Origin of the sequence: Zhenpiania hominis (assembly GCF_014333425.1) — a bacterium.
Lineage (GTDB): Bacteria > Bacillota > Clostridia > Peptostreptococcales > Anaerovoracaceae > Hominibacterium > Hominibacterium hominis.
On the sequence record NZ_JACRYT010000006.1, the window covers coordinates 57,173 to 114,160 of the forward strand.

The 56,988-nt window shown below is 45.8% G+C and carries 56 protein-coding genes, 1 pseudogene, 3 CRISPR repeat arrays and 1 riboswitch (2 of these 61 only partly in view); of the genes and pseudogenes, 48 read left to right on the forward strand and 9 right to left on the reverse strand.

All coding sequences use genetic code 11. The annotated features are described in order from the left end of the window. From eutJ to H9L42_RS07665, 17 genes and pseudogenes are all read left to right on the forward strand, one after another. Nucleotides 1–250, forward strand: partial view of an ethanolamine utilization protein EutJ gene (eutJ, locus tag H9L42_RS07585; RefSeq protein ID WP_187302794.1) — the 3' portion only. Its footprint begins 602 nt before the window's first position; 250 of the gene's 852 nt are visible here — the last part of the coding sequence; the start codon falls outside the window, past its left edge; its stop codon occupies nucleotides 248–250. A gap of 1 nt (nucleotide 251) precedes the next feature. Continuing rightward, on the forward strand, nucleotides 252–557 hold the full coding sequence (locus H9L42_RS07590) for a BMC domain-containing protein (RefSeq protein ID WP_187302795.1): 306 nt from the start codon (nucleotides 252–254) through the stop codon (nucleotides 555–557). Next, nucleotides 551–817, forward strand: coding sequence for a EutN/CcmL family microcompartment protein (locus H9L42_RS07595; protein ID WP_187302796.1), 267 nt, complete (start codon nucleotides 551–553; stop codon nucleotides 815–817). Before H9L42_RS07590 ends, H9L42_RS07595 begins: the two co-directional genes overlap by 7 nt. Nucleotides 818–830: 13 nt before the next feature. Then, entirely contained in the window at nucleotides 831–2,159 is a 1,329-nt protein-coding gene (locus H9L42_RS07600; RefSeq protein ID WP_187302797.1) for a 4Fe-4S dicluster domain-containing protein, read from the forward strand. Nucleotide 2,160: 1 nt separating this feature from the next. Then, entirely contained in the window at nucleotides 2,161–2,709 is a 549-nt protein-coding gene (locus H9L42_RS07605) for a BMC domain-containing protein (RefSeq protein WP_187302798.1), read from the forward strand. A gap of 74 nt (nucleotides 2,710–2,783) precedes the next feature. After that, nucleotides 2,784–3,449, forward strand: a complete 666-nt coding sequence (locus tag H9L42_RS07610) for a cupin domain-containing protein (RefSeq protein WP_187302799.1) — start codon at nucleotides 2,784–2,786, stop codon at nucleotides 3,447–3,449. Nucleotides 3,450–3,466: 17 nt separating this feature from the next. Then, nucleotides 3,467–3,736, forward strand: a pseudogene (locus tag H9L42_RS17440) (BMC domain-containing protein); the annotation flags it as partial. A gap of 406 nt (nucleotides 3,737–4,142) precedes the next feature. Further along, complete coding sequence (locus H9L42_RS07620; protein WP_187302801.1) at nucleotides 4,143–5,831, forward strand: acetaldehyde dehydrogenase (acetylating); 1,689 nt, start codon at nucleotides 4,143–4,145, stop codon at nucleotides 5,829–5,831. Nucleotide 5,832: 1 nt separating this feature from the next. Further along, the gene (locus tag H9L42_RS07625) at nucleotides 5,833–6,489 is read left to right on the forward strand and encodes a phosphate propanoyltransferase (RefSeq protein ID WP_187302802.1); all 657 of its coding nucleotides are present in this window, start codon (nucleotides 5,833–5,835) and stop codon (nucleotides 6,487–6,489) included. A 36-nt stretch (nucleotides 6,490–6,525) separates the two neighbouring features. Beyond that, entirely contained in the window at nucleotides 6,526–6,816 is a 291-nt protein-coding gene (gene eutM, locus H9L42_RS07630) for an ethanolamine utilization microcompartment protein EutM (RefSeq protein ID WP_187302803.1), read from the forward strand. An 87-nt stretch (nucleotides 6,817–6,903) separates the two neighbouring features. Continuing rightward, entirely contained in the window at nucleotides 6,904–8,898 is a 1,995-nt protein-coding gene (locus H9L42_RS07635; RefSeq protein WP_243235705.1) for a carbon monoxide dehydrogenase, read from the forward strand. Nucleotides 8,899–8,924: 26 nt separating this feature from the next. Further along, entirely contained in the window at nucleotides 8,925–10,268 is a 1,344-nt protein-coding gene (locus tag H9L42_RS07640; RefSeq protein WP_187302804.1) for a [FeFe] hydrogenase, group A, read from the forward strand. 29 nt (nucleotides 10,269–10,297) lie between these two features. Next, nucleotides 10,298–10,621, forward strand: a complete 324-nt coding sequence (locus H9L42_RS07645; RefSeq protein ID WP_187302805.1) for a DMT family transporter — start codon at nucleotides 10,298–10,300, stop codon at nucleotides 10,619–10,621. Nucleotides 10,622–10,635: 14 nt separating this feature from the next. Further along, a complete protein-coding gene (locus tag H9L42_RS07650; RefSeq protein WP_187302806.1) occupies nucleotides 10,636–11,763 on the forward strand; it encodes a 1-propanol dehydrogenase PduQ in 1,128 nt (375 codons plus the stop codon). Between the two features lie 167 nt (nucleotides 11,764–11,930). Continuing rightward, nucleotides 11,931–12,617: a VanR-ABDEGLN family response regulator transcription factor gene (gene vanR / locus H9L42_RS07655; protein ID WP_187302807.1), complete on the forward strand. Its 687-nt coding sequence runs from the start codon at nucleotides 11,931–11,933 to the stop codon at nucleotides 12,615–12,617. After that, on the forward strand, nucleotides 12,607–13,662 hold the full coding sequence (locus tag H9L42_RS07660; RefSeq protein ID WP_243235706.1) for a sensor histidine kinase: 1,056 nt from the start codon (nucleotides 12,607–12,609) through the stop codon (nucleotides 13,660–13,662). Before vanR ends, H9L42_RS07660 begins: the two co-directional genes overlap by 11 nt. Further along, nucleotides 13,659–14,378, forward strand: a complete 720-nt coding sequence (locus tag H9L42_RS07665) for an alpha/beta fold hydrolase (RefSeq protein WP_187302808.1) — start codon at nucleotides 13,659–13,661, stop codon at nucleotides 14,376–14,378. The genes H9L42_RS07660 and H9L42_RS07665 overlap by 4 nt, the downstream gene beginning before the upstream one ends. On the opposite strand, the gene H9L42_RS07670 is transcribed toward H9L42_RS07665, so the two are convergent. Then, complete coding sequence (locus H9L42_RS07670; RefSeq protein WP_187302809.1) at nucleotides 14,293–15,036, reverse strand: acyl-ACP thioesterase domain-containing protein; 744 nt, start codon at nucleotides 15,034–15,036, stop codon at nucleotides 14,293–14,295. The genes H9L42_RS07665 and H9L42_RS07670 overlap by 86 nt on opposite strands. Nucleotides 15,037–15,154: 118 nt before the next feature. Between H9L42_RS07670 and H9L42_RS17360 the strand changes: the two genes are divergently transcribed. The 4 genes from H9L42_RS17360 to H9L42_RS07685 all read left to right on the forward strand — a co-directional run bounded on the left by H9L42_RS17360 (nucleotide 15,155) and on the right by H9L42_RS07685 (nucleotide 18,870). Beyond that, nucleotides 15,155–15,268 (forward strand): hypothetical protein, encoded by a 114-nt coding sequence (locus tag H9L42_RS17360; RefSeq protein ID WP_415929430.1) that lies wholly within the window; start codon nucleotides 15,155–15,157, stop codon nucleotides 15,266–15,268. Then, entirely contained in the window at nucleotides 15,265–15,912 is a 648-nt protein-coding gene (locus H9L42_RS07675; RefSeq protein WP_415929429.1) for an alpha/beta fold hydrolase, read from the forward strand. Before H9L42_RS17360 ends, H9L42_RS07675 begins: the two co-directional genes overlap by 4 nt. A 64-nt stretch (nucleotides 15,913–15,976) precedes the next feature. After that, entirely contained in the window at nucleotides 15,977–17,380 is a 1,404-nt protein-coding gene (locus H9L42_RS07680) for a spore germination protein (protein ID WP_187302811.1), read from the forward strand. 443 nt (nucleotides 17,381–17,823) lie between these two features. Then, nucleotides 17,824–18,870, forward strand: a complete 1,047-nt coding sequence (locus H9L42_RS07685) for a cobalt-precorrin 5A hydrolase (protein WP_187302812.1) — start codon at nucleotides 17,824–17,826, stop codon at nucleotides 18,868–18,870. A 13-nt stretch (nucleotides 18,871–18,883) separates the two neighbouring features. Here the strand turns inward: H9L42_RS07685 and H9L42_RS07690 are convergent, their stop codons facing one another. Continuing rightward, nucleotides 18,884–19,855 carry a DUF5067 domain-containing protein gene (locus H9L42_RS07690; RefSeq protein ID WP_187302813.1) on the reverse strand — a complete coding sequence of 324 codons (972 nt, stop codon included), beginning with the start codon at nucleotides 19,853–19,855 and terminating at the stop codon, nucleotides 18,884–18,886. Nucleotides 19,856–20,139: 284 nt separating this feature from the next. Between H9L42_RS07690 and cas6 (H9L42_RS07695) the strand changes: the two genes are divergently transcribed. The 9 genes from cas6 (H9L42_RS07695) to csm6 all read left to right on the forward strand — a co-directional run bounded on the left by cas6 (H9L42_RS07695) (nucleotide 20,140) and on the right by csm6 (nucleotide 33,347). Continuing rightward, nucleotides 20,140–20,817, forward strand: coding sequence for a CRISPR-associated endoribonuclease Cas6 (gene cas6, locus H9L42_RS07695; RefSeq protein ID WP_187302814.1), 678 nt, complete (start codon nucleotides 20,140–20,142; stop codon nucleotides 20,815–20,817). Next, the gene (gene cas10 / locus H9L42_RS07700; protein ID WP_187302815.1) at nucleotides 20,810–23,146 is read left to right on the forward strand and encodes a type III-A CRISPR-associated protein Cas10/Csm1; all 2,337 of its coding nucleotides are present in this window, start codon (nucleotides 20,810–20,812) and stop codon (nucleotides 23,144–23,146) included. The genes cas6 (H9L42_RS07695) and cas10 overlap by 8 nt, the downstream gene beginning before the upstream one ends. After that, nucleotides 23,146–23,535 carry a type III-A CRISPR-associated protein Csm2 gene (gene csm2 / locus H9L42_RS07705; RefSeq protein WP_187302816.1) on the forward strand — a complete coding sequence of 130 codons (390 nt, stop codon included), beginning with the start codon at nucleotides 23,146–23,148 and terminating at the stop codon, nucleotides 23,533–23,535. The genes cas10 and csm2 overlap by 1 nt, the downstream gene beginning before the upstream one ends. A gap of 15 nt (nucleotides 23,536–23,550) precedes the next feature. Next, on the forward strand, nucleotides 23,551–24,231 hold the full coding sequence (gene csm3 / locus H9L42_RS07710) for a type III-A CRISPR-associated RAMP protein Csm3 (RefSeq protein WP_187302817.1): 681 nt from the start codon (nucleotides 23,551–23,553) through the stop codon (nucleotides 24,229–24,231). After that, nucleotides 24,228–25,160, forward strand: a complete 933-nt coding sequence (gene csm4, locus H9L42_RS07715) for a type III-A CRISPR-associated RAMP protein Csm4 (RefSeq protein ID WP_187302818.1) — start codon at nucleotides 24,228–24,230, stop codon at nucleotides 25,158–25,160. Before csm3 ends, csm4 begins: the two co-directional genes overlap by 4 nt. A 1-nt stretch (nucleotide 25,161) precedes the next feature. Further along, nucleotides 25,162–26,268 carry a type III-A CRISPR-associated RAMP protein Csm5 gene (csm5, locus tag H9L42_RS07720; protein WP_187302819.1) on the forward strand — a complete coding sequence of 369 codons (1,107 nt, stop codon included), beginning with the start codon at nucleotides 25,162–25,164 and terminating at the stop codon, nucleotides 26,266–26,268. A gap of 133 nt (nucleotides 26,269–26,401) precedes the next feature. Next, nucleotides 26,402–30,537: direct repeats of the CRISPR family, unit length 36 nt; unit sequence ATTAGAAGAGATAGATCCCCTGAAGGGGACGGAAAC. 155 nt (nucleotides 30,538–30,692) lie between these two features. Continuing rightward, nucleotides 30,693–31,697, forward strand: coding sequence for a CRISPR-associated endonuclease Cas1 (cas1, locus tag H9L42_RS07725; protein WP_187302820.1), 1,005 nt, complete (start codon nucleotides 30,693–30,695; stop codon nucleotides 31,695–31,697). A gap of 10 nt (nucleotides 31,698–31,707) precedes the next feature. After that, complete coding sequence (gene cas2, locus H9L42_RS07730) at nucleotides 31,708–32,028, forward strand: CRISPR-associated endonuclease Cas2 (protein ID WP_187302821.1); 321 nt, start codon at nucleotides 31,708–31,710, stop codon at nucleotides 32,026–32,028. A gap of 14 nt (nucleotides 32,029–32,042) precedes the next feature. Next, the gene (gene csm6, locus H9L42_RS07735; RefSeq protein ID WP_187302822.1) at nucleotides 32,043–33,347 is read left to right on the forward strand and encodes a type III-A CRISPR-associated CARF protein Csm6; all 1,305 of its coding nucleotides are present in this window, start codon (nucleotides 32,043–32,045) and stop codon (nucleotides 33,345–33,347) included. A 58-nt stretch (nucleotides 33,348–33,405) separates the two neighbouring features. Here csm6 and H9L42_RS07740 read toward each other — a convergent pair whose 3' ends face one another. From H9L42_RS07740 to H9L42_RS07755, 4 genes are read right to left on the reverse strand one after another with little or no spacing between them, the layout of a single operon-like run. After that, nucleotides 33,406–35,097, reverse strand: a complete 1,692-nt coding sequence (locus H9L42_RS07740) for an FAD-dependent oxidoreductase (protein WP_187302823.1) — start codon at nucleotides 35,095–35,097, stop codon at nucleotides 33,406–33,408. Then, nucleotides 35,094–35,429, reverse strand: coding sequence for a rhodanese-like domain-containing protein (locus H9L42_RS07745; RefSeq protein WP_187302824.1), 336 nt, complete (start codon nucleotides 35,427–35,429; stop codon nucleotides 35,094–35,096). The genes H9L42_RS07740 and H9L42_RS07745 overlap by 4 nt, the downstream gene beginning before the upstream one ends. Further along, the gene (locus tag H9L42_RS07750) at nucleotides 35,426–36,058 is read right to left on the reverse strand and encodes a 4Fe-4S binding protein (protein ID WP_187302825.1); all 633 of its coding nucleotides are present in this window, start codon (nucleotides 36,056–36,058) and stop codon (nucleotides 35,426–35,428) included. Before H9L42_RS07750 ends, H9L42_RS07745 begins: the two co-directional genes overlap by 4 nt. Beyond that, nucleotides 36,055–36,258 (reverse strand): ATP-binding protein, encoded by a 204-nt coding sequence (locus tag H9L42_RS07755; RefSeq protein WP_187302826.1) that lies wholly within the window; start codon nucleotides 36,256–36,258, stop codon nucleotides 36,055–36,057. Before H9L42_RS07755 ends, H9L42_RS07750 begins: the two co-directional genes overlap by 4 nt. Nucleotides 36,259–36,716: 458 nt before the next feature. On the opposite strand from H9L42_RS07755, the gene cas6 (H9L42_RS07760) reads away from it, so the two are divergent. From cas6 (H9L42_RS07760) to H9L42_RS07835, 17 genes are all read left to right on the forward strand, one after another. Continuing rightward, nucleotides 36,717–37,436 carry a CRISPR-associated endoribonuclease Cas6 gene (gene cas6, locus H9L42_RS07760; protein WP_187302827.1) on the forward strand — a complete coding sequence of 240 codons (720 nt, stop codon included), beginning with the start codon at nucleotides 36,717–36,719 and terminating at the stop codon, nucleotides 37,434–37,436. A gap of 12 nt (nucleotides 37,437–37,448) precedes the next feature. Next, nucleotides 37,449–38,855: a type I CRISPR-associated protein Cas8a1/Csx8 gene (gene cas8a1 / locus H9L42_RS07765; protein WP_187302828.1), complete on the forward strand. Its 1,407-nt coding sequence runs from the start codon at nucleotides 37,449–37,451 to the stop codon at nucleotides 38,853–38,855. Next, a complete protein-coding gene (cas7i, locus tag H9L42_RS07770; RefSeq protein WP_187302829.1) occupies nucleotides 38,852–39,736 on the forward strand; it encodes a type I-B CRISPR-associated protein Cas7/Cst2/DevR in 885 nt (294 codons plus the stop codon). Before cas8a1 ends, cas7i begins: the two co-directional genes overlap by 4 nt. A 12-nt stretch (nucleotides 39,737–39,748) precedes the next feature. Beyond that, nucleotides 39,749–40,849: a CRISPR-associated protein Cas5 gene (cas5, locus tag H9L42_RS07775; protein WP_187302830.1), complete on the forward strand. Its 1,101-nt coding sequence runs from the start codon at nucleotides 39,749–39,751 to the stop codon at nucleotides 40,847–40,849. Between the two features lie 13 nt (nucleotides 40,850–40,862). Then, complete coding sequence (locus tag H9L42_RS07780) at nucleotides 40,863–41,036, forward strand: hypothetical protein (RefSeq protein ID WP_187302831.1); 174 nt, start codon at nucleotides 40,863–40,865, stop codon at nucleotides 41,034–41,036. Continuing rightward, the gene (locus H9L42_RS17445) at nucleotides 41,017–41,127 is read left to right on the forward strand and encodes a DUF7723 family protein (RefSeq protein WP_465270654.1); all 111 of its coding nucleotides are present in this window, start codon (nucleotides 41,017–41,019) and stop codon (nucleotides 41,125–41,127) included. Before H9L42_RS07780 ends, H9L42_RS17445 begins: the two co-directional genes overlap by 20 nt. Beyond that, nucleotides 41,106–43,334, forward strand: a complete 2,229-nt coding sequence (gene cas3, locus H9L42_RS07785) for a CRISPR-associated helicase Cas3' (protein WP_187302832.1) — start codon at nucleotides 41,106–41,108, stop codon at nucleotides 43,332–43,334. The genes H9L42_RS17445 and cas3 overlap by 22 nt, the downstream gene beginning before the upstream one ends. Before the next feature lie 15 nt (nucleotides 43,335–43,349). Then, on the forward strand, nucleotides 43,350–43,565 hold the full coding sequence (locus tag H9L42_RS07790) for an AAA family ATPase (RefSeq protein WP_187302833.1): 216 nt from the start codon (nucleotides 43,350–43,352) through the stop codon (nucleotides 43,563–43,565). Between the two features lie 554 nt (nucleotides 43,566–44,119). Further along, nucleotides 44,120–44,398 carry a DUF7724 family protein gene (locus tag H9L42_RS07795; RefSeq protein ID WP_187302834.1) on the forward strand — a complete coding sequence of 93 codons (279 nt, stop codon included), beginning with the start codon at nucleotides 44,120–44,122 and terminating at the stop codon, nucleotides 44,396–44,398. Then, nucleotides 44,385–44,606: a DUF7723 family protein gene (locus H9L42_RS07800; RefSeq protein WP_187302835.1), complete on the forward strand. Its 222-nt coding sequence runs from the start codon at nucleotides 44,385–44,387 to the stop codon at nucleotides 44,604–44,606. Before H9L42_RS07795 ends, H9L42_RS07800 begins: the two co-directional genes overlap by 14 nt. 1 nt (nucleotide 44,607) lies before the next feature. Further along, the gene (locus H9L42_RS07805) at nucleotides 44,608–44,877 is read left to right on the forward strand and encodes a hypothetical protein (protein ID WP_187302836.1); all 270 of its coding nucleotides are present in this window, start codon (nucleotides 44,608–44,610) and stop codon (nucleotides 44,875–44,877) included. Continuing rightward, nucleotides 44,837–45,793, forward strand: coding sequence for a type I-B CRISPR-associated endonuclease Cas1b (cas1b, locus tag H9L42_RS07810; protein WP_207734950.1), 957 nt, complete (start codon nucleotides 44,837–44,839; stop codon nucleotides 45,791–45,793). Before H9L42_RS07805 ends, cas1b begins: the two co-directional genes overlap by 41 nt. Before the next feature lie 96 nt (nucleotides 45,794–45,889). Continuing rightward, the gene (gene cas2, locus H9L42_RS07815) at nucleotides 45,890–46,168 is read left to right on the forward strand and encodes a CRISPR-associated endonuclease Cas2 (protein WP_187302837.1); all 279 of its coding nucleotides are present in this window, start codon (nucleotides 45,890–45,892) and stop codon (nucleotides 46,166–46,168) included. A 334-nt stretch (nucleotides 46,169–46,502) separates the two neighbouring features. Beyond that, a CRISPR array of direct repeats spans nucleotides 46,503–46,867; the repeat unit is 30 nt; unit sequence ATTTGAATCTTAGCAGAAGTGGAATTTAAA. Between the two features lie 363 nt (nucleotides 46,868–47,230). After that, entirely contained in the window at nucleotides 47,231–48,493 is a 1,263-nt protein-coding gene (locus H9L42_RS07820) for an ATP-binding protein (RefSeq protein ID WP_187302838.1), read from the forward strand. 205 nt (nucleotides 48,494–48,698) lie between these two features. Beyond that, a CRISPR array of direct repeats spans nucleotides 48,699–49,191; the repeat unit is 30 nt; unit sequence ATTGAATCCTATCCATATTGGAATTTAAAT. Nucleotides 49,192–49,231: 40 nt separating this feature from the next. Beyond that, the gene (locus H9L42_RS07825; RefSeq protein ID WP_207734944.1) at nucleotides 49,232–51,508 is read left to right on the forward strand and encodes a xanthine dehydrogenase family protein molybdopterin-binding subunit; all 2,277 of its coding nucleotides are present in this window, start codon (nucleotides 49,232–49,234) and stop codon (nucleotides 51,506–51,508) included. A 31-nt stretch (nucleotides 51,509–51,539) separates the two neighbouring features. Further along, entirely contained in the window at nucleotides 51,540–52,022 is a 483-nt protein-coding gene (locus H9L42_RS07830; RefSeq protein WP_187302839.1) for a hypothetical protein, read from the forward strand. A 13-nt stretch (nucleotides 52,023–52,035) separates the two neighbouring features. Further along, the gene (locus H9L42_RS07835; RefSeq protein ID WP_187302840.1) at nucleotides 52,036–53,157 is read left to right on the forward strand and encodes a trigger factor; all 1,122 of its coding nucleotides are present in this window, start codon (nucleotides 52,036–52,038) and stop codon (nucleotides 53,155–53,157) included. 92 nt (nucleotides 53,158–53,249) lie between these two features. Here H9L42_RS07835 and dapA read toward each other — a convergent pair whose 3' ends face one another. The 3 genes from dapA to H9L42_RS07850 all read right to left on the reverse strand — a co-directional run bounded on the left by dapA (nucleotide 53,250) and on the right by H9L42_RS07850 (nucleotide 55,930). After that, complete coding sequence (gene dapA / locus H9L42_RS07840) at nucleotides 53,250–54,134, reverse strand: 4-hydroxy-tetrahydrodipicolinate synthase (RefSeq protein WP_187302841.1); 885 nt, start codon at nucleotides 54,132–54,134, stop codon at nucleotides 53,250–53,252. Nucleotides 54,135–54,222: 88 nt separating this feature from the next. Further along, nucleotides 54,223–54,399, reverse strand: a riboswitch (Lysine riboswitch). Between the two features lie 385 nt (nucleotides 54,400–54,784). Beyond that, nucleotides 54,785–55,483, reverse strand: coding sequence for a YczE/YyaS/YitT family protein (locus H9L42_RS07845; RefSeq protein WP_187302842.1), 699 nt, complete (start codon nucleotides 55,481–55,483; stop codon nucleotides 54,785–54,787). A 138-nt stretch (nucleotides 55,484–55,621) separates the two neighbouring features. Next, nucleotides 55,622–55,930 (reverse strand): helix-turn-helix domain-containing protein, encoded by a 309-nt coding sequence (locus H9L42_RS07850; protein WP_187302843.1) that lies wholly within the window; start codon nucleotides 55,928–55,930, stop codon nucleotides 55,622–55,624. 144 nt (nucleotides 55,931–56,074) lie between these two features. On the opposite strand from H9L42_RS07850, the gene H9L42_RS07855 reads away from it, so the two are divergent. Continuing rightward, nucleotides 56,075–56,988: the 5' portion of an MATE family efflux transporter gene (locus H9L42_RS07855; protein ID WP_243235707.1), read on the forward strand. It continues 253 nt past the right edge of the window; only the first 914 of its 1,167 coding nucleotides appear in the window; the start codon lies at nucleotides 56,075–56,077; its stop codon lies off the right edge, out of view.

Sequence of the window (56,988 nt, forward strand, 5' to 3'; positions counted from 1 at the left end):
AAATCACAGAGAGTTGATGCCGGTTCTTCAGCCGGTGATTGAGAAAGTGTCTTCCATTATCAGTCAGCATATTAAAGACTTTGACGTTCAGGAGCTTTCTCTGGTAGGTGGAACCTGCTGTCTGACAGGTATTGAGGACGTTATTCAAAAGCGGACCGGAGTGTTTACTCATAAGCCGAAAAATCCGATGTTTGTGACGCCTCTGGGAATCGCTTTGAGCTGCGGACAGGAAGAAATGCAGGAGGCCTGATATGGAATTCAGAATCATTAAGGCACCTTCCCAGGGCGCGATTGATATCCTGATGCGGAGAAAAGGTTCCGCGAGAACCGAGACTCCACCATGTATGGAAGCAGTCGGTCTGGTACAGGGAAGAATGATCGAAATGGTTGTGGCCGCGGACATTGCGGAAAAAGCCGTAGGCGTTACAGTGGAAGATATTCGGGGAAGCTGCCCGCAGAATATGATTCTGCTCGCGATTTTCGGAGATACGGCTTCGGTGGAGTCGGCGCTCCGAGATATCAAGAATAAAGCGGAAGAGGGTATGGACATATGTTAACAGCAAGACTGGTGGATCATATCTGGTCTACGAGAAAGGCCGAGTCTTTGAACGGACTGAAGCTGATGCAGGCGGAAATCATCGGCGGAGGCAGCGAAGCGGGGCGCAGAATCATCGTGGTAGACATTATAAGCGCCGGAATCGGCGACAGGGTCATCGTTACAACGGGTTCTTCAGCCCGGCGCATGCTGGGAAACGATGATATCCCTGTGGACGCGGTTGTAGTTGGAATTATTGACGAAGACTGCGAGTTTGAGTAAAGGAGGTGCGAAGATGGGTCTTCTTGAACAGATAAAAGATGCCGGCATTATCGGTGCGGGCGGCGCGGGATTTCCTACTCACGCAAAGCTCACATCGGAAGCAGAATACATCCTTCTCAACGGAGCGGAGTGTGAACCTCTGCTGCGGGTAGACCAGCAGCTGATGGCCATGTATCCGGATGAGATCATCAGAGGATTTGAAGCGGCCGGCAGACTGGTGGGCGCAAAGAAGGCGCTGATCGGTATAAAAAAGAAACATAAGGAAGTCATTGAGCTATTAAAAGAGAGAATTCAGGCTCTGTCGATGGGAGATTATGTAGGAGTGCATGAACTTCCGGATATCTATCCTGCGGGTGACGAGCAGGTGCTGGTATACGAATTGACCGGCAGAGTGGTTCCGGAGACAGGCATTCCGATTCAGGTCGGATGCGTGGTTGTCAATTCCGAAACCGCGCTGAATATTTACAAAGCATCTCAGGGACAGCCGGTTACGGAAAAATACATTACCGTAGCAGGTGATATCCCGAACAGATTGACGGTAAAAGTTCCGGTGGGAACTCCGATTATGGATGTATTAAAACTTTCCGGAATTGAAGATTTTTCAGATTACGCGGTGATCGACGGAGGTCCGATGATGGGACCTGTAATGGCGGATATCGGCGGGTTTGTAACGAAGAAAAACAAAGGGTTTGTTATCCTGAAAAAAGATCATTTCCTGATTCGGAAAAAATCAGTTACGATGGAACAGGCAAAGAGAGTAAACAAAGCGACCTGCGAACAGTGCCGCATGTGTACGGATATGTGCCCGAGATATCTTCTGGGTCATAACATGCAGCCGCATAAGATGATGCGAGTTATGAACTATTCCATTGATGACCTGGAAGGACAGAAAATCGCGCAGCTCTGCTGCCAGTGCAATATGTGTGAACTGTTTGCGTGTCCGGCAGGGCTTCATCCGAAGATGGCAAATCTTTATTTCAAAGAAAAGCTGGCCGAGCAGAATATCCGTTATAAACCGGAAAAAACGGAATTTGAGGCGAGAAGCGTAAGACCGCTCCGTCTGGTTCCGAGCAAACGTCTGATTGCGAGACTGGGACTGAGATCCTTTGATCTCCCGGCTCCGATGACCGAATCAGGTCTGGTTCCTCAGACCATCCGGATTGCGACAAGACAGCATGTCGGTGCTCCGGCTGAACCGATTGTTTCCGCGGGGGCACAGGTTCAGGCAGGGCAGATGATCGGCAGAATTCCGGAAGGAAGTCTGGGTGCCGCGATTCATGCCAGCATTTCCGGAACCGTGTCTGAAGTGACGGCGGACTATATTGAGATAAGGAGGAACTGAGATGCAGAGAGCAATAGGAATGGTTGAATTTAACAGTATTGCCCGTGGCATTTACGCGGCAGACCAGATGGTAAAGATTTCGGAAGTTGAAATCGTAACTGCGGCGAGCACTTGTCCGGGAAAATATATCGCCATTGTCCATGGAGATGTGGCGGCTGTGGAAGATTCCGTTCAGATCGGAGAACGTATGGCAGAAGAGTTCTTCGTTGACTCTATCGTGATTCCAAATGTCGATCCGGGAGTGTTCCCGGCGATTACCGGAGCCACGATGCCGGAACGGATTCAGGCTGTAGGAATTATGGAATCCTTCTCCCTGGCAACAATGATTATCTGCGCGGATCAGATTCTGAAAGCCGCAGAGATTGAACCGATTGAACTGAGGCTGGGTAACGGGCTCGGCGGAAAAGCTTACTTCACCTATACCGGCGATGTGGCGGCTGTTCAGTCCGGTACTGCCGCGGGTCAGGCGATTGCGGAAGAAAAAGGGCTTCTCGTAAACGCGGAAGTAATTCCTTCTCCATCCGACAGGCTTGTGCCGTCTCTGCTGTAACAGCAGAAGGCGAAAGCATTTATATATAGAAGATTATTTCAGGATTGTACAAATAGATGAAAGGATGTGAAGCCATGAAAAAACTGATTTGTGCAAAAGAAGTCGAGGCTTTGGAAAAGCAGGGTCAGAAGGTCATGTATATTGATGACAATACGCTGATCACTCCGTCTGCCAAAGATGCGGCTGCTGCGTGCGGAATCGAATTTTCAACAGAAGCTCCGCCGGCGCCGACACCTCAAGCCTGTAACAGTGCGGCTGCACCGGCTGCGGCTCCGGCAGCTCCGGCTCAGAACGGAATTGACAGCGAGTTGATTTACAAAGCGCTGACCGCTCTGATGGAAAAAGGAGCGCTTGGTGACGTGCTGCAGCAGATTGGCTGCGAACAGCCCTACATTGCGGAAAAAGATCCGGACGGCCTTGTAAAGCTGGTACGCGGAAACACTGCAAAATGGGATGTTCTGGACACAGGAAATCCTGCGGACAAGGTGTTCTACAATGAACTGATTGGCGCGGATGACGGTTCGTCCATGAACGCGGGCTTTATGACGATTGAAAACTGCAGCTTCCCATGGGATGTAGCGTGCGAGGAAATCTACTATGTGGTAGACGGTACGCTGACGGTAGAAAAAGACGGAAAAGTCTATACCGCTCATCCGGGAGACGCGCTGTTCTTCCAGAACGGTGCGAAGCTGACCTTCGGATCTCCTGATAAAGTAAAAGTGTTCTACGCGACACATTAAGACAAGGAGGATAACCGATGGAAGCACTCGGAATGATTGAAACAAAAGGTCTGCTGGCGTCTATCGAGAGTGCGGATGCCATGCTGAAGGCAGCGGAAGTAAGGCTTCTCGAACGAACCTTCGTAGGAGGAGGACTTGTAACAATTACCGTGACCGGCGATGTAGCGGCTGTAAAAGCGTCGGTAGACGCAGGCGCGGCGGCGGTTACGAGAATCGGGGAAGAACTTCTTGTTTCCCAGCATGTAATTCCAAGACCTCACAGTGAACTGGGAGAGACGATCCTGCCGCCGACTCCGATTTCAGAGCGCAGAAAAGAAATGCCGGAACCGGAAGAAGAGCCGGAACCGGATGTAGAGCTTAGAGAAGAGGCTGAACAGCCGGAGCCGGAGGAGACCGCGAAGTCAGAGGAAGAAACAGCACCGGCCGATAATGATCCGGATCTGAAAACAGATGTCGCGGAAATGCACAAAGAAGATATGGATCGCCTGGTAGAAAAAGCAGGACTTGATAAAGCAATAGAAACCATTGAAAAATGCAGAGTAGTAAAACTGAGGAATCTGGCAAGAGAGTATGACGACTTTGGTATCACAGGCAGAATGGTATCGAAGGCCAACAAAATGGAATTGCTGGAGGAGTTCAGAAAGTACTACAGTCAAAAATAAAGAGAAACAATAAAAAAAGGAGGTGCCACATATGGAAAATATGGATTATGATCTGCGGTCTGTGCAGGAAGTCAGAAATCTGGCCCGGCTGGGACAGATCGCGACCGAACAGATTGCAAACTACAATGAAGAACAGATTGACAAAATTATCCGCAACATGGTTCGGGTGGCAGAGGCAAACGCGGTCATGCTGGCTCAGATGGCAGTAGAGGAAACGGGATTTGGTAAGGTTGAGGACAAGACATACAAGAACCATATGGCTTCTACACTGCTGTACGATTCTATTAAAGATATGAAAACAATCGGAATTGTGAACGAAGATCCGGTGGCAAGAACAATGGATGTCGCGGATCCGGTCGGACTCCTGATGGGAATTGTGCCTTCCACAAATCCGACTTCCACAACAATTTTTAAATCGATTATCGCGCTTAAGGCGAGAAACGCGATTGTATTTTCACCGCATCCTTCCGCTGCGAAATGTACGCAGAAGGCAGCGGAGCTGATGTACGAGGCAGCGGTAGAAGCAGGTGCTCCGGCAAACATCATCGGATGCATTTCCATGCCGTCCATGCCTGCGACAAATGAACTGATGCACAGTAAAGAAGTAAAAATGATTATCGCCACCGGTGGTCCGGGAATGGTAAAAGCTTCCTACAGCGCGGGAAAACCGGCTCTGGGCGTAGGCGCGGGAAACTCCCCTGCTTACATTGAACGGACCGCGAATGTTCAGCAGGCGGTTACCAATATTATCGCAAGTAAGACCTTCGACTACGGCACAATCTGTGCTTCCGAACAGTCCATCATCTGTGAAGAATGTAATAAAGACGCGGTTATCGCGGAACTGAAGAGACAGGGCGGATACTTCATGACGCCGGAAGAAACAGACAAAGTCTGCAAGCTGCTCTTCAAAAACGGCGGACACAGCATGAACGCTAAGTTCGTAGGAAGATCTCCGTTCCGGATTGCCACTGCGGCAGGAATTACGATTCCGGAAGACACGAAAGTGCTCATCGGACCTCAGGGCGGAGTTGGCGATGGTTACCCGCTTTCCTATGAAAAACTGACAACTGTTCTGGCATTCTATGTAGTAAAAGACTGGCACGAAGCTTGCGAACTGAGCATCGAGCTTCTGCAGAACGGAATCGGACATACGATGAGTCTGCATACGGAAGACAGAAACGTTGTAATGGAATTTACAAGAAAACCGGCTTCCAGAATCCTGGTAAATACCGGAAGCAGCATGGGCGGTACAGGAGCGAGCACCGGACTTCTGCCATCCTTTACACTGGGATGCGGAACATGGGGCGGCAGCTCGGTTTCCGAAAATGTAAGTCCGCTGCACCTGATCAATATGAAGAAGGTTGCTTACGGAATTAAGAATTGCTCCACACTGGCGGCAGACGATCCGACTTTCAATCATCCGGAACTGGCAGGATGCGCGACAGGCGGATGCGCACCGGCGACAGCGACATCAAGCTGCGGAAGACCGGTACCGGTTCCCCCGGCAGCGCCGACTTCTGCTCCGAACTGCGGCAGCACGGCAAAATATTTGTCACCTGCTGAATATCAGAACGGAAACAACAGCGGCATTACTTACAGCGCGTGCTGCGGAGGCAGCACAGCGGCGGCACAGGCTCCGGTCGCAAGTGACCAGCCGATTGACAAGGCAGCGCTTACAGATATGATTAATGAGCTGGTAAAAGCGATGAAGGGAGAATAAGATGGCAAATCCAAACTATGAGGCTGTTTTGAAACTGCTCTTAGAAGCAGTCCAGTCAGGGAACCAGACAGCACAGCCCGCTGGCCAGCCGGATGGAATTCCGGTAGGAGTTTCAAACCGGCACCTGCACCTTTCGCAGGCAGATTTGGATACGCTGTTTGGCGCAGGCTATCAGCTGACCCCGATTAAAGATTTATCACAGCCGGGACAGTTCGCCTGTAAAGAGACTGTTACCATCTGCGGTCCGAAAGGCGCGATTGAAAAGGTTCGTGTTCTGGGACCGGTTCGCAGCAAGACCCAGGTGGAAATCCTGACAGGTGACGGTTACAAACTGGGAGTTACCGCGCCGGCGAGATTATCCGGAGATCTGGCGGGAACACCGGGAATTACGATTGTAGGCCCGAAAGGATCCGTACAGACCAGCGAAGGCCTGATCGTGGCTCAGAGACACATTCATATGACACCGCAGGATGCCGCGAATTACGGCGTGCATGACGGACAGATTGTTGATATAATTGTAGAAGGTCCGAGAGGCGGTACTTACGCGAATGTAGCTATCCGGGCAAACGACGCGTCAGCTTTGGAATGTCACGTAGACACGGAAGAAGCCAACGCTATGAGTATTAATTCGTTATCAAAAATTAAAATTAAAAAATAAAGTTAAAATTTAAAATTTCTTTAGGAGGAAAAAAAGATGACTAAGTATGATGCACTGGGAATGATCGAAACAAAAGGTTTAGTAGGTTCTATCGAGGCTGCCGATGCTATGGTAAAGGCTGCGAATGTTTACCTGATTGGTAAAGAACATGTAGGCGGCGGACTGGTAACTGTAATGGTAAGAGGAGACGTTGGAGCTGTTAAGGCTGCGACAGACGCAGGCGCTGCTGCTGCTCAGAGAGTCGGCGAACTGATTTCTGTTCACGTAATCCCTCGTCCTCATGCGGAAGTGGAAGATATCCTTCCTCATAAAAGCGAAGAAAAATAAGGGATTGATGTAAACGAGAGTGCGGGGTGGATTGCAAGATCCACCCTTTGCATTTTCGGATCCTTGAGGGAACAGGGAGGTCAAAGAATGGAAAACAGAAAAATGATCTGTCCGGACGCGGATCCGGTGCTGGCATCCTTTATCGAAGGTTTGGATGTGGATACTTCGCATCACAGGATGGTAAATCAGCAGAATAAATGCGGATATGGACTTCAGGGTGTCTGCTGCAGGCTGTGCTCCAACGGACCGTGCCGCCTTTCTCCCGCGAGACCAAAAGGGGTATGCGGAGCGGACGCGGATACCATTGCGGCAAGGAATTTCCTGCGCAGCGTAGCGGCTGGTTCAGGCTGTTACATTCATGTTGTGGAAAACGCGGCAAAGCAGCTGGAGAAGGCGGCGAAAGAAAAAGCGCCGCTGAAAAGTGGCGCGGCGCTCTCCAGACTGGCAGAGGCGCTGCAGATTACAGGAAGAGACGACTGGGAAAAAGCGGAAAAGATCGCCCAGGCGGTAAAGGAGGATCTGTATCGCCCGGTTGATGAAAAGATGGAACTGGTTGAAAAAATCGGTTATCCGGCGAGAGTGGAAACCTGGAAAAAGCTCGGCATCCTTCCGGGAGGGGCCAAGGATGAGATTTTCAACGCGGTTGTGAAAACATCCACCAACCTGAATTCGGATCCGGTAAACATGCTGATGCAGTGTCTGCGGCTTGGGATTTCCACCGGGGTATACGGGCTGGTTCTGACGAATCTGATTAACGACATTCTCATGGGAGAAGGGGAAATCGGGTTTGATCCGGTTGGAATGAATGTAATCGATCCGGAGTGTATTAATATTATGGTTACCGGCCATCAGCACGCGCTGTTCAGTGATCTGGAAGCATATCTGGCATCGGACGAAGTGCGGAAAATGGCGGAGGAAGCCGGAGCAAAGGCGGTAAAGATTGTAGGCTGTACCTGCGTAGGTCAGGACTTCCAGCTGAGAAAAGCGTCAGGCTGTGATGTGTTCTGCGGCCACGCGGGAAACAACTATACCAGTGAAGCGGTTCTTGCGACAGGCTGCATCGATCTGGTGGTTTCCGAATTTAACTGTACGCTTCCGGGAATTGAACCCATCTGCGACAGCCTGCAGATTCCGCAGGTTTGCATCGACGATGTGGCAAAGAAGGCAAACGCGGAGTATGATCCGTATCAGTATGAAAGGCGGCGCGAGATCAGTCAGAACATTGTATCTAAGGCGCTGGCTTCTTATCGGATTCGCGGTACAAGAGGACAGGGTCAGGATTTGCTGAAGCGTTTCAGCAATGCCTTCAGCGGATTATCATCTGCCCGGATGGAGCCTTCCGATCTGCAGAACGCGCTGGAGTCTCTGATTGCCCCGCAGGGCGGACGGAGCAACCCGATGGCGCAGCATGGTCACATGGAAGCAATTACCGGCGTGACGGAAGTAACGCTGAAGAGCTTTTTAGGTGGTAATTATTCCGCACTGATCAATCTGATCAAAGAGGGAAAAATCAAGGGTATCGCGGGGATTGTCGGATGTTCGAATCTTCGTGCCAAGGGTCATGACGTTTACACGGTGGAACTTGCGAAGGAAATGATTAAGAGGGACATTCTGGTTCTTTCCGCGGGCTGTACCTGCGGCGGTCTGGAAAATTGCGGACTTATGAGCAGAGAGGCAGCGGAGCTGGCGGGCCCGGGACTGAAAGAGGTCTGCAAAGCGCTGGGAATTCCGCCTGTGCTGAATTTCGGCCCATGTCTTGCGATTGGCCGTATGGAACTGGTGGCAGGAGATATTGCGCGTGAATTGGGAGTGGATATCCCACAGCTTCCGGTTGTGATTTCCGCGCCGCAGTGGCTGGAAGAACAGGCGCTTGCTGACGGAGCATTTGCCTTGGCGTTAGGATTTACCCTTCATCTGGGACTGCCGCCGTTTGTAACTGGAAGTCCGGTGATTCTGGATGTTCTGACGAAGCAGATGAAAGACCTGACCGGCGGATGCCTGATGGTAGATACGGATGTGGAATCTTCAGCTAAGGCACTGGAACAGGTGATTATAGAAAAGCGGAAAGGCCTTGGACTTTAAACGGAAAGGAGTGCATTGCAATGCAAATGGAAAACTATGAGCGCTGTATTTCCGTGTCAGAAAGCAATCCTGCGATTGTCAAAGACGCGCAGCTTTGTGTAGAGTGCGGGCACTGCCTTGCTGTATGCCAGGAAGAGATCGGAGTCGCGGGAAGGCGTATGGTTCCTCCGGGAGGAGAAACCGCGCAGTCCTGCATTAACTGCGGCCAGTGCAGCGCCAGCTGTCCGGAGCAGTCGCTCCAGGTAAAATCAGAAGTGGAACTGGTAAAGGTCGCGATTCGGGATCCGGAAAAAGTGGTTGTATTTTCCACTTCACCGTCCGTTCGTGTGGGACTTGGGGATGCCTTTACGGATAAACCGGGCACCTATGTGGAAGGCAAGATGGTAGCGGCGCTGAAAGCGCTGGGAGCCGATTATGTGTTTGACGTTACGTTTTCCGCGGATCTGACGATTATTGAAGAAGGCTGCGAGCTTTTGCAGCGGATTCTGACAAACAGCGGGCCGCTCCCGCAGTTTACAAGCTGCTGTCCGGCGTGGGTGAAGTTTGTGGAAACCTATTATCCGGACAAGCTTCCGCATATTTCTTCCGCGAAAAGTCCGATCGGCATGCAGGGAGCGACGATTAAGACTTATTTCGCCGCGAAACAGGGGCTGGATCCGAGACGCATCGTGACGGTCAATGTAACGCCCTGCACGGCAAAAAAAGCGGAAATCCGCAGACCGGAACTGAATGACGCCGGAGAACTTCTGGGGTGCCCGGAAATGCGGGATAACGACTATGTAATCACCACGAAAGAACTGGCGCAGTGGATGCGGGAAGAACAGGTTGATTTTGAAAGTCTTACGGATCAGGACTTTGATTCTCTGCTCGGCAAGGGCAGCGGAGCGGGCGTGATTTTCGGAAATACAGGCGGCGTTATGGAAGCGGCGCTTCGTATGGCGTACCGCAGTCTGACCGGCAGGGAAGCGGACGGAAAACTCCTGCGTTTTGAGGATGTAAGAGGAATGAAGGGCATCAAGGAAGCTTCTGTTGAAATCGGGGACGCAACCATTCGCGTCGCGGTTATTTACGGAACCGCCAATGCCGCGAAATTTTTAGAGGGCGATATCTCCCGTTATCACTTTGTGGAAGTTATGACCTGTCCGGGCGGATGCATCAGCGGAGCCGGGCAGCCGCAGATGAACTGTATTCCGGTCGTTGATCCGATACGCGTGAGCCGGATTGGCAGCATGTATGCGGAAGATGAGAAGATGACGCTTCGCAACTCCATGGACAATCCGGAGATCCAGCGGGTTTATCAGGAATTTTATCAGAAGCCGCTGGGCGAGCTGTCAGAGAAGCTCTTGCATACCGTTTATCATAAACGCTAGAATAAAACAGAGGAGGAGAGTTACCCGTAATGTACAACTTATATTTAGCAATCGCAATTGCAGGGGAGCTGCTGGGAACATCGTTTATAAAGGCGACAGAGGGCTTTACGAAACTATGGCCCTCTGTGATTACGATTCTATCTTACGCAATCTGCTTTTACAGCTTTGCCAAGGCGCTGGAGCACATCAATCTGAGTTTTGCTTACGCATTGTGGTCCGGTCTCGGAATCGTAGTCTCTACGCTGATTTCCGTCTTTGTTTTTAAAGAGGGGATTACGCCGGGCGCTGTTGTGGGAATTGTTCTCATTCTGGCTGGAGTTGTAATTTTGAATATTTTCGGTACGTCACACTAAGGGGAGAAGGTAACATGAGAGAATTCAGTATTCAAACACACGTATTTTTTGGAGAAAACGCGCTGGGAAGGCTTGAGGAAATCCAGAATAAGAGTGTGCTGATTGTATGCGACAAATTTATTGTGGAATCAGGAGTCGCGGATAAAATCAAAGCGCGGCTCGCCTCCTGCCAGGTATTTGTTTTCAGTGATATTGTTCCGGATCCGCCGGTTGAAGTTGTAGCGGACGGTATTAAATGCCTTGCGGAATGTAAGGCGGAAGTCATGATTGCCATAGGAGGAGGCTCTGCCATTGACGCGGCGAAGGCGATCCGGGAACTGGCGCGCCAGATGAATTATGTGGACGTTGATGAATGTTACGCGATTCCGACCACCAGCGGAACCGGATCGGAAGTAACAAAGTTCTCGGTCATTACCAATGCGCAGGAGGGGGTGAAGTATCCTCTTGTCAGCCAGTCTCTGCAGCCGATGGTGGCAATCCTGGATCCGGAACTGGTAGAAACGGTGCCACCCGCCATTACGGCGGATACCGGAATGGACGCGCTGACCCACGCGCTGGAAGCCTATGTGTCTACGGAGGCGACAGACTTTACGGACGCTCTGGCGGAAAAAGCGGCGACGCTCCTGTTCCGCTTCCTTCCGCAGGCATACAAAGACGGAGCGGATCTGACAGCGAGGGAAAAGGTACACAACGCCGCCTGCCTGGCAGGAATGGCGTTTAATACGGCAGGTCTTGGAATCTGCCACAGTATCGCCCATACCATCGGAGGAAAATTTCATATTTCCCATGGCAGAAGCAACGCCCTGGTCCTGCCTTATGTAATGGAGTTTAACGCGAATACAGACGCTTCCGAAAAGACCGTGTGCGCGCGGAAATATCAGCGTATGGCAAAGCTTGTGGGGCTGCCTTACGCGAATACACAGACAGCTGTAAACAGCCTGATCCGCAGAATCCGGGAGATGGAAAATGTTTTTGGCATTCCGGACAGTCTGAAAAAACTGGATATCAAAGTGGAAGATGTCCTTGCGGTAAAGGATGATATGATTCAGGCGGCGCTGGCTGATACCTGCACGGCTACGAATCCGCGGAAGGCGGATGCCGCGGATATTGAGACGATTTTAGGAAAAGTGACACCGTTATAGACCCTTACAGTAGAAGCCCTGCTTTCTCTTGTCAGAAAGCGGGGCTTTTCGTATAATACAGATAGATGCAAGTTCTTAAGTTTTGATTAATCTTTCTTAAAATCGGGTGAAAAGCCGCGGCGCGGCCTGTAAAATGGGATCAGAGGTGAAAATAAATGGAGAAGGAAATGAACTTATTAGTTGTGGATGATGAAAAAGAAATCGCGGATTTGCTGGAACTGTATCTGAAAAATGACGGTTATCAGGTATTCAAATTTTATCGGGGGAAGCCTGCTCTGGAGTGTGTGGAATCCGAGAAGGTGGATCTGGCAATTTTGGACATTATGCTCCCGGATATAGATGGACTGGAAATTTGCAGAAAGATCCGGGAAAGCCATACGTTCCCGATCATTATGCTGACCGCCAAAGGAGAAGAACTGGACAAGGTGACCGGCCTTGCCATGGGGGCGGATGATTATATTACAAAGCCCTTCACCCCTCTGGAAGTGGTGGCGCGGGTAAAAGCGCAGCTTCGTCGCTCTACCCAGTATAATACAGGAGGACAGGAAGAGAATGTCCTTACGATTCGGGGCTTGTTTTTAAATAAGGATACCCATGAGTGCCGGCTCAATGAGGAACCGGTGGATCTGACGCCTACCGAATTCGCGATTTTATGGACTCTGGCGGAAAATCAAGGCAGAGTGATTACCTCAGAGGAACTTTTTAATCAGGTATGGCAGGAAAAGTATTTTGAGAACAGCAATAATACGGTTATGGTGCATGTGCGGCATATCCGCCAGAAACTGAAGGATTCCGCGGAACGCCCGAAGTATATCAAGACGATCTGGGGAGTGGGATATAAAATTGAGAAATAAAAATATCGTAATTGTAAAGATTGTGATTATCGGTGTTGTAATTGCCTTTGCGGGAATTTTTCTGGCGCATTTTATTGATCTGTTCGGAAACGGAATTTTCAGAGAGTGGTTTTACAGCCGCTTTATCAAACGTATCCCGGCAGACGGCACAGAATATCCGGTCTTTTATAACTGGGCGGATTTTAAAAATTTTATTATCGGCGTTATGATCGCTGTTCTGGTGATCGTCAGCGCGATTATTGTACTGATTATGAATTATACCAACAGTCGGAAATCCCAGGAAATGAAAAATACCATTGAAGCGCAGCGACTGAGGGCGCAGCGTCATGAACAGCTGCTGCAGATGGAATCTCAGCGCAAGAGCGATCTGATTACCTATCTGGCCCACGACATGCGTACGCCCCTGGCATCCATCATCGGATATCTGAGCCTGCTGGATGAGGTTCCGGAAATGCCGGCTGATCAGAGGGCAAAATATGTGGGGATCACTTTGGATAAAGCATATCGGCTGGAACAGCTAACGGAAGAGTTTTTTGAAATTACGAGATTTAATCTTCAGACAATTGTTATCAATAAACAAAAGCTGGATCTTGGCTTGCTGCTGCAGCAGATGGCGGATGAATTCTATCCTCTGTTGGAACCGGATAGAAAAAGTATTCATGTTGAGACGCCAGAAACACTTTTTTATAAAGGTGACGGAGATAAACTGGCTCGTGTTTTCAACAATATCATTAAAAACGCCGTATCTTATAGTTATCCGGATACAGAGATTGCGATAAAGGCAAGCCAGGAAGTCTCAATGGTTTTGGTCGAAGTAGTCAGCCATGGGGACCCGATTCCAGAGCGCCAGCAGAAACTGATCTTTGAAAAGTTTTTCCGTCTGGATTCTTCCAGATCTACGAAAACAGGCGGCGCGGGTCTGGGCCTTGCAATTGCCAAAGAAATTGTGGACGCTCACGGCGGTTCGATTTCAGTAAAGAGCGACGAGCAGCAGACAGTGTTTACCGTTAGTCTGCCTGTGGAGCAGAAAGGAAACGGGAAATGATTCTGGCAGTTGGAGCAGTAGAGCTGTTTTATGAAAAACAGGGAAAGGGGCGCCCTTTGATTCTGCTCCATGGAAATGGAGAGGATCATCACATCTTCGATGAAAGTGTCGACGCTCTGGCAAAAGAATGGACGGTTTATCGGCCTGATTCCAGAGGGCATGGTCAGAGCAGTCCGGTTCGGGAGTTCCACTACCAGGATATGGCGGAGGATATTATCAGCATGATAGAAGAGCTGCAGTTGGTCCGGCCGTGTCTTTACGGCTTTAGCGACGGAGGAATTACCGGTCTTCTTATTGCCGCTCAGAGACCGGATCTGCTGTCCGGTCTTATTATCAGCGGCGCCAATCTGAATCCGAAAGGTTTAAAAAGGTTTCCGCTATGGATGTACCGCGCTGCCTGGTTTTTCTCCCGCTCGCCAAAGCTGCGCCTCATGTTGACAGAGCCCAATCTTTCGCAGGAGGATCTGGCGAGGATTTCCGTTCCGGTCTGGGTGACTGCCGGCCAGCGGGATGTGATCCGAAAGGAGCATACAAAGCGGATCGCGGAGGCGATCCCGGTGAGCGGACTGCGAATTGCGCAGGGAGAAAGCCACAGCTCCTATGTTCTCCGAGGCAGTACGTTTCTGCCTATTATTCAGGAAGGTCTCTGCTTTGTGAGGCAGCGCGAAACTCTACGTTGGCAAAAATCCGCCCATGGGGATCCTGAAGAGAAATGAGCCAGATGCCCGGTTCCGGATGATAGCGGACTGGAAGGATGGTATCTTCATAACGGGCGCCGGTTTTATATTCAATGCGGCAGGTATGAAATATAAACCCGTTAGGAATATATTCCTGGGCAACGTCCAGATAACGGGCGTTATTCATATGATGATTGTGGTCGATATAATAATGGTAAACAGGAGCCGCGGGAAAGATTTTTTCCGGGTTTTCTTTTGGCAGAGAAACTTTGCGTGGGAGATAATGCATCCCTTCAAATTTATCATCCGTCGTTATGGTCCGAAGGATTTCCTTGGGCATAATGGTTGAACCGCCCTTGTTCATGTTCACGAAAGCTCCGCCAGCATAGCTGGAAATCAGAAGCTCCTCTTTGTCATTATAGATCATGGTATTTCGAAATCCGTAAGAAGTACGAAGGTGGTAAATGGATGTCCGTATCAGAAGCCTGTCTCCATAATGGGCGGGTTTGATAAGATTGATTTGCCTGGAAATAAGGAACATGGTAATATTGTGGGACACAAAGTAGTTTGTCAGCTCTTTTTCACTGTCCAGTTGAAAACAGCAGCAGTCCTGCATAAAATCGACAGCAGCCGAAAGGCGCATTTCTCCATTTGTGTTCATATGGCTGCTGCCGACAGTTCGTTCGATTTGATACATGATAATGATTGCCTCCCTGCCTTTTGGTATATTATTTAGTATACCACAGATGCGGCTCGGGGGATGAAGAACAAAAGACTTTTCGATATAAAAGACGCTCCACAGGGAAAGGAGTAGGATATGGGATTTGAAAAAAGAGCTGTCTGCCTGCTGGGGCTGTTTGTGTTGGTTTTCTGTGTGGCGGCAGGATGCGGACGCCAGCAGGTTCCAGAAGAGCGTTTCATCGAAGTGAACGGAGTTACACTGGCCTATCTGGAAGCCGGGAGTGGCAGGCCACTGATTTTGCTGCACGGTGGGGGAGGAAACAATCGGGATTTTGAACCGGTAATGGAAGAACTTTCCCAGGATTATAAGGTTTACGCTATCGACAGTCGAGGACATGGAAACAGTAGCGCAGTAGAAGAATATAATTATCAAGATATGGCAAATGACATGAAAGCCTTTATCAAGGCAAAGAAGCTCGACCATCCGGTTTTATATGGATTCAGCGATGGAGGGATCACTGGGCTGCTTCTCGCTTCTCAAGATCCGGATCTGCTTTCGGAGTTAATCATCAGCGGGGCCAACGCAAGTCCCGACGGCCTCCGCTCAGAGGATCGGAAGGCGATGGAACGAGAATATCGTCTTTCCGGCGATCCGCTTTTGAAAATGGAACTGACCCAGCCTCATCTGACAGAGTCCGATTTACACAGGATTTCCATTCCCACACTAGTCCTAGCTGGAAGTCGGGACATGATAAAGGAATCTCACACCCGTTTTCTGGCCGCCAATATTCCGGGCAGCCGTCTGGAGATCCTAGAAGGAGAGTCCCACTCTAGTTACGTCATGGAAGGCACAAAACTGGCGCGGATTATAAAGGCTTTTCTGAGTGAATAAAAAAATGAATGAGATTTTCCAATTCTGACAAACTAAAGATAGATTTGTTAGGAGTGATGGGACTATGAATCAATATAATCATCTTCTGGAGGAAATGCGGAACAAGCTTCCTCTGGGAGAAAGCTTTGATGTGATGGAACGGGATCTGAGCATTGGCGGAAAAAATACGACGATGTTTTTTGTAGATGGGCTGACCAAGGGATCCGTCGTACAGCTTGTTATGTCTTTTCTGCTGGCGATTCCGCCGCAGGCTATGGAACGGGCAAAGACAGCCAAAGAGTTTATTAAATACAACATGCCTTATCTGGACACCTTGACGGAGGCGGATGTGGATACAGCGCTAAAGCATCTTTATTCCGGGCTGCTTCCGGTGCTGATCGACGGGTATGATGAAATTATTATTGTGGATATTCGGGACTATCCGTCACGGTCGGTGGAAGAGCCTTCCAAGGAAAAGTCTCTGCGGGGAGCAAAAGATGGCTTTACGGAAACCCTGATGACGAATATTGCGTTAATCCGGCGAAGGCTTAGAGATAATAATTTAATTTTCAAAGCGTTTGTAGTGGGGAAAACCAGTAAAACAGATGTTTCAATTGCTTATATGAAAGAGAAGGCAGATGAAAAAATGGTAGAAAAGCTCTCTTTCTATCTGAAAAGCCTCAAACTGGACACGACGACTGTTGGAGAGCAGACCATTGTGGAGGCTCTGGGAAGGATGCAGAAATGGAGAAACTGGATGAATCCTTTTCCAAAAGTGCGTTATACTCAGCGGCCGGACGTGGTTTCTGCCCATATTGCGGAGGGAAAAATCGCTATTATCATTGATAATTCCCCGACTGTTCTCATTGTACCCGCGGGAATTTTCGATTTTGTACAGGATGTGGATGACTATTATTTTCCTTTTATTACAGGAAATTATTTCAGGCTCCTGCGGATTATCAACGCGATCGTAATTTTGTTCCTGACACCAATTTATCTTCTCATCGGACAGGGAGATATTCCGATTCCCATTAATATTGATTTCTTTGTACCGGATGAAAATTTCGCTATTTCCTTGTTCTGGCAGTTTATTCTGCTGGAAGTGGCGATCGACGGCCTCAAGCTGGCGTCTCTGAATACTCCGGAATCTCTGGGCATGTCACTTTCGGTTATCGGGGCGCTGATTTTAGGGGAGTTTTCCATATCTTCCGGTTGGTTTATTCCACAGACGATTCTCTGTATGGCGATTGTAGCGCTGGCCAGCTTTACCCAGCCCAGCATTGAACTGGGATATGGCGTGAAATTTATGCGGATTCTGATTCTCATCGGCGCCGCTGTATGGGGAATCTGGGGCGCGGCTATCGGTCTGGGGATCGGTCTTCTCTGGCTGGTGACGACGAAAACCATCGGTGGCAGCAGTTATCTGTACCCGGTGATTCCTTTTAAGTGGAGCGCGCTGAAGAGGCTGATGTTCCGGACGACGAAATAGCAAATGCCGCGCTGGTTGAGACCTTCTATAGGCCGGGACGCGGGCGGGATCTGTTGTAGCAGCGGGTGTGGCCATTCCTTTTTTTATGGTGCCGGACATATTTTTTGTATTTTTCTGTTCCCAACTGGCTTGGAAATTATTTGCGGACACATAAAATGTTAAAAATTGGGTTACATTTGAATCGTCTGCGTGGAAACTACCTGTTATTGTAGCTCTGTTACAAACAATTTCGACAATGATTTACAATCTTCGATAAAAATCGACAAGATTGCAAGTTAGGCTAGGTAAACTTTTTGTTCCCGATTAAAGAAAAAGGGAAATTGGGTACAAAACGGTCTAAGACGGGGAGTTTCAGGTACGAAAATCAGGGGGAGCGATTGCGCAAATCAGTTGAGTTCCGCTCCTTTTTCCCGTATACTGAAAGGAAAAGGAGGCATAAAGCGATGAAAATCCGGTTAATTTGTTTTACTTCGTCCGGCGCGGAGGTCTGCGGGCGGATGGTGGAGCTGCTGGCGCGTATGGGACATGTGTGCCAGGGCTATAAAAAAGGGACTTTTCAGGGAGGAGAAAGCTTTTCAGTGGCAGACGGCAGCTTGAGAGAATGGACGGAAGAATCCTTTTCCTCCCAGGACGCCTTGATTTTTGTAGGGGCTGTGGGGATTGCGGTGCGGGCTATCGCGCCTTTCGTGAAAAGCAAGACCTCGGACCCAGCCTGTATCGCGGTAGATGAGCAGGGAAACTATGTGATCCCGCTGCTGTCCGGTCATATCGGCGGGGCCAACGAGCTGGCGGAGGAACTGGCGCAGGGCCTGGGAGCTCTGGCAGTGATCACAACCGCCACGGATCTGAACGGGCTGTTCGCGGTGGATCAGTGGGCCAGAGAAAACAGTATGCGCATTTGCGATATGGGACTGGCAAAGCAGATGTCCGCGGATCTTCTGGAAGGGAAAACCATCGGATACTTTACCTCTTTTCCCATACAGGGAACGCCGCCGAAGGAATTGGCGGAAGGACCGGGAAGCGGCACGGAGCTGGAAATTTCTATCGCGGCAAGCCCCAGGAGCAGAAAGGCGCTGCAGCTGATTCCACGTTGTGTCGTATTGGGAATCGGATGCAGGAAGGGGACGTCCGCGGAAGCCATTGAATGGATGGTGCAGGAGGTATTGCGGGATGGTGGGATTTCTCCATATGCTATGTGCGCGGTAGCGTCCATTGATTTGAAAGCGCAGGAAAAGGGACTTTTGGAATTCTGTGAAACCTGGAGGCTTCCCTTTGAAGTGTACAGCGCCCGGGAACTGGAAGCGGTAAGCGGCGACTTCAGCGTCTCCGAGTTTGTAAGCTCCATTACCGGGGTGGATAACGTCTGCGAGCGGGCGGCAGTATTGGCCAGCGGAAACGGGCGGCTGATTGTGAAAAAGCACGCGGGAAACGGCGTGACCGTGGCAGCGGCGGTTCGGGAGCCGGAGCTTGTGTGGCCGGAGGAAAGGTGAGCGATGTTTTTATCTAATCAGGCATATCTCCAAAACCATTGAAATCGCCGGAGTCACTAAACTCGTCAAAGGCATCACTATCCGTAAATTCCGCATCTAGGGAATCGGTCGAGTCATTATCCCAATCATCACCGAGCTCTTCATCAAAGCTTTCCTCGTCCGATTCCCATTTGTTTTCATCGAATTCATCAAAATCTAATTCTTCCATATCCTCTGATTCCAGCTCTTCGAAGTCCTCCATATCCTCAAGCTCTTCCATGCCTTCCTCATTCCATTCTTCTGTATAGGGCTCTTCATATCCATGCGATTCCGAAACGGCAGTTTCAAAAATATCGGATTCATTACTGTCTTCAAACAGATGCTGGGCAAGAAGATAACCCAGGATAAAGCTAAAGAAATCCCTGTCGATCCAGTTTATTTTGGGGCGGTAGTATACTCGTCTTGCCCCTTTCGGATGCGTTTTCGCGTAAGAGTAATGAAGGGATTTCATATCAAGAGATTGTACCGCATCGCGGGGAAGAGGTTTCCCAACCGCTTTTTCTGCCTGCAGCCGGATATATTCGGGAAATTCTGTGTTATGTTCAGAAAGAGGGAATTTGTCCGGGGATTTCGGAGAGGAATTTCCTGCAGAAAGTTTTAAAACCTGGGATGCGGCAAGATCGCTTTCATAAGAGCGAGCCGTAAGGGTAACATCACTGAAGTCGGTAAGTTTATAAGGGGCAGCAATGGTCATGGAATAGCCAGTCAGAATGGATTTGTGAAAGTTCAGACAAGGGATATCTTTTTCGATGTAGATACCATCCAGTTCAATGCCATGCTGAAAAGCGAGTAACTCTATGCTATTAAAAAGTCTTGCGGTTTTTCCGCTTTTATTTTCAAATTGAAAGTAAATCAAAATTACGGATTCTCCTTCATCGCTCTTCGTTACAACGTAGCGCAAATAGTCCAGCGAAAAAAAGCTATCGGAAAGTGTTATCTTATCCATTTCGTTTCTCCTTATAATAACCGGGTAATTGGTAATATTGTTTTCTTTCTCTTAAAGTATACTGTGGAGCGGGTGGAAGGGCAATAGATATTTGACCAAAACCGCCAAAAGGGTTGAAGTTTCGCTGTGTTTTTCATATACTGTAAGAAAGAAGAGCGGTTGTTCTAATAGAAAGATATAGAAGGGATGTATCAGAACTTATGTTAAGCCGTGTTATGATAACATTGAAAAAAAGTGATACTGGTTTCACTCATAATATTTCCTCTTTATTTCAGGGAGCGCTGATGGAGGTAGTACCGGAAACGTATGGAAACCTGCTCCATGAAGATGGGATAAAACCGTACAGCCAAGCGATCTTTAGCGAAAAGGAGCATCTTATTTGGACAGTAAATACACTAGATGAGGACAGCAGTAGATATTTGCTGGAGCCATTGCTTTCTAAAGAATTTGATCACATTTATCTGAAACAGAAGCAGTTAAAATTAGAGATTCTGAAAAAGGAAAAGCTACAGTTGAAATATGAAACATTACTTAAGAATACCTTTTTCTCTAAGTGCGGCAGATACGTTACAGTTAAATTTAAAACACCAACCGCGTTTAAAAGTGAAGGAAGATACCAGTTTTACCCAACGGTATGGCATATTTTTCGAAGTCTGACCAGTAAGTTTGATCGGTATTCGATGGAATCTGAAATTGGATTTAAAGAAAATCTGGATGATATTGATAAGTATGTAAATGTTGTAAGATATTCTTTGCACAGTACATATTTTCACATGGAAGGAATCAGAATTCCTGCATTTTTGGGAACAGTTACATTGAAAATTGACGGACCTCAACAGATGGTGAACTTGATCCATTTACTGCTGCGGTTTGGAGAATTCTCCGGCGTCGGCATAAAATGCGCTATGGGGATGGGAGCAATTGAACTGTTAGAAAAAAAGGAGCAAAAGAAGGATGGATAAAAGGAAACTTGAGATCGTAGTAGGAGGGTTATTTCATGATATTGGAAAGCCCCTTTATCGTTATCTTGATCAGAGAAATCATAGCCTGTCGGGTTATGATTGGCTGAAAGAAATTGGGATAGAAGATGAAGAAATTTTGCGGCAGGTTCGGTATCATCATGCGGCCTATTTAAAAAAAGCTGAAATACCAGACGATTCCTTGGCCTATATTACATATTGGGCAGACAATGTTGCTGCGGGAGTAGATCGCAGAGAAGAGGCGTTATCAGAGAATTCCACGCCGTATGCAAGGGATCTCCCGTTGAGCAGTATTTTTAATATCCTAAATGGAAATCACCAAAACTATGTCTATTCAACGGTACTTCCTTCTGATGAAAGGGAGATTATCTATCCTGAGGAAAAGATAAATGCGTTGGAAGAGTCCGATTACGGAAAGATTATAGAAAACATCAGGAATGTATTAAAAGGAATGGAATGGAAAGACGAATATATTAATTCTCTTCTTGAGGTCATGGAAGCGAATTTATCCTATATTCCATCCTCAACATCGACTACACAAATCGCAGATGTTTCACTGTATGATCATGTGAAGATTACCGCGGCAGTCGGTTCTTGTATTTTAGATTATACAAAAGAAAAACAAATTACGGATTTTCGGAAGGCTCTATTTAAAGAAGGAAAGGTGTTTTATGATGAAGAGGCCTTCCTCCTCTGTAGTATGGATATTTCAGGAATTCAGAATTTTATTTATACAATTACGGCATCAAGGGCGCTGAAAAATCTCAGAGCAAGATCCTTTTATTTGGAGATTATGATGGAGCATATTGTGGATCAATTGTTAAGTAAATTAGAACTGTCGAGAGCAAACCTGATCTATACTGGAGGGGGACATGCCTATCTGTTACTTCCAAATACGAAAACGTGCCGGGCAAATGTAAATGAGTTTGAAAAACATCTGAACGAATGGCTGCGGGATAATTTTGATACGGCTCTTTATATGGCAATCGGATATGTTCCCTGTTCTGCCAATCAATTAATGAATGAGCCAAAAGGCGAAGGAACTTACAGAGGAATTTTTCATAAGGTTTCGTCCATCTTATCAGAAAAAAAGGCTCATCGATATAACGGTGATGATATTCGGATACTGAATGGTCAAACGCAGGGTGAGCATGAACGTGAGTGTAAGGTCTGCGGACGAAGCGATCGACTGGTGAATGATGACCGGTGTGAGATTTGTTATGGCCTGGAGACTCTGGCAAATGATATTATGGAGAAGGATTTTGTCGTGATTCTTTCCCAAAAACCGGAAATATCAGCGGTGATTCTTCCTGGAGGTTGCTATATGATTATGGAAGATGAAAAACAGCTGACCAATCGGATGAAAAACGATCCATATTATGTTAGAACATATGGGAAGAACAGAATGTTCACAGGAGTACATATTGCGACCAAGTTATGGACAGGAGATTATAAATCGGCAAAAGAGTTTTCAGAGTTGGCAGGTGCGGCTACTGGTGCAAGGCGGCTGGGAGTGCTGCGAGCGGATGTGGATAATCTCGGACAGGCTTTTGTTGCGGGATTTGATGAAGACCATGTGAGTCTTTCCAGAACAGCTGCTTTTTCCAGAAAGCTATCCGTCTTTTTTAAACTATATATCAATACTGTTTTGCGAAACCCACAGTTTGTATTAGGAGATAAGCAATCGGAATACAGAAACGCTTTGATTGTATACTCTGGAGGCGATGATGTTTTTGTAGTTGGTTCCTGGGATGATATGATAGGATTTGCTATCGATTTAAATGACAGCTTGAAACGGTTCAGCCAGGGTACATTGAAGATTTCTGCGGGAATTGGTATGTTCCATGAGAAATATCCGATCTCCGCAATGGCTTATGAAACCGGAAGGCTGGAAGAGTGTTCAAAATCAAAGGATGAAAAAAACAGCATAACTTTGTTTTATCCGGAAGAGCAGAGAATGGGAGAAAGCAGCACATATGGCTGGGATGAATTGAAAGAACAGGTAATCGGGGAAAAGCTGACTTTGCTTCAGAACTATTTCAAAAAGATTCCGGAAAAAGGAAACAGTATGTTGTATAAAATGCTGGGATTTATTCGCAATAAAGATAAAGATCGGATTAATCTTGCGCGCTATGCGTATCTGCTGGCGCGGATAGAACCTGAGAAAGACGATACTCCGGAACGAAAAGAATTATATCAGGAATTCTCCCAGAAAATGTACAAATGGATTCAGAATGAAGAAGATACAAAACAATTGATCACAGCAATTTACTTGTTTGTGTACCTCAATCGCAAAAAGGAGGAGAAATAATGGAGAAACTTACAGCAACGAATTATGTAGATCTTGCGGAAGATGTGATTAAAAACATGCTCCAAACAGATCGGCGGGGAAATAAGAGTATTGCACTTACTTCATCTCAGATTCGGAATCTTTTATCACTTGTAAACAGCGTATATATTGACGCGGTAGATAGCAAAAGTGAGAAACTAAGGGAGTCTCTTCAAGGGAAAGTGCAATATCTCAGATTGCGCTTTGTTTATGCAGCTGGCAGAGAAAAGGATGTAGAAGAATTTGTAAAAAAGGCGCATATTATTAGCTATTTGAAAGCGATTGGCGACAATAAAGAGAGTTTGTTGCTTTTCTGCAAATACATGGAAGCGTTAGTTGCATATCATAAATTTTATGGCAGACGAGATTAAACGGAGGAGAGAAAAATGTTCAGTAAAATTGAAATTACAGGAGTTATTGAAGTTATCACTGGAATGCATATTGGCGCGTCTGACAGTTTCTCCGCAATCGGAGCGATTGATACACCAGTTGTGCGAGATCCGGTAAGTCGTCTGCCGATTATTCCGGGCAGCAGCTTGAAAGGAAAAATGAGATCGCTCCTTGCGAAAGCCTACAATAAAAGAACCCTGAGTGAGCATAATGATGATGACGCAAGGATTATTCGTCTTTTTGGAGCAAGTAAGGGAAAAGAAGATGGGAATCCGCAGAGGAGCCGTCTGATCTTTTCAGACGCAATACTGAATAATAAAGAAGAATTGGAAGAACTAGGGGCTGATTCTGTAACGGAAGTGAAAGAAGAAAACAGTATTAACAGAATTTCCGGTGTGGCAAACCCGAGACAGTTGGAACGGACAATCCGCGGCGCGAAATTTCCGCTTTCCATTATTTATGATGCAGATGATCCGGAAAAAGTTGTGGAGGATTTCAAAGTGATTGCAGACGGACTGAAACTTCTCCAGTATGACTATATTGGAGGGCATGGCTCCAGGGGATATGGAAAAATTCAATTTAAAAGTCTGGAAGCAGATGTTGTAATAGGTGGAGACGAGGTAAGTGATGCGACGATAGAAGCATGTGAAATGCTGTTAAAGGAAGTGCAGGGATGAATTATCGTATATACAAACTTCAATTTAAAACAGGTCTCCATGTAGGACGCGGAAAACTGACAGATGGAGCAGCGTCTTTTTATGCGGACACTTTATTTTCCGCGTTATGTAAGGAAGCATTAAAGCTAGGTGGAGAAAAAATGCTTGCCCAACTGGTGGATCGGGTGCAAGGGGGACAAATCCGCCTGTCAGATGGATTTCCATATATTGCAAACAGACTCTATATTCCAAAACCGATGCTGTTAATTAAAGGCGCAGAAGAGAGTGACTCAAAAGAAAAGAAAGCTTATAAAAAAATGGAATACATTCCTTTGGATCAATTTGAGATCTATCTGCAGGGAAAGATGGATGTCAGAAAAGAAACCAATTATTTTGGAGAAAATTTTGGAACGTATGGTGTGCGTGCGATGGCAAAGGTAGAAAAGGGGAAGGATGCAGAGCCTTATTCGGTTGGAGTCTATTATTTCAAAGAAGGCGCAGGCTTATATGTGATTGTAGGGTTTGAAGAAGAGGAAGATTCCTGGCTCTTGGATCTTTTTGAAAGCCTGTCCTATACAGGAATCGGCGGAAAACGGTCTTCCGGTTTGGGGAAATTTGTTCTAAACGTATCAAGCATGGATGATAAATTGGAGGCTGGACTAAACCATACCTCCGAAGGAGCCTGCTATATGGCGCTTTCTCTGTGTTTGCCATCTGAGAAAGAATTAGATAAGGCGATAGAGAATGCGCGATATGGGATGCTAAAAAGGAGCGGCTTTATCAGTTCTGAGTCTTATGCGGCGACTTTTCGTAAGAAAAGGACTCTTTTTACATTCAAAGCCGGGTCCTGTTTTAAAAAAACATTTGATGGTATTGTAGCGGATGTATCAGAAGGCGGGAACCATCCGGTATATTGCTACGCGAAAGCAATGTTAATGGAGATTGGTTAAAATGAAACATTTTTTAGAGACGCATCAGGTGAAGCTTACTACAATCGGACCAGTGTTTATTGGTTCCGGTGAATTACTGATGAAAAAAGAATATATTTTGGATCGAAAGAAACGGCGGGTTTCGATCGTTAATCCGAATAAATTTTTTCAGTTCTTAAAAAAGCAACATAAGATGGATAGCTATGAACAATTTATTTTGAAAGAAAATGCTCCGCTTCATGTTTGGCTGAAAAAGCAAAATATTTCCGATAGTGAAATAAAACAGTTTTTAGCATATGAGCTGGATAGCGGTGATATAGCAGAATTGAACAAGGTTAAACCTGTGGAGTTGTTTCAAAAAGATTTATATGGAAAACCATATATTCCGGGAAGCAGTCTGAAAGGTGCTATTCGAACCGCTTTGCTTGGAGACGACATCTATAATAATCCGGAATTATATGGAGCGGAGAGTGAAAATATTCGAAATGTAGAATTTAAAAAGAGGACGTCTTACCTAAAAAAAGAAATAAATCGTGTGGAGCAGAAGTTCTTTTTCACGAAAAACAGACCGGAAACCAGACGCGGAGATGCTGTAAATGACGTAATGAGTGGACTACGCATCAGTGACAGCAAACCGCTATCCGTAAAAGATCTTACGTTATGTCAGAAGATCGATGTACATGTGAAAGGAAATGAAAAAGAGTTGTCAATTGTACGAGAATGTTTAAAACCAGGCACTGAGGTGCAGTTTATTATGACGATTGATCGAACAGAGTGCAAGTATACGATTGAGCAAATACGTCAAAGCATCAATGGATTTCTTAAGTCTTATAATGAATTATTTCTCAAAAGTTTTTCGAATGGAACCTTATTTGAAAAAGACGTGATTTATCTCGGCGGCGGGGTTGGATTTGTCTCCAAAACAGTGACACATCCATTATTGAAAGACAATCCTAAACGAATCCAAGTGGTCAGTGAAGTGGTTAACAATACGTTAAGTAAAAAGGCAAAAATTGAGCATAAGCATAATCAAGATAGAATTCTCGGTGTCTCGCCGCACACATGTAAACTGACTCAATTTGATGGAGGACTATATCAGATGGGAGCGTGTGAAATTGAAATTATGTAGTTTGAGCCGAAGTTGGAGTTTCAATAGATTTCTGGATTTTAAAAGCGATCCCCCTGAGAGAAGCAGGCGAACTTTGGTTTTAGCCGCAAAGCGGAGCAGATATGATTGGAAATGCTGAGGTTGTGGCGGCAGGATTAGAAGAGATAGATCCCCTGAAGGGGACGGAAACGTTGAGGTTGAGTTTTTCAACATCGACCAGCCGCTCAACATTAGAAGAGATAGATCCCCTGAAGGGGACGGAAACGTGCGATACACCAATATAAATAATCATCATCATCTATTAGAAGAGATAGATCCCCTGAAGGGGACGGAAACTTTTTGTTCCGTACATCTTCTTACTCTCCTTTTTTTCTTAATTAGAAGAGATAGATCCCCTGAAGGGGACGGAAACAAAATGAATAGTTTTAGCGAGTGCCTGAAAAAATTAGAAGAGATAGATCCCCTGAAGGGGACGGAAACCTTTTTTTAAAGCTGTAATAATATTCATTTTTTCTATTAGAAGAGATAGATCCCCTGAAGGGGACGGAAACTTTCAGTTTAATGTCAGTTAACACATAATCCCAAGCAGTTATTAGAAGAGATAGATCCCCTGAAGGGGACGGAAACAGCTTCTTATACATTTTCCTTCCTCCTATTTTTATTAGAAGAGATAGATCCCCTGAAGGGGACGGAAACTACATTACAGGAGACAATGGGGCCGGCATTAAGAATTAGAAGAGATAGATCCCCTGAAGGGGACGGAAACTGAAGTTTGATTTCTTTTTTCACTTCTTCCCTTCCATTAGAAGAGATAGATCCCCTGAAGGGGACGGAAACGAATTAATAAGTTGTCCAGATGACATAGAAAATTTTGATTAGAAGAGATAGATCCCCTGAAGGGGACGGAAACTACATTCAAAACTCGCATTATCTCATTTAGTATATATTAGAAGAGATAGATCCCCTGAAGGGGACGGAAACGATTCTAGAAAATGTCGGAGCATTTGAAAGCATGGATTAGAAGAGATAGATCCCCTGAAGGGGACGGAAACAATTTTTAAAATTTTCTTCTTCATTTTTTTCTCCATTAGAAGAGATAGATCCCCTGAAGGGGACGGAAACAAGCAGAGATGTCAAAAAAGTCCTCGTCAAATTCATTAGAAGAATTAGAAGAGATAGATCCCCTGAAGGGGACGGAAACAGGATTCAGAAACATTTTGTTCAGTTCTTGTCAATTAGAAGAGATAGATCCCCTGAAGGGGACGGAAACTTTTTTTTTCTGATTTCCGCTTTCTGTCAATACATAAGATTAGAAGAGATAGATCCCCTGAAGGGGACGGAAACTTTTCAATTCAGCTGTAAATTTTTCCCATTCTTATTAGAAGAGATAGATCCCCTGAAGGGGACGGAAACATTTTTATGAAATTGTATTTACACAACCAGAACTACAATTAGAAGAGATAGATCCCCTGAAGGGGACGGAAACGCAGATTTTAAATTTTTTATTCATTAATTTTGCTCCTCATTAGAAGAGATAGATCCCCTGAAGGGGACGGAAACGATATTCACATGTAAACGAAAAATAGCTTTGTTTTCTATTAGAAGAGATAGATCCCCTGAAGGGGACGGAAACGACAAAGTGTCCTCGTACTCTGGCCACCATCTATTACAATTAGAAGAGATAGATCCCCTGAAGGGGACGGAAACGCGCTGTATTTTTCTAAAAAATCAACTGCAAGATTCAATTAGAAGAGATAGATCCCCTGAAGGGGACGGAAACTATCAGGTCTATCAGGGATTTTATTATGTCCATCTTATTAGAAGAGATAGATCCCCAGAAGGGGACGGAAACCTTTTCGCACGTGCAATCTTTACATGTGCGTTTGAAATTGATTAGAAGAGATAGATCCCCTGAAGGGGACGGAAACCGATCTTTACTTCCTTTTCTTTTACAGTTAAATATTAGAAGAGATAGATCCCCTGAAGGGGACGGAAACTTTGTCAATAATTTTTTTAAAGATATTCATTTATTACATTAGAAGAGATAGATCCCCTGAAGGGGACGGAAACTTACGATATTCAATTTTGATGAAAGTAACTTCGTGTTTATTAGAAGAGATAGATCCCCTGAAGGGGACGGAAACCTGCTCCACCGCATAAGCTACTTCTTCAAATGTCCATTAGAAGAGATAGATCCCCTGAAGGGGACGGAAACCTAGATTCCACCCGGCGAAAAAAAGCAGAGTGGCTAAAATTAGAAGAGATAGATCCCCTGAAGGGGACGGAAACCCGTTTACTTTTCGCCATTGTCGCAAGTCTCCGTTAAGTTAGAAGAGATAGATCCCCTGAAGGGGACGGAAACCTATACTTATATGTCATTATTCTATTCCACGTGTCTGTAATTAGAAGAGATAGATCCCCTGAAGGGGACGGAAACCTTATAGGGTGTGTGGCTTAATACCATGCTAACAGTTTAGAAGAGATAGATCCCCTGAAGGGGACGGAAACGAAAGCGGATATTTTTTTTATTCTTTCTTGTAATTTTTTAGAAGAGATAGATCCCCTGAAGGGGACGGAAACCGGAGGATCAAAAATGAAAAACATATATACAAAAGAAATTAGAAGAGATAGATCCCCTGAAGGGGACGGAAACCAGCTTGCATATACGGAAAAAAAGGACTTGCGTTTTTAGAAGAGATAGATCCCCTGAAGGGGACGGAAACGTTGTACTTGCATTGAATCACTAAACAATTGTGATTTAGAAGAGATAGATCCCCTGAAGGGGACGGAAACTAAGTGCTACATATTCTTTTATTAATCTACGAATTATTAGAAGAGATAGATCCCCTGAAGGGGACGGAAACTTCTTGATGAGAAATGCATAGATCATCTAAAATTTTTTAGAAGAGATAGATCCCCTGAAGGGGACGGAAACTCCCCGATGATGTAAGGCTTCTTCCACTGCTCGCTTAGAAGAGATAGATCCCCTGAAGGGGACGGAAACACAGTCCCGGAAAACTTCTGATAATATTCATTTGCTTTTTAGAAGAGATAGATCCCCTGAAGGGGACGGAAACTCGTTTGTCATTTTTTAAAATCTCCTTTTCTTTTTTTAGAAGAGATAGATCCCCTGAAGGGGACGGAAACTAACCGCCCCGTTGTACTTGCATTGAATCACTAAGTTAGAAGAGATAGATCCCCTGAAGGGGACGGAAACTAACCGCCCCGTTGTACTTGCATTGAATCACTAAGTTAGAAGAGATAGATCCCCTGAAGGGGACGGAAACTTCTCCTCCTATTAGGTTTTACCTTTTTAATTCAATCTTTTTTAGAAGAGATAGATCCCCTGAAGGGGACGGAAACTTGCCCCTCAACTTGATTATAGTATACTCTAATTTTTAGAAGAGATAGATCCCCTGAAGGGGACGGAAACTTTAACGACACCAGGACAAAGTATCCTCATATTCGTTAGAAGAGATAGATCCCCTGAAGGGGACGGAAACTTCATCTCTTGGGCAACGAATTTCAAGATCCATGTGTTAGAAGAGATAGATCCCCTGAAGGGGACGGAAACTAGTAATTCAAAAATGTCCACCTGCCTTTCGTCTGTTTAGAAGAGATAGATCCCCTGAAGGGGACGGAAACTGATTGCCATTTCCATTGCACAATCGAAAGATGGTTAGAAGAGATAGATCCCCTGAAGGGGACGGAAACAATTATTTTTTTACTTTTTATTATAATTTATTTGTTCTTAGAAGAGATAGATCCCCTGAAGGGGACGGAAACGCAGAACACATTGCCGCATCTTTGCTAATAACTTGTTAGAAGAGATAGATCCCCTGAAGGGGACGGAAACGAAAATGTGCCATAATCTACGTATCCATGTTCCTGTCTTAGAAGAGATAGATCCCCTGAAGGGGACGGAAACGGCTTGTATTCTGCGATGTAGATCCAAGCTCCGATAACATTAGAAGAGATAGATCCCCTGAAGGGGACGGAAACTGCCATGTTTTCCTCCTTTCTGATATTCTGTGATATAATTAGAAAAGATAGAGCCTCAGAAGGGGACGGAAACTTGGAAGCGTTCCAGTTCACGTTGCCTTTTGTGAATTAGAAGAGATAGCTCCCCTGAAGGGGACGGAAACTTGCCGACAGTTTGCTATACACGATGTTCACAGTTTTATTAGAAGAGATAGATCCCCAAAAGGGGACGGAAACAGACGGTTCTCAATCTTATTGACTCTCGTTTCCAGTATTAGAAAAGATAGCTCCCCAGAAGGGGACGGAGATTCGAGCGGGCATTTCCGGACGGCGCTGGAACCTGTTCTCTTAGAAGAGATGAAACCTCCGAAAGGGGATAATAAGGCTATAATTATGGAGTTATAAATGAATCCAACCCATATGTGGGGTCTAGATGGCTCGTAATGGAAGAATGGAGGAAGATGATGAGCTATTTGTATGTCAGCGAACAGGGTGCGAGTATCAAAGCTGAAGGAGGGTATTTTGTCGTTGTATATAAGGGAGGGATGATTAAAAAAATTCCTTCAGAGACATTAGAGTATATTGCAGTTTTTGGAAACGTTCAGTTGACAACGCAGGCGATAAAAAAATGCTTTCAAAATGGTGTTGTCGTTAATTTTTTCTCATCTAATGGAAGTTATTTTGGCCGTTTGGACTCAACAAAGAACTGTAATATTTCCAGACAGCGTAATCAGTTTTCTGTAAGCATGGATGTGGAATTCTGCAGAAAAATTTCGGCAAAGATTATTTCGGCTAAAATTCATAACCAGCGAGTTATACTAGAGCGGTATATAAAAACACAAACACCAGAACTCGCAGAAGCATTAAAGCAGATAAGAAATGCGGAAAATAAAATTCATGGATGCATGGATTTGGATCAGATAAAAGGTTATGAGGGGATTGCTGCCCGGTATTATTTCCAAGCACTAGGGAAATTGATTCTGCCCGACTTCAGATTTGAGGGGCGTAATAGAATGCCGCCAAAAGATCCGTTCAATTCTATGATTAGTCTGGGATATACACTTTTGCTGCATGAAGTGTATGGTGCGATTTTAGGAAAAGGGATGAGCCCATATGCTGCGTTTTTGCATCAGGATAAAGAGAATCATCCGACTTTGGCTAGTGATATGATGGAAGAGTGGCGAGCAATCCTGATTGACTCCATGGTTATGAGCCTGATACAGGGGAGAGAAGTGGATATTGACGGATTTTATGTGGATTATGAGACTGGTGCTGTGCTGCTGAGAGAAGAAGTGTTTAAAATATTTATTCGAAAATATGAGCGGAAATTGCGTACTGAGACAAAATATAATGCCTGTGGTTCAGGGCGAATTAGTTATAGACGATCGATTTTTAATCAGATAGGAAAATTAGCACAGGCAGTGGATTCAGAAGACCCGGAAAAGTATGAGCCGATTATGATTCGATAGGGAGAATATAGTGGTAGAAGAAAATTATATTTTCAAGACAGAAGAAATAGAGAAAACAAAGAAATATCTTGTAATGGTCTGTTACGATATTACAGATAACAAGCGTAGGCTTAAAATGGTGAGACTACTGGAACATTATCTGTTTAGAGTGCAGAAATCAGTTTTTGAAGGGATGCTTGAGCAAAAAACATATAGGAAGCTAAAGGAGGAACTGGAACACTTTACAAGGGAAGATGAGAATATTCGTCTTTATAAAATCAGTGGTACAGGAGATGTCTGTGTTTTGGGAAATGCAGTCACTTTGGAAGAAGATGAAATTATCATTATTTAAGCTAGGAGGATATGATGAACAGTAGGAAGATTCTTTTTTCGCCAGTAGGTGGCACCGATCCGATTTCGAATTTCAGTGATGGTTCTATGCTGCATATTTGCAGAGTTTTTCAACCGGATATCATCTATTTGTATTTGTCAAAAGAAATGTGCGAGTTCCATGAAAGGGACAACCGGTATATATATTGTTTAGAAAAATTGGCGGAGCTGCTCGATCACAAATTCGATATCAGAGTGATAAAACGTCCTGATTTAATTGATGTTTTCGATTTTGACTTTTTTTACCGGGAATTTGAACAGTGTATTTACAAAATACGAGAGGAAGAACAGGGGGGTATTCTGCTAAATGTTTCGTCTGGGACGCCGGCAATGAAAAGTGCGCTGAATATTTTAGCAGAGCTGATGGATATAAAATTGACGGCAATACAAGTGGTTACCCCGGAAGGCAAAATCAATAGGCACGAAGAGGATCGGGATAATTATGATGTAGAAGCGTATTGGGAACTTGATAAGGATAATGAAGAGCCATTTACAAATCGTTGCACGGTTTTAGAAAACAGAAATCAAATGGCAGTGTTTGCAGTTAATAACATAAAAAAACATTTAGATTTCTATGATTATGTTGCTGCACTGCGGGTAGCGGAAGGTATCCAGGGATTTCTGTCAGAAGGGGCAATTCAACTGTTAAAAATAGCCTGTGCGCGATTGAATCTGGATTACTCAGGATTTACGAAGCTAGGAGGAAATGCGTTTGGTTTGCTCCCGGTACAGAGCAGTGACAGCAGAGATATTGTAGAGTATTTGTTGGCGGTACAGTTAAAAGCGAGACGCAGAGAGTATGCGGATTTCTTACGGGCGATCACGCCTGCTTTCTTTGAATTAATGAAAATGGTCGTGGAGAGAGAATGTGGGATTGCAATAGTAAAACTCACTTATATAGACAAAAATACCTCCGCACTGAAATGGAAACCTGGTTTTCGCGACTTTGATTCCAGAATCCGGAATGTTCTTCATGAAGATCTGGAGAGAAAGTTTATAACAAGTGATCATCTCGTAAAATTAATTGGCGAATGCTGCAAAAATGATAGAATGAGAAAGCAGTGTGAAGAGTTTCGAAAAATAGAATCAGCTGTTCGTAATATTGCGGCTCATAATGTCTGTGCAGTAACAGATGAATGGATAAAATCGAAGTGCGGGTTTGATACCGGTCAAATCATGAAAAAACTGAAACAACTAACATCCCCGGCAGGAATTAAACTTAGAGATGAAGATTGGAACTCTTACGATTTAATGAATCTGAAAATAAAAGAAATGTTATAGTAACTGTAAAAGAGGATTTTGAAAGGTGTGCTATCAAAATCCTCTTTTTGAAATTTATTTATTTTATTTTCATCCCGCAGGGCCCCGTCCCTTCCGGATCCGGACTGGCGCCGCGGACCAGATTGTCATAAAAGGCGTATCCGCCGGCGATGTTGTAACAGTCAAACCCTTTCTGGGACAAAATCCGGCAGGCCAGATAGCTGCGCAGACCGCTCTGGCAGTGAAGGTACACAGGACGACCGGCAGGGATTTCTCCCATCCGTTCCCGAAGTTCATCGACCGGAATGTGGAGGGTACAATCCAGGTGGCCCATGGCGTATTCCTCAGGGGTTCTGACATCCAGGACCACAGCGTTTTCCGGAAGTGTTTCGAGAGCCTGCCAGTGAACCTGTTTTACCCGTCCCTCCAGAAGGTTTTCCATCACATATCCTGCCATGTTGACCGGATCTTTCGCCGAAGAATAGGGAGGGGCATAGGCAAGATCCAGTTCCGTCAGATCCCAGGCGGTCATGCCGGAGCGGATGGCGACGGCGAGCACGTCGATTCGTTTGTCAACGCCGCCAAATCCGATGATCTGCGCGCCCAGAATTTTTCCCGTTCCTTTTTCAAAGAGGACTTTGATCGTCATGCTGGCAGCTTCCGGATAGTAAGCCGCGTGGGAGGCGGAACCGATGATGACCGAGTCGAAATCCATTCCGGCTGCCCGGATGCTCTTTTCATTCAGGCCGGTGGAAGCGATGGTCATGTCAAAGAGCTTCAATACGGAAGACCCCTGGGAGCCTTTGAAGTGGCGCGGAACGCCGCAGATATGATCCGCCGCGACGCGTCCCTGCTTGTTTGCCGGACCTGCCAGGGAAATGACCGCGTGCTCCCCGCTGACAAAATGAATGACTTCCACAGCGTCGCCAACCGCGTAAATATCCGGATCATCGGTCTGCATGTGGGAATTGGTGCGGATAGCGCCTTTCATACCCAGAGCAAGCCCGGCCTCTTTGGCCAGATGGTTCTCAGGAACCACTCCAACAGCGAGAATGACAAGCTCCGCAGATACCGGATCGCTTTCTGCCAGCCGCACGTTCAGACTGCCTTCTGACGCGGAAATTCCGGTAACAGAAGCCCGGAGGCGGAGATCGATTCCCTTTGCCCGCATATAATTATGGACAATGGAAGCCATATCCGCATCAAGGGGCGGCATGACCTGACCGGAACGTTGCAGCAGAGTGACATCCAGTCCCCTGGATTTCAGATTTTCCGCCATTTCAAGGCCGATGAACCCGCCGCCGATGACTGCCGCTGATTTCGGCTGCTTTTGCGCGATGTAATCATAGATCCGGAAAGTATCCTCTACCGTTCTCAGGTGAAAGACTCCGGGAGCATCGGTCCCGGAAATATCCGGAATCAGGGGCCTCGCTCCCGGTGAAAGAATGAGCTTGTCGTAGCTCTCTGTATACTCGGTGCCGTCCGCCAGATTATGCACCAGCACTCTTTTTTCTTTTCGATCAATGCGGACCGCTTCCTGCCTAGTGTGGACATCGATGCGGAAGCGCCGGAAAAAGCTTTCCGGTGTCTGCAGGGTCAGGGCTTCCCGATCGGTAATTTCCCCGCCTATGTAGTAAGGCAGCCCGCAGTTGGCGTAGGAAACATAGCCGCTGCGTTCTAAAATGATAATTTCCGCGTTTTCATCCAATCTGCGCAGTCTGGCCGCCGCAGTCGCGCCGCCTGCTACGCCTCCGATAATTACAACTTTCATGATTCTTTTCCTCCTCGCTCGATTTCTCCGTGCCAGCCGGAGATGCCGCCCATATCTGAAACCTGTGTAAATCCCATGCTCCGAAGCAGCGCGGCGGCCATGCTGCTTCTCGCTCCGCTCTGACAGTAAAGGTAGAGAGGCGCGTCTTTATCTTTTAAAACCGTGTCTGCCTGCTCCAGATCCTGGAGAGGGATGTTCCTGCTCCCCGGAATGTGGCCTGACCGGTATTCTTCCGGTGTCCGTACATCTAAAAGAATACTTCCGGTTTTTTCGCGGGCTTCTTTCACGGATTCGTCTATCTTATTCCGACTGAAAAAGTGTAAAAAATTCATATCACATCCTCCTTATCTGTGGTGTTTTGTATAAGTTCTTTTTCTTTCCGGGCTTTCCGGTTTTCCAGTTGGCAGATTGCCTGCGTCATGCTCCCCATGGGGCAGAAGGCGCACCAGCTTCGCGGACGGAAAAGCAGCATAAACAAAATTCCCAAAATGAGGGATGTCAGCATGAGCCCGTAAAAACCAAAGCTGAACTGAGCGATCCACGGAATCGTCGCGCCGGCGGTATAGGCCCAGCCCCATGGCACCTGGAAACTCCAGAAAAGCTGGATGGTTTCTCGAAGGCTTTCCGCGCCTCCGGCTACCAGCCAGGTCTGATAAACCAGATTCATGAACATGGCCATGAAAAAGATCAGAAATCCATAGCGGAACCATTTACTGTAAAACAGGCGGGGCGTAGGACGATTCAGAGAAATTTTAAGCTTTCCTCCCAGCAGGGAAAAGAGCTGACCTCTGCCGCACAAGTGGTTGCAGTACCATTTGTTCCTGCCAAAGACAGCGATGGCCAGAGGAAGCAGAAAGTCGATCATCCCCAGCCACGCGAACAGGATATTGAAAAATCCCAGGGAAAAATAGAGAATCGACCAGATCCAGAGATAGTCATACCAGTGTTTCTTCGGTTTCATGCGCTCACCTCCCGCGCTGTCAGTGTAATCGCGTTTGCCGGGCATACCTTCGCGCACAGACCGCAGCCCACACAAGCCTCGGGAACGCTTTCCGCGTAACAGCCCCTCCAGACGGAAATCGCTTCTTTGGGGCAGATGTTCTGACATGCTCCGCAGGAAACGCAGAGCTTCTGATTTACCGTTGCGTATTGTTTCGCCATAATATCCAAGCCGATGCTGAGGACAGCATCTTGTTTCTCCTTTTCTTTATTCTTGTAATTATCATAACAGAAGGGACGCGAGAGTTCTGTAACAAAGTCACAGAAGGGGAAAGTTTTATATCAAAAGAATGGAAAAATGCTAAATATTAAAAGACAGGGAGTCGCGGCTTCCTGTCTTTTTCCATTTTGGTGAGATTCATGAAGAATTAATTCTCCAACACTTTACATTTCAAATATGATTACGATTCAAAGAGTATCTGAAAAGATATTCTTACATTATATTATTTTTTCTTGAAAGTCAATGTTTGAAATCCAGGTATGTCATGTCAGGTTGCTGTGTTATTGATTGAAAGTGCTTATATTTAATTCTACAACATGGAGATGTATTGACAAATTGAGTACGGAGTGTATAATGAAGTTAACCATCATTTTGAGGAGCAAACAAGGAGGTGAACCTTTTGAAGTTAGCGATAGAATTTTCATTAAAGGAGCCGGAGTTCCCTCTGGATTTCAGGCGGACGATGCTCTCTTTTCTGAAAAAATGTCTGACAGACGCGAATCAAGGGAAATTCATGGACAAGTATTATGGATCCGGGCAGGAGAAAGATTTTACCTTTTCCGTGTTTTTTGTCCGTCCGGGTTTTCAGAAAGACCGCATTCTATTAAAACAGGCCAGCGGGAAAATGCTTTTTTCCTGCGCGGAGAAATTTACCGGATTTTTATTCTTCTCCGCATTTTTGGAACAACAGAAAAAGCCATTTCCCCTGGAACACGGGAACTATCTGACTGTCCAGTCTGTGAGGAAGGTGATGGAACCGGAAACCAGAGAAAGCCGGGTTATGATTAAAATGCTCAGCCCTCTCTGCGTGAGGGAACATACCAGAGAAGGAAACCGGGATCAGTATTATACATATGAAGACGCGGGGTTTGAGGAAAAGGCGGAGTATGTAATCCGGCACAAACTGATACGAGCAGGGTTTTCCGAAGAACTCAGCGGCACGGTTCACATTGCGCCGGTCAATTGCAAAAGGACGGTAGTGGAATTTTACAATCGGAAGATTCCTTGCAGCCTGGGGTACTTCCTGTTGGAGGGGGACCGGGCTGTATTGAATCATCTCCTGAAAGCAGGAATCTGCAGCAGATGCAGCGCCGGGTTCGGCATGCCCGAACTGAAGTAGAGGAGGGAAAACGTGAAAAAAAAACTGGAAAATCAGGTCTACGATACGGCGCTTTTCCCTACGGAATGGCGGTTTTCAGCAGCGATTGTGGGCCTTATACGGTATTTTGAATATCATCATATTTCATATCAAAAGGACTGTAAGTGGGAAGGCTGGGAAGGGATCGCGTATAACGAAAAGGATTTGACCGAAGCGCGTTTTTTAGAGTTCGCGGAAAGCTGGTATGGGGCATCCTTTCCCCATAAAAAGGCGGAACAGCTTTTGAAACAGGGATGTTCGCGGGGAAATACGTGGACGGAGGAGCAGATCAAGGAAATTAATGATTCGTTAAAGGGGAATACGATTCTGAAAAAAATAGTCAAAGTAAAATTTGACGGAAGCAATCAGGAAGAAATTCTCCCGGTTTTGGAAGAAAACCGGGAGACGATTATGAAAGAGACCTTCCGCAACAAACCCAATATGTACGCCGGGTTCGCAAACTCCAATCTTCTGTTCACAGAAGAAAATCCTAACTGCCGGCTGCTGGGTTATAATGTGGATAAGGGAAGGAAGACAAGGAGCCTGTCTTATGGATTTCATAAAGACGCTTTTCAGGCAACGGATATTCGGGAGTTTGACTGGATTCCCTTTGCCTTCTGTGATACCTATGAAAGCTTTTTTGTAAACAATAATCTGGATATCCATACTCTGTGTCATACAGCGGACAACTTAAAGGAGATTATGGAGCAGTCTAGGGAACATCGGGAAAGCGATCGGACGGTTCTTTTAAAATCCATGGCAAAAATAGAAGGTCTTGTGGAATTTGATGTGGAAGTGATCAGTAAAAGACGGGATCGGGAGTATTTTGAATCGCTGTATATCCGAAAAGAAGCATTGAAGGCAATGAAAAAACTCCCGGATTTGGCTCTTCTGGATTTTCGTTATAAATTAGGGGAAGGATACTGGCTGAATGTGCAGGAAGAAGTGCTGGACTGCTGCATCAACCAGATGTCGCTGGACAGCCTGATTGAACAGCTTCTCAAACTAAAAGAGAGGGAACAGATCGGATACCTGCAGGTAGTAATCGGACAGCTGATCTACCTGAGTGTAGAATGGAGTGAACAAATGGATAAAGAATTGAAAAAGAGAACTATGCGTAGTGCAGAAAACTATGCCAGGGAAACAGTAAGAGTGCTGTTAGACAGGAAAAAAAAGAATAAGATTCAATCGTACAGACAGAAGTTAATCAGCGCCATTACCTTCCACGATTATGATCGGGTCAACGAAATCTTGCTGCAGCTTTCCAGTTATGCAGAAATCAAGTATCCGTTTATTTATCACCTGCTTGAGGACGGGGAAGAAAATAAAGAAGTGGCGTTGGCTTTTGCTCACGCTTTGGAAGCATATGAAAAAGAATCAAAGGAGGAAAAAGAAGCATGAAAAGAGCAGTAACCCTTACCGTCGTAGCAAATATGACCAGCAATTATTCCGAAGGATTGGGGAATATTTCTTCTGTACAGAAAATCTTTAAAGAACAGCATGTATATGCGGTACGGAGCCGTGAAAGTCTGAAAAATGCCATCTGTGTTCAGGCAGGGCTGTATGATGATCTGGAAACTTCCGTAGACGGAGCCGCTCAGAAGCTGGTTTCCGCGGAAAAGAACGCCGCTACCTGCAGGGCTCTGGAAGGAGGGTACATGTCGACAAAAGAATTGACCTATATCCGTAACAGTTCGTTTTATCTGACGGATGCCATTGCCTGTGATGCCTTTGTAAATGAGACTCGTTTTCATAACAATCTGTATCTGGCTTCTAATCAGGCAAAGGCAAACGGGTTCAGCTTGCAGGTGAAGGGCAACGCGGAGAAGGCGGGACTGATGCCGTATCAGTATGAGTACGACAAGTCTATGAAGGTTTACAGCCTTACCATTGATCTGGAAATGGTGGGGAAAGATGAAAACTTTCAGGCGGAAGCGGAGCCGGAAGAAAAGGCGGACAGAGTCCTGAGAATTCTGGAGGCAGTACGCAGTCTTTCTCTGGTTGTCAAGGGGAACTTGGATAATGCGGAGCCTCTGTTTATCGCAGGCGGTCTGTCGGAGCGCAAGACTCACTATTTTGAAAATGTTGTGCGGGTGAAAAGAGGAGCGTTGGCCATCACACAGGACTTAAAAGACAAGCTCTCTGAAGACTTTTCCTGCGCGCTGCTGCGGGGAGATAATTTCAGCAATGAGGATGAGATTGTGAAAGAACTGGATCCCCTTTCCATGAAGCAGTTCTTTGAACAGCTGGAAGAACGAGTGAAATCCTGGTATGGCCTGTAATGAGGTGTGGCAATGAAAGCGATCAGATTAAAACTGAGGCAGGCCAGCGCCAATTACCGGAGGGAAGAAACAGTAGACAATAAAATGACTTACCCGCTTCCCCCTTTCTCTACCGTAATCGGCGCCCTGCACAAGGCTTGCGGCTATCAGGAATATCATCCTATGGATATTAGCATCCAGGGAAAGTATGGATCTCTGAAAAAGAAGGTTTACACGGATCACTGTTTCCTCAATCGTACGGAAAATGACCGGGGAATTTTAGTGAAAATGGTAAATCCGGATATGCTGTCATCTGCTTATGTGGAAGTGGCCCAGGCAAAAAAAGCGCAGGGAAATGACTTTTATAAGGGAATCACGATTGATGTAAAAAACGAAGAACTTTTACAGGAATACAGGATTCTTCGAAAGCGAATGAATGAGACCCTTCCGGTTTTTAAAAAGAAACGAATTGAAGGAAGTTTTAAGCCAAAACTAAAAAAACTAAAAGCTTCTATGAAAGACCGAAAACAGCGTTTCCAGGAGGATAAGGAACGCCTGGAATCCATTAAAAAGCGAGAAAAGGAGATTTCCGCGCTGGAAAAGCGGGTAAAACAGAGACTGCAGGAGTACGAAAAAGAATACTGTACAATTCCCTACTCTTATTTCCGAACCCTTACAAAAGGCCCTAAGTACTATGAAATCCTGACGGATGTGGAATTAGTAATTCATGTGCGGGCAGATGATGAGGTCATGCAGGACATTCTGGATCATATCTATAATCTGAAGGCCATCGGTAGAAGTGAAGATATGGTGGAGGTTTTGGAAGCGGTTATGGTGGAACTGGGAGAACCGAAAGGTACAATACAAAGCAGGTATTCCGCCTATTTAGATGCAGAGGCAGTGGCAAGAAATGATTTTCGCTTTTCTCGTACGGAGGGGGTGACGGCAATCGGTACTCGGTATTATCTGAATAAAAATTACAAAATTGAAAATGGGAAACGAGTATTTGAGAAAAAGGCGGTAGTATACGCTTCAAAATACCTACTTAAAATTCGAAATGAAAAAACGGATAGCATTTATGTGGACTATGCAGATGGACAAAAAGGGGAATACTATATTGTGAATTTTATATAGGGAGGAAACAGGTATGGAAACTACAGCGATTTTAAGCAATCATGGTGCATGTACTTCCTTTTCTTGCGGTAAATATATTATTCGTTTTCGAAACCTGAAAAATCTATATTTTGGCTCAGAAGAATTTTTAAAGCCAATTAAGAATGTGAGGATACAAAATGAACGATATGTTGAAAATTGCAGATGAAGCAGATCTGATTGTGAATGGTTATGCTTTCACTATGAGAAGGATCAAACTTTCAAGTAAGGAGAACACATGCTTCCAGAAACATTGCTAGTAGGTTGCAAGGCAAAAGAAAGCCAGTCTATTCGTGAACATACGGATAAAGTGAAGGCCGAGGCCTACCGCTTAATAAAGTTGGGATGTATTACATCACAAAGAGTTGGGCGCTTGCTGATTATTGCCTGTGAATACCATGATTATGGAAAAGTAAACCGAGAATTTGTAGAGAGAATCGAAAAAAAATATCTATTTCGAAAGGATAAGGAGGTTGCCCATAATATTCTGTCCTATTTCTTTATTGATGAAATGGAGTTTGACAGTGAAGAAGATTATATGATCGTTGCCGCCGCGGTACTCTATCATCACTCTTATGGGGATAGTGTGGGACAAGTGATGAAAAATCAGGGGGAGTTGATTGATAAATTACTGGAACCTTTCAGCGAGTATGTAAAGATCGATTATAAATCAAATTACTGTCATGAAGTACTGGAAAAACGCAACCCGGACGCAATCCTGGTCAAGGGCCTTCTCCACCGATGCGACTACAGCGCCAGCGCCGGGATCCCCTGCGAATTTCCCCATGATTTTCTGGAAGAGGACATGGAACACCTGCTGCAAAGATGGCGTGAAAAAAATCCGCGCGCCGAATGGAATGATCTGCAGGTTTTCTGCAGGCAGCACAGAGATGAGAATATACTAATAACAGCTCCAACGGGAATGGGAAAGACGGAAGCCGCCCTGCTCTGGCTGGGCAATCACAAGGGATTTTTCGTCCTTCCCCTTCGTACGGCGATCAATGCTATGTATAAGCGAATTGAAACGGAGATCATCCGCGGGAAGAAGGAAGAATCCTTGGCTCTGCTCCACTCGGATACCATGAGCATCTACATAAAAGACGGAACAGGGAAGAGTCAGAACGATCCGGGTGAAGAAGGGAAGCTGCTGGATTATTACACGAGGAGCCGGCAGATGGCGCTGCCCTTAACAATCTGTACGCTGGATCAGCTGTTTAATTTCGTTTATAAGTATCCGGGATATGAGTACAAGCTGGCGACACTTTCTTACTCAAAGATTATCATCGATGAAATCCAGATGTACGATCCGGAGCTGCTGGCTTACTTGATCTATGGGATTGCCTGGATTCATGAAATGGGAGGGAAAGTGGCGGTACTTACGGCTACCATGCCGCCCTTTGCCAGACAAAAATTACAGGAGGCTTTGGGCGGAGACTTCGTGGAAGCGGACTTTTCGGAACAAGGGGCAGACCGGCATCATGTAAAAGTCTTCGAGCGATGCCTTAACGCGGAAGAAGTCCGGGAATTTGCCGGGCGGATTATAGACGGAGAGTTCCCTGGAAATCGCATCTTGGTGGTCTGTAACTCGATTGAAATCGCCCAGCGGATTTACGAGGAGCTAGGTGATATCCCCTTTGATTTCCCCGGCGCGGAAGTTTCTCTCCTTCACAGCGGTTTCACCCGTATGGATCGGGCGGAAAAGGAAGGGAAGATTTTGTCTGACGGAAAAGCGGCACAGGCAGACGGCCCTCTCAAAATATGGGTCGCCACCTCTGTGGTAGAAGCCAGCCTGGACATTGACTTTGACTACCTCTTTACAGAATTAAACGATTTGTTCTCTCTGTTTCAGCGATTTGGACGATGCAATCGGAAGGGGCAAAAGCCAATAGATAATTATAACTGCTTTGTTTATCTGGAAAAGCAGGGGAAGGCTATGAAGTATGTGGATGAAACAATCTACCGATGTTCAAGAGACGCGATTCTCCATGTGGACGGGATTTTAACCGAACAGGCGAAAAACGCCATGATTGAAGAGGCTCTTTCCGCAGAAAAGCTGGAAAACAGCAAATATAGAGACAAATATGTCGCAATTTACGAGTATATCGAGGATCTGTATGTTAACGAAAAGACGGAAAAGGAATCCAAACTCCGGAATATTCCATCCGTTACAGTTATTCCGGAATCGGTGTATGAAGAAAACCGGGAGCAGATTGAGAATTTGGAGCGGATTCTGGATGATGGAGCCGCGTCTCTGGCAGAGCGGATAAAAGCGAGGGAGGGGATTTATCAGTATACCGTCTCGATGCCTAAATATCGTTACGAAGACTGTGAGAAGGCTGAAAAAAGTTTGAAACTGGGAAAACGGGAGGAAATTCCGATTATTCGATGCTCCTATAATTCAGAGAAAGGGCTGATGACAGAACCTGTAAAAGGAAAAGAAGAACCGGTGAATTCAGTGTTCATATGAGAACGGCTGCTTGAAATGGAAACAGTTATAAAGCAGATTTCAGAAACGTTTCCGGTTGCAGTCATTACAGGGCCAAGACAAGTTGGAAAGACAATGCTTCTTACAAAGCTGGCGGAAGTGGATAGGAAAGTGGTATCTTTAGATAATCCAACGATACGGCTGTTTGCGAAAAGCGAACCGGAATTGTTCCTTCAGCGTTATGCTCCGCCGGTTCCCAGACTTTTCATATGATGAAGCATGTGACAGAGTCCCTGGTGGGGCGAGCTGGGATTATACGTATGCAGGGTCTTAGTAACGATGAGATACGGAATAAACACTATCCACCCTTTCAGGTTGATCTTTCATCTCTGATGAAACGGATGAATGAGCTGGAGCCTATGACATTAACTCAAATTTTTTCCGGAATTTTCAAAGGGTCCATGCCAAGGCTCTATGAAAATGAAAATGTTGATCGGGATTTACCCAGACGTTCTCCATTTATATGTTCTAATTTTGTTTGTCGACCTATGATAATGTAAAAATGCAGCGAGGTCGACAAGGATTGAAAACTCCAATAAATATGCGTTTTCTATGATTTGGGAATGGAACGGGGAAAGGGTTTTTATTAACTATATGATCATGGTAGGTTGAGATTTAAATCGAAAGAATAACGATACCATTGCTACCGTTAACGTTAGAAAATACCAGTTGATTGGAAAGGGGGGAGTGCATGAGGTATCCTTTTATGACATTAGATGATGGAGAAGAGGACTGCTTCATTGTGGATTTTATATGGGAGGAAAAATATGGAGACTACAGCGGTATTAAGTAACAATGGTGCATTTACTACCTTTTCTTATGGTAAATATATGATTCGTTTTCGTACATCGTTACACTTGGAAAGGTATACAAGAATTCTGGAATGGGATGAAGGCTATTTAGTTGTAATGGCGAAATATGATAATTGTGATAAAGAAGAAGAGGAGTATATTGATTTAAAGCCAATACTGGAAAACTTATATTTTGATGCAGAAAAATTTTTAAAGCCGATTAAGGATGTGAGGATACAAAATGAACGATATTAAGAAAATTGCGGATGAGGCAGATCTGATTGTAAATGGATATGCTTTTACGAAAAAACAAGATGCTATCTATGCATTGAATTTAAATAACCCTGAAAAAGCAACGGTATTTACAATAGATGGAATTGTGATGGAAACAAGTATGGATGATATTGAGATCAATATTGTCCTGGATTATTTTAAAAGAAACAGAAAATTTATGGAGGGCTGATATGCCGAAATATTACGAATTTAAGGTATGTGGCTACTATTTGTATTTTACGGCTCATTGCATTGTTGAGTGTATGTATGCTCATGCTAGTGACAGAAAGTTAACAGAAGGCGGTTCTGCAAAATTGTTTGTAAAAAGCAATGGAGATACAGTCGTTCAAAATAGAGGGATTCTAAGTGAGAGGGAATTGAAAAAGATACAAGAGTTACTATATCTACTCCAGCGGGCGGCTGGCAAGGAAAGATCATACTCTCCAGTTTGTAAACTATGATGGGGAAAAGAGGGATCTTCCGGTGGAGCAGATTGAGGATCTGTACATTATGTCTGAAATGGATCTAAATACAAAGCTGCTTAATTTTGCCGCGCAGAACGGAATTGTGATCCATTTTTTTAATTATTACCAGTTTTATACGGGAAGCTTTTATCCGCGGGAACAGCTTTTAGCGGGTAATCTTCTGGTGAAACAGGCCGAGGCTTATTCGGATTTTGAAAAGAGGCTGGACTTGGCAAAACGGATCATTAAAGCTGCTTCGGGAAATATTTACCGTAATTTGCGTTACTATAATGGACGGGGAAAAGACTTGGAACTTCCCATGAAACAGATTGAGCACTATCGGAAAAAGATTGACTCGCAGCGTGGAATCCAGGACTTAATGGGAATCGAAGGGAATATCCGTAAAATTTATTATCAGAGCTGGAATGTAATTCTCGATTCGGATTTTGAGTTTGAAAAGAGGGTGAAGCATCCGCCGGACAATCAAATAAACAGCCTGATTTCCTTTGTGAATTCTCTGATCTATACGAAGGTTTTGACGGAAATCTATCATACACAGCTGAACCCGACAATCAGCTATCTGCATGAGCCGGGAACAAGACGGTTTTCTCTCTGCCTGGATTTGGCGGAGGTTTTCAAACCTCTGATTGGAGATCGCTTGATTTTTTCTCTTTTAAACCGCAGGCAGATTACAAAAGACAGTTTTCTGCGTGACTTGGAAGGTCTGAAGCTGAAAAAAGAAGCTTCTCAGATGATTCTGGCGGAACTGGACAGCAGATTGAAGAAAACCATCACACATAAAGAACTGGGAAAATCGGTGTCCTATCAGTATCTGATTCGGCTGGAAGCATATAAGCTAATCAAACATTTACTGGGAGAAAAGGCGTATGAAGGTTTTGAAATCTGGTGGTAGAATTATGGCGATATCAGGAAGAAGAGAGTCTGCGGGCACAAAGAACCTGTGATGTGGAAGGAGAAGCCTTTCAATCGCGGAAAACGGAGAGAGGACATGTATGTAATTTTGGTCTATGATATTGTTGTAGATGATGAGGGAAAGAAAATTCTTCCGAAAGTTTTTAAATGCTGCAAAAAATATCTGTCACATATTCAGAATTCGGTATTTGAGGGTGATATGACACCTTCGCAGATGATGGCCCTGCGCATGGAATTACAGAAATGGATCCGTAAGGATAAAGATTCTCTGATCGTTTTTTCCAGCAGAGATCAGAAATGGCTGCAAAAAGAATTTTGGGGAAAAGAAGAGGATCGGACGTCGCGTTTTTTATGATAAGGAAATTCAGAGACGAAAGGGTTCTAAAGCGGATATGAATCAGGAGCGATGCGTCGTTATTTCAGAATGTTATAGGGTGAAAAGCAAAGGCGGAGTTATCGTAGTCGTATCTGAGTATCTGTATCTGAGAACAATGGAAATCTGTTAGAATTGCTTTGTCGACCTTTGATTATGTAAATTTACCGGGAGATCGACAAAGACTGAAGTTTTAGGCTTTATCGGGTTTTTTACAGCCTGGAAACAGAACAAAGAAAGATTTTTTTGATATATGTTCGGGGTAGACAGAAACTGAACTCTGAAGCATGGGAATTAGGCTGTTGAAGAACGGCGGATTTGAATCTTAGCAGAAGTGGAATTTAAAGACCATACAGGCATATATCGAATACTTGTCAGAGCGGATTTGAATCTTAGCAGAAGTGGAATTTAAAGCATGGTTACTCTGAAGATTTCTTCCATCTTACCTTCATTTGAATCTTAGCAGAAGTGGAATTTAAAGTTGGAACGCCTTGATTCTGTGAACTTTTTCCTCTTAATTTGAATCTTAGCAGAAGTGGAATTTAAAGTTATGGATTTTATATCAAGGAAGAAAACGGAAAAAAATTTGAATCTTAGCAGAAGTGGAATTTAAAGTTTTTTCATAGCTCTCTCCGGCCTCAATGGTAGTTGATTTGAATCTTAGCAGAAGTGGAATTTAAAAGAGTATGACTACGAAAAGTATGCTTTAAAAATTGATGATTTGAATCTTAGCAGATTGGAAGCTATTGAAAGACCGTATATGGATGTCGGAACAGCCGCATGAAATAATCTGTACGGTTGCATGTATACAAATTTTGTGTGCACTTATCCATAGTGAACGTTTCAGTTGTCAAACAGGACGTTATTAACCAAATCTAAATTAGCTAGAATGTTTATTATAGAATATTAATCATTCTATGTGAAAAGGCAGTCGGATTTTTATTCGGGAGTTGACATTGGAAGCGACATATGCAAAAATAAAGTTAGGTTTTATTTTTACATATATTATCAATAAGAGGGAACCTTATTTTTAGGAGATATGGGATGTATTATGAAAGAACTTTAGGAACAGTCATAAAACAGACTACCGAGACCTTTCCTGTTGTAATTGTTACAGGTCCGAGGCAAGTGGGGAAAACAACACTTCTTACGAAATTGGCGGAACCAGATCGGAAAGTGGTGTCTTTAGACAATCCAACGATACGTTCTTTTGCTAAAAGCGAGCCAGAGTTGTTTATTCAACGTTACGCACCACCGGTTTTGATTGATGAAATCCAGTATGCACCAGAGCTGTTTGATTATATCAAGATCTATGTAGATCGAGAAAAACATTGCGGAGATTTTTGGCTGACTGGCTCCCAGACCTTTCATATGATGAAATCTGTAACAGAATCCTTGGCAGGGCGGGCAGGTATTATCCGCATGCAGGGGCTTAGTAATGATGAGATCCGGGGCAGGCACTATCCGCCGTTCCAGATAGATATTCCTCTCCTGATGAAGCGGACGAAGGAATTGGAGTCTATGACGTTACCGCAAATTTTTTCCAGGATTTTTAAAGGTTCTATGCCGAGACTGTATGAAAATGAAAATGTAGATCGGGATCAGTATTATGAATCGTATTTGGAAACCTATATCAGCAGAGATATCAAAGATTTAACTCAGATCGCAGATGAAACTGCTTTTTTGAATTTCATGTCAGCGGTTGCGGCAAGAACAGCTACAAATGTAAATTATAATGCATTAGCCAGTGAGATTGGAGTATCTGCACCTACGGCCAAACAATGGCTTTCTGTTTTGAACTCATCAGGAATCATAGCCTTGATTCAGCCGTATTCCAATAATGCGCTCAAACGTGTGATTAAGGCACCGAGAATGTATTTTTTAGATACAGGACTGTGCGCCCATCTTACCAGATGGGGTAGCGGGGAAACTCTGGAATATGGAGCGATGGGAGGGTCTTTTTTTGAAACTTGGGTGGTATCAGAGATTTATAAGAGCTATCTGAACGCAGGAAAGCGACCGCCGCTCTATTACTATCGTGACAGTAATAAAAAGGAGATCGATCTGATTATTTACCAGGATGGAACTGTGACTCCGATTGAAATCAAAAAAAGCGCATCCCCTAAGGATGCAGTAAAAAATTTTTCTGTACTGGCGCCAATTGAGAAGAACGCAGATGAAGACGAACCTTTTGCTGGAGCCGAACAACTGAAGACTAAAATTGGGACAGGCGCTGTTATCTGTATGGCAACAGATTTGATTCCGATCGATAAAAAGAACTGGTACGTTCCGGCATGGCTGATATAAGCATTAAAGAAATAATTCTTATATGTGTTTGTCGACCCTTGATCATGTAAACTTACCGGGAGATCGACAAAGACGGAAATTCTAGGTTATATCGGGATTTTTACAGCCTGGAAACAAAACAAAGAAAGATTTTTTATGATATATGTGTAGGGTAGACAGAAGCTGACCCCCGAAGCGTGGGAATTAGACTGCTGTAGAACGGCGGATTGAATCCTATCCATATTGGAATTTAAATTTCTATAGCAGATGTTCAATCCCTTCCATTCGTGTTGATTGAATCCTATCCATATTGGAATTTAAATCTTGACAGGAAAACGTGATGAGCGCCGTCTGTCCATATTGAATCCTATCCATATTGGAATTTAAATACTAAGCGAATAGGAAGGAGTAAGAAAAATGGGTAGATTGAATCCTATCCATATTGGAATTTAAATTTCAGATTCTATCTTTAACTTATTTAAATTATATCATATTGAATCCTATCCATATTGGAATTTAAATCCCGATAAAATTCCGGCATTTTCGGCGGCTGTAATATTGAATCCTATCCATATTGGAATTTAAATGCCACAAGGACAGTACCTATGCGGAACTTTGCAAATATTGAATCCTATCCATATTGGAATTTAAATGGAAGTGGAGAGTACATTCATTGGCGAGTTGATCATATTGAATCCTATCCATATTGGAATTTAAATCTGTAAAGTTGTAAAAGACAATGAGTCGATCTTCCATTGAATGTATTACTGCAAACTGGTGCACAGTCCTTACGCCCACGCGAATATCGTGAGCATTGATTTTTCAGAAGCCCTGAAGGTACCGGGCGTCAAAGGCGTGCTGACCGGCCAGGACTTTCCGGAAGGACATAATCTGGGAAATCCGGAAGCCTTCAAAGAACTGGCGGATAAAGAGCCTCTGTGCCGCAAGAAAGTGCGCATGGTAGGAGACGAAGTAGCGGCAGTCTGCGCCATCAGTGAGGAAATTGCTACGGAAGCCGCCGCTCTTGTAAAGGTCGAGTACGAGCCGCTGCCGCCAGTACTGGATCCCTTTGAATCCATGGCGCCGGACTCGCCGGCCATTCACTATCCGGACAGCAGCAACCTGTCCATCTTTACCGTGATGAAAGCCGGAGATACGGAAAAAGCCTTCGCGGAAGCCGATTATACGGATCGGCATTACTATCAGACCCAGGAAATGGTTCACGCGGCGATTGAACCCCATGGAGCGGTGGCGAAATATGAAAACGGCGAATGGACCGTCTGGACAACGACCCAGGGCGCCTATGTCAGCCGGTACTGGATCGCCTGGGGCCTGGGCGTGCCGGAAAGTCAGGTGCGGGTCATCAAACCGATGGTCGGCGGCGGTTTTGGCGGAAAACTGGATGTATTCGCCCATGAACTCTGTCCATGCAAATTCGCGCAGATGACGGGCCATCCGGTAAAATGCATCCTCAAGCGGGATGAAGTCTTCCTGTGCACCAGGACCAGACATCCGATTTCCTTTGAAATCGAAAGCGCTTTCACAAAGGAAGGCAAACTGCTGGCAAAGAGGTGTCAGCATATCCTGGACGGAGGCGCGTACGGCGGTTCGGGAATCGCGGCCAACACCCTGTCTCTGATCTGTGCCACCTTCCCCTACAAAGTGGAAAATATCGACATGACCGCAAGGCGTCCGTATACCAATCATCCGGCGTCAGGGGCCATGCGGGGATATTCCGCCTGTCAGGTACATTTTGCTCATGAAATCCACATGGACGAAGTGGCAAATGATCTGCACATTGACCCGCTGCAGCTGCGGCGGCAGAACGGAATCACTCCTTACTACACGGGACCGACAGGACTGGAATTTACATCCTGCCAGTTCGACGAAGCCCTGGTAAAATGCGCGGAAGCCATTGACTGGGAACATCGCGACAAATACCCGATCGGAAGCGGAGAAGCCATCGGACTTTCCGGTTCCGGCTTCATGTCCGGCACTGGATTTCCGGTACTGGTAACACCTCATTACTGCTCGTCCTCTACCATCGTACGGCTCAACCGAGAGGGCTACGCGGTCGTATTCAGCGGCGCCAATGACATCGGCCAGGGATGCGATACCGTGATGACCATGATTGTGGCGGAAGAACTGGGGCTGCGGATGGACGAGGTAAAACTGGTTCAGTCCGATACGACGACGACTCCGTGGGATGCCGGATCCTTCGGTTCCCGTGTTACTTTCCTGGGCGGAAACGCCTGCCGCAGAGCGGTGGGAGACGCCAAGCTGAAACTGCTCTCCCACTGGGCGGAGGAATGGGGCTGCAAGCCTTCGGACATCACTATGAAAGATCACAGAGTTTTCATCAAAGGCGACGCGGAGAAGAACATTTCTTACAACGAAGCGTGCTTTGGCTATGAAGAAAAGAACTTCGGACGCTGCGTAGCGGGTGTCGGTTCCTTTGCACATGAAGGAGACAAAGATATCTATGTAAAGAACGTGGGAAACTACGCGACCGCTTACTCCTTCTCCGCTTCGGCTGCCAAGGTAAAAGTGGATATGGAAACCGGCGCCGTAGAACTGCAGGATTTTGTATTTGGTCACGACTGCGGGCGTCCTTTGAATCTGAGGGCGGTAGAAGGGCAGATTGAAGGATCCGTCCTTCTCGGCTATGGATTTACCTGCTACGAAGAATGTGTCTACAATAAAGAAGGCAAACACATGAACCCGAGCTTCCGCGATTACCGCTTCCCGACTGCGTTGGATATGCCGCATATTAAAACCATTATCTGTAGCGAAGCAGATCCAGAGGGCCCGATGGGAGCCAAGGAAGCAGGGGAAGGAAGTACCGCTCCGGTGGGTTCCGCTATCGGAAACGCCATCAATTACGCGACCGGGCTTACCCTTCGGGAACTTCCAATTACGCCGGAAAAGTTGTGGCGCGCGCTGAAAGAACACGAAAAGACAGGAAAAACCTGCTTTGGAGCGGAAGATCTGCCTGAAAAATTCGCGGCAATGCCGCCTCTTCCGCAGCGCGATTAAAAGAAAAAGCAAATTCCAGGAGGGAGCAAAAATGGAAGACAAAAAACGGGAAGAGCTCATGCGGGAATTGAGCAGCCAGCTCCGCACATGCCTGCCTTTGATTGAAGAGGAGCGACAGGCTTTTATCCGGGCGGAGCATGGGCGGCTGCAGGCAGTTATGGGTAAGGAATACTGGGACAGAGAAAAAGAGGCTCCCGCCTTTTTTCATGGAGAACCCACTGAGGACGCGCAGCTGGAAAGTCTGGTTGAAAGGGATCCTTATGATATCAGCCTGGAAGAGCTGGTACAGCTTTCGGAAATGGAAAAGAGGGTGGAACGTCTGGGTACTTACAGCTATCTGGCGTTTTTCCATATGTATCCGGAGGATAAAGAACGGCTGCGGCTGCTTTTTCACCTTTACCGGCGTCTGACCCATGGAAATGTGTGCGGTTTGCCGGAGATAAAGCAGCTGGAAGAGGGGCACGACTTCTATATCCGGCAGAAGACAGAAAGCGCTGTTCGTGTGATTCGGTAACAAGGAGGTTCTTATGAAAGTAGAAAGCTATGAAAAAAAGGATGGTATCCTGCAGGTAATGTTGTGCGCGGAAGCGGAGGAATTCAGAGAAGCGCGCCGCAGGGCGTATCTGGAACATACGGATCGATATCCGGTACCCGGCTGCGCGGGCGGGCTTGCCTCCCTTACGGATCTGGAAAACGTCTACGGCCCGGCGGTTCTCTACGATGAAGCGCTGGAGCTGGCTGTGCCGGAACTGTTTGGAAATTTGCTGAAAGAAAAAAAGATTCGAATTATGGGAAAGCCGCGGATGGAGCATCTGACCTTTACTCCCGAAGGCGGCGCCCGGTTCCGTGTGAGGGCGGAGCTTTATCCCCAGATTCGGACCGGTGAATATCGGGGCGTAAAAGTTCCGCTGCGGCGCCAGGCGGATGAAGAAGCTTTCGTCGCGGCAGCGGTTGGAATTGCCAGCTCTCAGATAGAAGGGGAGATACCGAAGCATATGGTAGAGCAGAAGCTGGATGCCATGCTGGCGCAGGAAAAGCTCAGAGCAAGCGGGGACGCGATTTACCATGTGCTGGCAGATACGATTGTGATTCTGAAAACCGCTTACCGGGAGGCGGGAGCGGAAAGACCTGTCAGACAGGTGCGAGAGGAAGCGATGGATCTGATGCTGCAGACGGTTTCCGGAGACAATCAGGAAGTAAGCCGGGAATTTTTCTGCGGTCAGATCCGCCATCTGACGGAGCGATATCACAGTCTGCCGGAGGATTACGATAAGATCCTGGATCAGATTATCGAAAAACGAAAAAAAGATAAAGCTTCCATGAAAGCGGAGACTGTAACGGAGGAAGTCTTTCGCGCGTATCTGGGTTCTCTCGGACTGAATGAGGAGGCCTGGCGCAAAGAACGGGAGGGTGAGGCAGTGAAGGAAGTCTGCCGTGACCTGCTGCTGGATAAAGTGGCGGAAGAACAGCAGCTTGCGGTGGCCGGGCAGGAACTGGAGGATGAAATAAGAAAGATTGCGGCTCAGTGCGGTGTGCAGGAAGAACAGGTGCTGGAACAGATTGACACGGAGCCGATCAAATGGCACCTGCTGCGAGAAAAAGCAAAGACCTGGATCGCGGATCACGCGGTTGAGAAAGCCGCGGGATGAGAAAATGAAAAAAGAGCATCCGACAGATCTAATGTCCAATAGATGCGGATGCTCTTTTTTCATAATCTTTATAGCTTTTTATCGGTGTTTCCTTAGATAAGCCCCATAGCTTTCATGTCGCGCTCTATGCGCGCGTCCACCTCTGCGGAAGGCATACAGAGAGGAAGTCTGAAGTACGGCTTACACATGCCCATCTTCACCAGAGCAGCCTTGACCGGTATTGGGTTGACATCAGCGAACATGCTGTCGATGATAGGCTTCATCGTAAGCTGCAGCTCTGCGGCTCTCTTGATGTCACCGGCAAACCAGCTTTTGGTCATTTCTACCGATTCCTCAGGCATGATATTGGCGATTACGGATATGTAGCCGTCGCCGCCCAGAGAAAGAAGCGGAACCACCATGTCGTCGTTGCCGGAATAGATGGCGAAATCGTCGGGAACCAGCCTGCAAATTTCAGCCACCTGTGTAATATCGCCGCTTGCTTCCTTGATGCCTGCGATGTTTGGATGTTTTGCCAGCTCAGCTACGGTCGGCGGAGCGATGTTAACTCCCGTGCGTCCCGGTACCGAGTACAGCAGGCACGGAATGGATACCGCGTCGGCCGTAGCAGTGTAATGCTGAATAAGCCCCTGTTGGGAGCACTTGTTGTAATACGGTGTGACGAGAAGCAGTGCGTCAACGCCGGCATCCTGTATTCTTTTAGCCAGATTGATACCGTGCTGCGTGTCGTTGCTTCCGGCGCCGCCAATAACAGGAACCCTTCCCGCTACCGTATCAACGCAGAATTTTATCGTTGCCACATGCTCATCATCGTTCAGGGTAGACGCTTCGCCGGTAGTGCCGCAGGCGATGATGGCATCTATGCCTTTTTCTATCTGCCAGTTGATAAGCTCTCTGTAAGCGTCAAAATCAACGGAACCGTCTTCGTTAAATGGAGTTGCGATAGCTACTCCGCATCCTCTGAAAACTGCTGTCATTTTTATTTCCTCCTTAAAATTACGCTGAAAAAACCAAGAAAAAAGTTGCATCCTATCGATGCAACGAGAAATGCGAATTTTTTTCTGTTGAACCGATAGCGCCTCTGCTCCGTATCTGTAACGGGCAGGAGTATATAACATGTTATGCCATATCCCAGAAACCCTCCGTGCCCGGAAAGATCCTTCGGCGGTATCTCCTTTCCCCGGTATCATCGGCCGCCGCCTCGCTCCGGGTACTATTATCAACCGCACCTCTATCAACTTTGTATTCAAGTCTACATGGTTTCAGAAGGAATGTCAATATGGTTTTGAAAAGTGGCAGGGAAGACATTCTGATTGTGACCTCCACAATTTTTTAGAGCGACCTCAAACAAAGGGAAGAAAAAAAGAGCACCCGGATGACAAAGTCGCCGGATGCTCTTTTCGCATCACAACCAGATAATATCGTGCAAGTGGATACAAAAGTTTTTCATATGAGAAATCGCGGATTGGAAGTTGAATTGAATTGCGATGGCATGAAAGCCAAAACTTTTGTATCCATTTGAATGGTTTGGTTTGGTTCGGTTTGGGCACTTTTGGCTGTAATGCGTCCTCCATATAGGGTTTATATAAATGTAAAGAGGCAAACAAATTTATTTGCTTCGGAAACCTCAGTCGCTGGCGTCCTGCGCCGCGAAATTCGTAGGAAGTACTTTCGTTTTCTCCCTTTTAGGAAGCTGCCCGGTAATGAGCGGCGTGAACACGCGGCTCAGGGTTCCCACCAAGAGAGCTGCCAGCACCGTTCCTTCACGGATGCCTTCAATCCCGCCAATCAGAACAAAGGAGCACACAATGCTCAGGGTAACCAGCGTAACATCCAGGCCTACTTTAATTTTTCCGAAGTTTTTCTCTGTTACCATTACAATGGCTTTTACAAGTCCGTCTACGGACAGCATAATCGTGTTTGCCGAAACCTCGATACTGAGTCCCGCCGCAACCAGAACAATCCCCGCTGCCAGGCAGGCAAGCTGCATCCCGTAGTTTGCGGGCTCAAACCAGGAAAGCAGGTAATTGGAAAAGTCCGTCATCCAACCAAAGATAACCGCGGCCGGAAGCTGAAGCACCCAAGCTTTCGGAAACCGTTTTCGAAGCAGCGCCAGCTGAATCAGAAAACAGGTGATATTCAGAAGCATCATAAACGTTCCCATACTCGGCGCGAATCCGAGACTTAATGTATAAGGCAGACTCGCCAGCGGGGTTGTCCCGAGACCGGAACTGGTAGAAAAGGCAATTCCGAGGGAAATTGTAAAGATACCGACGAGAAATAAAAAATAACGAAATACAATGTCACGTAAATGTTGCTTTGTCATAAATCCTCCATTTCTTTCATGTCGATGAGAATTATATCACATAAATAAGAAAAAGTCTATAATTTAAGAAAAAATTCTTAAAGATAGAATGAAAATTCCATAAAAAGGAATGGAGGTCATATGGAATTGGCTCTACGGTCAGCGTTTTTGCGCGGATCTTATAGAGCGTCGATACTGACTGGGGGACATGCCGCAGTTTTCTTTAAAGATTTTCCCGAAATAACTGGTGCTGTTGAACCCACAGGAAAAACAAATCTCCGAAATGCTTTTTTCAGTATTGGATAGATGGTAAGCAGCCTGCGCCAGTCGATATTCGGTAAGATATTCCACAGGCGTTTTGCCGATAATTTTTTTGAAAATGCGAAAACATTCGCTGCGTCCGATGCTGGCGCTTTCCGCGATTTGTTCCAACAGATCGTGGTTAACAGGCACAATCTTGTTTCCCATAAAGATCCCTCCCTGCTTATAAATTTTAAATGGATTTGGGACGATTCTTATATAAATACGGACAATTCTGCCTGTACAAAATAGCAGGCAGCTTCTATTATTATAGAGTGCGTACAAAATAAAAGTCAACCGGGGAGGACGGAAATGAGCAGAGTAAAAGACATGACATCGGGAAAGCCCGCTAAACTGTTGCTGTTATTCTCGTTTCCATTGATTTTGGGAAATCTGGGACAACAGCTCTATATGATTGTGGACGCGATCATCGTCGGCCAGGGCGTTGGCGTGGAAGGATTGGCCGCGGTAGGAGCGACCGACTGGACCTACTGGCTGGCCCTTTGGGTGATTCAGGGGACAACGCAGGGGTTTGGAATTCTGATTGCTCAGTATTTTGGAGAAGGCAGCCGGGAAAAGATGCGAAAAGCGATTGCGATGTCGATTGGTCTGTGCGCCGGAACCGGAGTCCTTCTGACCGGAATCTGCCTGCTGATTGCAAGACCTATGCTCCGCCTTCTTCAGACACCGGAAAATATATTCAACGGAGCGGCAGCCGCAACTGTAATCGCGCAGTTCATCGCGTTCCTGTACTGCTTTACGGTGCTTCGCAGGATGGAACTGGTAAAGCTGCAGAGAAAAGACTGGCATGTGGATCGGATGATGATAAAGCGTTTGTTTTCTCTGGCGCTGCCTCTTGTGCTCCAAAGCATTCTGATCGCGGCAGGCGGTATGGTACTCCAGTCTGCGATTAATCGACAGGGGTTCCTTTTTCTGGCAGGCTTTACAGCTACCAATAAAGTATATGGGTTGCTGGAAAGCTCCGCTATTTCACTGGGCTATGCCATGACCACCTATGTGGCGCAGAATTATGGAGCAGGACTTCAGCAGAGAATCCGCCAGGGAGTGAAAAGCGGCGTTGGCATTGCTGTTTTATTTTCCGTCGGTGTCACCATATTGATGATTTTAGGCGGGAAACCAATTTTGTCCCTTTTTATCGACACCTCCAGTTCTAACGCGCCAAAGGTCCTTGAAATCGCATATCAGTATCTGTTCATTATGAGCTG

What these genes read in the sequence shown, in the direction of transcription:
- H9L42_RS07590 (WP_187302795.1), top strand. Translation starts at nt 252, where the DNA reads ATGGAATTCAGAATCATTAAGGCACCTTCCCAGGGCGCGATTGATATC.
- H9L42_RS07595 (WP_187302796.1), top strand. Translation starts at nt 551, where the DNA reads ATGTTAACAGCAAGACTGGTGGATCATATCTGGTCTACGAGAAAGGCC.
- H9L42_RS07600 (WP_187302797.1), top strand. Translation starts at nt 831, where the DNA reads ATGGGTCTTCTTGAACAGATAAAAGATGCCGGCATTATCGGTGCGGGC.
- H9L42_RS07605 (WP_187302798.1), top strand. Translation starts at nt 2,161, where the DNA reads ATGCAGAGAGCAATAGGAATGGTTGAATTTAACAGTATTGCCCGTGGC.
- H9L42_RS07610 (WP_187302799.1), top strand. Translation starts at nt 2,784, where the DNA reads ATGAAAAAACTGATTTGTGCAAAAGAAGTCGAGGCTTTGGAAAAGCAG.
- H9L42_RS07620 (WP_187302801.1), top strand. Translation starts at nt 4,143, where the DNA reads ATGGAAAATATGGATTATGATCTGCGGTCTGTGCAGGAAGTCAGAAAT.
- H9L42_RS07625 (WP_187302802.1), top strand. Translation starts at nt 5,833, where the DNA reads ATGGCAAATCCAAACTATGAGGCTGTTTTGAAACTGCTCTTAGAAGCA.
- eutM (WP_187302803.1), top strand. Translation starts at nt 6,526, where the DNA reads ATGACTAAGTATGATGCACTGGGAATGATCGAAACAAAAGGTTTAGTA.
- H9L42_RS07635 (WP_243235705.1), top strand. Translation starts at nt 6,904, where the DNA reads ATGGAAAACAGAAAAATGATCTGTCCGGACGCGGATCCGGTGCTGGCA.
- H9L42_RS07640 (WP_187302804.1), top strand. Translation starts at nt 8,925, where the DNA reads ATGGAAAACTATGAGCGCTGTATTTCCGTGTCAGAAAGCAATCCTGCG.
- H9L42_RS07645 (WP_187302805.1), top strand. Translation starts at nt 10,298, where the DNA reads ATGTACAACTTATATTTAGCAATCGCAATTGCAGGGGAGCTGCTGGGA.
- H9L42_RS07650 (WP_187302806.1), top strand. Translation starts at nt 10,636, where the DNA reads ATGAGAGAATTCAGTATTCAAACACACGTATTTTTTGGAGAAAACGCG.
- vanR (WP_187302807.1), top strand. Translation starts at nt 11,931, where the DNA reads ATGAACTTATTAGTTGTGGATGATGAAAAAGAAATCGCGGATTTGCTG.
- H9L42_RS07665 (WP_187302808.1), top strand. Translation starts at nt 13,659, where the DNA reads ATGATTCTGGCAGTTGGAGCAGTAGAGCTGTTTTATGAAAAACAGGGA.
- H9L42_RS07670 (WP_187302809.1), bottom strand. Translation starts at nt 15,036, where the DNA reads ATGTATCAAATCGAACGAACTGTCGGCAGCAGCCATATGAACACAAAT.
- H9L42_RS07680 (WP_187302811.1), top strand. Translation starts at nt 15,977, where the DNA reads ATGAATCAATATAATCATCTTCTGGAGGAAATGCGGAACAAGCTTCCT.
- H9L42_RS07685 (WP_187302812.1), top strand. Translation starts at nt 17,824, where the DNA reads ATGAAAATCCGGTTAATTTGTTTTACTTCGTCCGGCGCGGAGGTCTGC.
- H9L42_RS07690 (WP_187302813.1), bottom strand. Translation starts at nt 19,855, where the DNA reads ATGGATAAGATAACACTTTCCGATAGCTTTTTTTCGCTGGACTATTTG.
- cas6 (WP_187302814.1), top strand. Translation starts at nt 20,140, where the DNA reads ATGGAGGTAGTACCGGAAACGTATGGAAACCTGCTCCATGAAGATGGG.
- cas10 (WP_187302815.1), top strand. Translation starts at nt 20,810, where the DNA reads ATGGATAAAAGGAAACTTGAGATCGTAGTAGGAGGGTTATTTCATGAT.
- csm2 (WP_187302816.1), top strand. Translation starts at nt 23,146, where the DNA reads ATGGAGAAACTTACAGCAACGAATTATGTAGATCTTGCGGAAGATGTG.
- csm3 (WP_187302817.1), top strand. Translation starts at nt 23,551, where the DNA reads ATGTTCAGTAAAATTGAAATTACAGGAGTTATTGAAGTTATCACTGGA.
- csm4 (WP_187302818.1), top strand. Translation starts at nt 24,228, where the DNA reads ATGAATTATCGTATATACAAACTTCAATTTAAAACAGGTCTCCATGTA.
- csm5 (WP_187302819.1), top strand. Translation starts at nt 25,162, where the DNA reads ATGAAACATTTTTTAGAGACGCATCAGGTGAAGCTTACTACAATCGGA.
- cas1 (WP_187302820.1), top strand. Translation starts at nt 30,693, where the DNA reads ATGAGCTATTTGTATGTCAGCGAACAGGGTGCGAGTATCAAAGCTGAA.
- csm6 (WP_187302822.1), top strand. Translation starts at nt 32,043, where the DNA reads ATGAACAGTAGGAAGATTCTTTTTTCGCCAGTAGGTGGCACCGATCCG.
- H9L42_RS07740 (WP_187302823.1), bottom strand. Translation starts at nt 35,097, where the DNA reads ATGAAAGTTGTAATTATCGGAGGCGTAGCAGGCGGCGCGACTGCGGCG.
- H9L42_RS07745 (WP_187302824.1), bottom strand. Translation starts at nt 35,429, where the DNA reads ATGAATTTTTTACACTTTTTCAGTCGGAATAAGATAGACGAATCCGTG.
- H9L42_RS07750 (WP_187302825.1), bottom strand. Translation starts at nt 36,058, where the DNA reads ATGAAACCGAAGAAACACTGGTATGACTATCTCTGGATCTGGTCGATT.
- H9L42_RS07755 (WP_187302826.1), bottom strand. Translation starts at nt 36,258, where the DNA reads ATGGCGAAACAATACGCAACGGTAAATCAGAAGCTCTGCGTTTCCTGC.
- cas7i (WP_187302829.1), top strand. Translation starts at nt 38,852, where the DNA reads ATGAAAAGAGCAGTAACCCTTACCGTCGTAGCAAATATGACCAGCAAT.
- cas5 (WP_187302830.1), top strand. Translation starts at nt 39,749, where the DNA reads ATGAAAGCGATCAGATTAAAACTGAGGCAGGCCAGCGCCAATTACCGG.
- H9L42_RS07780 (WP_187302831.1), top strand. Translation starts at nt 40,863, where the DNA reads ATGGAAACTACAGCGATTTTAAGCAATCATGGTGCATGTACTTCCTTT.
- H9L42_RS17445 (WP_465270654.1), top strand. Translation starts at nt 41,017, where the DNA reads ATGTTGAAAATTGCAGATGAAGCAGATCTGATTGTGAATGGTTATGCT.
- cas3 (WP_187302832.1), top strand. Translation starts at nt 41,106, where the DNA reads ATGCTTCCAGAAACATTGCTAGTAGGTTGCAAGGCAAAAGAAAGCCAG.
- H9L42_RS07790 (WP_187302833.1), top strand. Translation starts at nt 43,350, where the DNA reads ATGGAAACAGTTATAAAGCAGATTTCAGAAACGTTTCCGGTTGCAGTC.
- H9L42_RS07795 (WP_187302834.1), top strand. Translation starts at nt 44,120, where the DNA reads ATGGAGACTACAGCGGTATTAAGTAACAATGGTGCATTTACTACCTTT.
- H9L42_RS07800 (WP_187302835.1), top strand. Translation starts at nt 44,385, where the DNA reads ATGAACGATATTAAGAAAATTGCGGATGAGGCAGATCTGATTGTAAAT.
- H9L42_RS07805 (WP_187302836.1), top strand. Translation starts at nt 44,608, where the DNA reads ATGCCGAAATATTACGAATTTAAGGTATGTGGCTACTATTTGTATTTT.
- cas2 (WP_187302837.1), top strand. Translation starts at nt 45,890, where the DNA reads ATGTATGTAATTTTGGTCTATGATATTGTTGTAGATGATGAGGGAAAG.
- H9L42_RS07820 (WP_187302838.1), top strand. Translation starts at nt 47,231, where the DNA reads ATGTATTATGAAAGAACTTTAGGAACAGTCATAAAACAGACTACCGAG.
- H9L42_RS07825 (WP_207734944.1), top strand. Translation starts at nt 49,232, where the DNA reads ATGTATTACTGCAAACTGGTGCACAGTCCTTACGCCCACGCGAATATC.
- H9L42_RS07830 (WP_187302839.1), top strand. Translation starts at nt 51,540, where the DNA reads ATGGAAGACAAAAAACGGGAAGAGCTCATGCGGGAATTGAGCAGCCAG.
- H9L42_RS07835 (WP_187302840.1), top strand. Translation starts at nt 52,036, where the DNA reads ATGAAAGTAGAAAGCTATGAAAAAAAGGATGGTATCCTGCAGGTAATG.
- dapA (WP_187302841.1), bottom strand. Translation starts at nt 54,134, where the DNA reads ATGACAGCAGTTTTCAGAGGATGCGGAGTAGCTATCGCAACTCCATTT.
- H9L42_RS07845 (WP_187302842.1), bottom strand. Translation starts at nt 55,483, where the DNA reads ATGACAAAGCAACATTTACGTGACATTGTATTTCGTTATTTTTTATTT.
- H9L42_RS07850 (WP_187302843.1), bottom strand. Translation starts at nt 55,930, where the DNA reads ATGGGAAACAAGATTGTGCCTGTTAACCACGATCTGTTGGAACAAATC.